The sequence below is a fragment of the Sphingomonas sp. H160509 genome (genome assembly GCF_024124765.2).
Taxonomy (GTDB): domain Bacteria; phylum Pseudomonadota; class Alphaproteobacteria; order Sphingomonadales; family Sphingomonadaceae; genus Sphingomonas.
The window spans coordinates 2,925,344-2,980,382 of the sequence record NZ_JAMXSR020000002.1; the positions used below are offsets into that span (position 1 = coordinate 2,925,344).

A 55,039-nucleotide genomic window follows, 5' to 3' on the forward strand; every position below is an offset into this window, starting at 1 on the left:
GGCACGCTCGCCAGTCTCGCCGACGCGCTGCCCGCGCTGGGCATCGTCGCCGCGGTGCTCGGCGTGGTGAAGACGATGGGCTCGATCGACAAGCCTCCGTCAATTCTAGGGGCGATGATCGGCTCGGCGCTGGTCGGGACGTTCATGGGCGTGCTGCTCGCCTACGGCATGGTCGCGCCGCTCGCGAACCGGCTGAAGCAGGTGCTCGATGCCGACGCCTCGATCTACGACGTGGTGAAGCAGATCATCATCGCCTCGCTACACGGTCATCCGCAGCCGCTGGTGATCGAGGCCGCGCGCTCGGGCATCGCGCACAAGAACCAGCCGGGCTTCGCCGAAGTCTTCGACGGGCTTCGTGGCAAGTAAGATGGGAGGCAAGTAACGTCATGGCGCCGCGCGCGCCCCACGGTACGAACCAGCCCCCCAAGGTCATCGTCAAGAAGATCTATATCGAGGCGCATGGCGGCCATCACGGCGGCGCGTGGAAAGTCGCGTACGCCGATTTCGTGACCGCGATGATGGCGTTCTTCCTGTTGCTGTGGATCGTCGGCGCGACCACCGAGAAGCAGCGCAAGGGCATCGCCGATTACTTCGCGCCGACCATCCTCAACACACGCTCGCTGGGCATCGGCGGCGGCGGGCTGTTCGGCGGCGAATCGATCCTCGACAAGAATCGCATCGGGCCGAAGCCAGGACAGACCAGCATGGCTCAGCTTGCGATCCCGGATGCAGGGCTCGGCGGGCCGTCGGCGGGGACGGGGCCCAAGGGTTCGCTGAAGAGCCGCGATGCGTTGACCAAGGAAGACCAGAAGAACTTCGCGGCGTTGCGCAAGCGCGTGCTGGGCCAGATCTCCGGGAACGCTAGGCTGTCGCGGCTGCAGAATCATGTCCGCTTCGTGCCGACGCAGGACGGCATGCGAATCGATCTGGTCGACGACGCGGATTATTCGATGTTCGCCCTCGGCACGACCGCGCTCGATCCGGAAGCGTCGGCCTTGATCGGCATGATCGCGGGGTCGGTGCAGGGCATGCAGAACCCGATCATGATCCGCGGCCATACCGACAGCGTGCCGTATGGCGACCCGCGTGCGATGAACAACTGGATGCTGTCTTCGGGGCGCGCCGAGGCGACGCGGCGGCGGCTGTTGTCGGGTGGTACGCCCGAGCAACGGTTCGAGCGGATCGAGGGGCGTCGCCGACCGCGAGCCGCTGATCGTAAAAGATCCTGCCGACCCGCGCAATCGCCGCGTCGCGATCACGTTGCTTTACAGGCGTGGGATCTTCGCCAAGTAACGCCGCCGCGTTCCCACGGTACGCGCAACAAAAAGGACCGGTGCCGCAAGGCGCCAGTCCTTTTTGTCGTCACTCGCTGCGTCGCTTATTCAGCGGCGGCGGCAGCGTCCGTCTTGCGCTTGCGGGTCGTCGTCTGCTGGGCAGGCGTCGAATCCGTCTTGCGCGGGCCGGGCTTGCGTCCGAGGCCGATCTTCTTCGCCATCGCACGACGGCTCTCCGAGTAGTTCTCGGCGACCATCGGGTAATCGGGCTTCAGTCCGTAGCGTTCGCGGTATTCGGCCGGCGTCATGCCGTGCGTCGCGAGGTGACGGCGCAAGGTCTTGTACGACTTGCCGTCGATCATCGAGATGATGTGATCCTTCGACGCGAGCGATTTGCGTGCCGTTACGGCAGGCGTGTATTCCGCGGCAGCTTCGACCGGAGCAGCTTCGATCGTGGTACCGAGCAACGTCGCGACGGTCTCATGCATCTTGCCGAGAAACGCGGGAACGTCATCAGCCGAACTCCGGGTATTCGGGTTGCCGAGCCATGCGATCGTCAGTTCTGTTGCCAGCTCGACGGCATTCAGGTCGGTGGTATCTTCGGCCATAGTATACTCCATTGTCCGCGGACGCCGTAACGGCGTGCGACTTTGGGTTCAACCATCTAGATACGTTTTCAGCAAATTAAATTGTAAAAATCGACATTGGAAGCGCGAACGGGTGAATATCGGTTCATTTTGACTCCTCGCAATTCAAGTTTCCGAGCATGAACAAAGCAAGCACAGTGAAGATGTCATCGGGCGCTGACGGCTGGATTCCTGTCGTCGCGGCGGTCAGACCTCGGGTGACGGTCGCGTGCGTATCGTCGGCCGCGTCGATAGCTATCGCGCAACCTGTTCGGCACGCGTCGTAGCTGCGATGCATTCTATCGAGAGAGTTTCTGCATGCTTTCAGGTCCCGACGGCACGAACCGATCCGAACGCGCGACCCGATCCTCCGGCATGGGCGGGACCGCGAAGGCGCTGTCGAAGGCCGAAGCCTATTCGGGCAGCGACTGGCTTGCCAAGCTCGGCAAGGGCAGTGCGGACGACGACGCGCCGATGCTGAGAAGCGTCGGCGATCGCCTGATGCCGCTGCGGATCGCGATCATCGCGCTGATTCCCTGGTGATGCTCCGGTCCGATCATGACCAATGTCGAGGGCGGCAATGGCGGCGACGGGAGCGCCGTACGACAGATCGGCTATCTCGCGATCCTGGCCGGCACGATCTTCGCGATCCGTCCCTCGGCGAGTCCGAAGTCGCTGGTCGCGTTCACCTGGCCGATGTTGCTGGCGCTCGCATAGTGCTGGATCAGCGTATCCTGGGCTCTCGACCCGGTTAACGCATTCCACCGTATATTCCTGACGACGCTGGTCGCGTGGATGGTGTTCAGTCTTGTCCGGCACGGCGGGGATCAACTGGACGTCGACCTGCTTCGCTATTCGCTGCTCGCCGCGATCCTGATCTCGTATCTCGTGGTCGTGATGGATCCGATGGTAGGCATTCACTTTGAGGGCGAAGAACAGGCGATGGCACTGATCGGCAACTGGCGCGGCTTCCTCGGCCACAAGAACTTCGCCGGCGCGGTGTGTGCGTTGTGCATCATCATGTTCCTGTTCGATGCGAAGCGGATCCGACCGATGATCCGCATTTTCGCGATCCTGGTGGCGGGATATTTCCTGTTCCGGTTGCAGTCGAAGACGTCGGGCGGCATGGTGGTGCTCGCCTCGGTCGGCGGCATCGTCTTCGAGACGGTCAGCATCCGCCTGCGTCGCTACATCATCCCGATCCTGATGATCGTTAGATCGGTTTTCTGGTTCCTGACCCGCGCCTATGCCGACATGGTCCAGTCCAACTTCCTCCAGCCAAAGGCATTTACGGCTGTGGCCAGATCTGGGGGGCGCTGCTGAACTATGCCGGCGACCATCCCTTGCTCGGCGCAGGCTTCGGGTCGTTCTGGACATCGAGAGCAGCCGCCCGGTGTTCGAATGCGGCCATGGCTATGTCACCAAGATCACCGTCGGCCATTCGGGGGTATATCGACCAGCTCGTGACGGTCGGTATTCCAGGCGTACTGCTGATGGTCTTCGCGATGGCGGTGTGGCCGTTGGGAAGGCTGCTCGCGAGCGCCGACGTCGCGAAGGGGCGGGGCGCGCTGATCTCGGCGATGCTGATGTTCTGCATCGGCCACAACATCACCGAGAGCGGCCTGTTCGAGCGCGACGGCATCGTCCGCACGATCTTCTTCTTCGTGGTCGCGCTCGCGCATTATTGCACGATGGACGACAAGCGGACGGCGCCGGTCAAGCAGGCGGGCGACGACGTGATGCGCGAACTCCGCCGTCGCAAGCGCAAGCATCGCCCGGTGCTTACCGCCGGCGAATGACCGGGTGACGTGCCAGGATCGCCGCCAGCCAGTGCGACAGGAACCGCGTCAGGCTTTCGCCGAGTTCGAGATGCGGATCACCGCTCATCGACGATGCTCCGTTCGTCCTGTTCGGCATGCGCGATTAGCGACCCGATCAGGATTTCTTAATAGGCGGCGGCATTCGCCTCGATCTCGTCGTCGGCGTCCGCCTGCGTCGCGCCGGGCTGTCCCGCCACCGCCCGCGCCGCGCGGATCTGCCATTCGGCCATGTCGCGCCAGGTCGCCACGTCGCGCGCGGCGATCGCCTGTTGCGCAAGGCCGATCAGGATGACGAACGCGCCCAGCACCGCGACCGCAACCGCCAGGTAACAGCCATTTGCCCAAATCGCGCGCAGCCAGAAGCCGTAGATGACCGTGACGATCACCACGATCAGCGCCACCAGGCAGATCGCATCGATCAGTCGACCGATCCGCTTGGGCCACCGCGATTGGTTGAGGCCATGGTGAAGGGGGTCGGGCACGTCGCGATCCTGTCAGAGAAGATCCGGATCGGCAAACGACCGGCGGTGCTTCGGAAGCGACGCATTCGATACCCGCGCGGCGCCGGGACGGATCGTTCAGATTTGTACAGTCGCGGACGAAACAGCGTGGGCTGCGGCGTCCCGCTCGCGATCGGTCAGCGCCAATGCCGTCGTCGCGCCGGTCTTTGCGGACAGGAACGCCGCCTCGACGACCGCCATCACCGCCAGCGCTTCGATCGGCGCGACCGGATTTTTCACCGCTCCCCGAACCGCCGCCGCGATGCCAAAGTAATAATGACGTTGATCGCCGGGTAGCGCGCGCTGTTCGCGTTGCCCGTTGGCGACGTGGATCACGAGCGGGTCGGGATCCTCGCCCCAGTTCGCGTCGCCCGGCCGCATTCCGCTTAGAAGTTGCGCCTCCTGTCGGTCGGCGCATCGCTTCGTCATGCTGCCAGCGGTTCCGTGCACGGTGAAGCGGTCGACGCCGCCCGCGACCAGCATGCTCGCCTGGAGGATCACGCGGCGCTCGCCATAGGACAGGACGACGTGCGCCCAATCGTCCGTCATTGCGCCCGGCCGCTGCGTCGCGATCGAGGCCTGCACCTGGTCCGGTAGGCCGAACAGGAGCAATGCCTGATCGACGAGATGCGGACCGAGATCGTACCAGACGCCGCTGCCCGGCCCCGACCGCTCGCGCCAGCGGTCGCGGACGTCTGGCCTGAACCGATCGAAATGCGATTCGAAATGCGTGACGTCACCGACGATACCGGCGTTGATCGCGGCACGCACGGTGAGGAAATCACTGTCCCAGCGCCGGTTGTGGAAGACGGACAGCAGCAGGCCCCGATCTTCCGCCAGTGCGACAAGCCCGCGCGCTTCGTCGAGGTCGAGCGTGAACGGCTTGTCGATCACGACATGCTTCCCCGCCGCGATCGCTGCCCTCGCGAGCGGTGCATGCGTCTCGTTCGGCGTCGCGATCACGACGAGGTCTATGTCCTTGGCCGCGATCAGCGCGTGCGGATCGGCGTGGACCACCATTCCCGGAAAGTCCGCCTGCAACTTGCGGGCATCGCTGGACGACACCGCGCGAAGTTCGAGCCCCGCGACCGATGCTATCAACGGGGCATGGAAGGTCTTGCCCGAGAACCCGTATCCGATCAGCCCGACGCGTATGGGGCCGGCTTGCTCGTCCGTCATGCTCATCGCCTCAGTCCATGCCCGCGCGGATCGCCGCCGCCGCCAGAAACGGTGCGCCCGCGACGAGCACGAGGCTGACCGCGGCGAGCAGTTTCACCGCGCCCGCGCCGCCGGCCGGGTCTAGCGATCCCGCTCCGAAAATCAGCAACGGGACCGCGAGCGGCAGCATGACGAGGCCCGTCACCGCGCCGCCGCCACGCACGCCCGCGACCAGCGCGCTCGTCGCGACCGCGAGTGCGGCAAGGCCGGGCGTACCGATCAGCAGGCCGATCTCAACGCGCAGCAGCGTGTCGGCCGACAGGTTGAGCAGGCCAGCGGCGATCACCGCGGCGAGCATCAGCGGCGGGCCGAAGCTCAGCCAGTGCGCGATCGTCTTCGCCAGCGCGACCAGCGCGAGCGACATCCCGCGGACGACGAACTGGTCGAACACCCCCGCCTCCAGATCGGGACCGACGAGGCGCTCGACCGGCAACAAGGCGGCAAGCAATGCCGCGGTCCAGATCACCCCGCCGCCGATCCGCGCGAGCAGCGCCGCGTCGGGGCCGATCGCGAACGGGAACAGCGTCGCCACCAGCAGGAAGAACGCGACCACCAATGTCGCGCCACCGCTCGACACGCTGCGGCGCAGATCGCGGCGGATCAGCGCGATCACAACGCGATTTCCTGCGCGTGGGGAATCGCCAGCGGCAGGTGCGTGGCGACCAGCGCGATTCCGCCGGTGGCGCGGTGCCCGGCGATCAGCGTTTCCAGTCGCGCGACCGACACCGTGTCGAGCCCGTTGGCGGGTTCGTCGAGCAGCCAGACCGGCGCCCCGCTGGCGGCAACGCGCGCGATCGCCGCGCGGCGGCGTTGCCCGGTCGACAGCAGGCGGACCGGAATGCCCGCGAGCGCGTCGAGATCGAGTGCGGACAGCGCTTGGGCGATCCGGGTATCGGGGGCGGGCGCATTGTCCAACGCGGCCCAGAAACGGAGCGCGTCGATGAGCGTGCGGTCCGAGTCGAGCGCACTCGCCTCGGTCAGCAACGCCTTGTCCGCGTCACAGGTTACGGCGCCTTCGAACGGCGCGAGCAGGCCGGCGGCGATGCGGATCAGGCTCGACTTGCCGATGCCGTTGGGACCGGTGACGACCGCTGCATCACCCGGCTCGAGGTCGAAAGACACACCCGAGAACAGCAACCTTCCACCCCGCACGCACGCTACGTCGCGAAACGCGAGACTCATGCGGCCCGATCTTCGGCGGAGTCTTCCAGCGCGTGCATGTCGTCGTCGCTCAGGCCGAAATGATGGCCGATCTCGTGGATCGTCACATGCGCGACGAGATCGTCGAGGCGCACCCCGGTCTCGATCCATTCCTCCAGGATCGCACGGCGGTACAGGACGATGCGGTCGGGCATCGGCGCGACGTCCATCGACGATTTCTCGCCGAGCGGACGGCCGTGGTAAAGCCCCGACAGGTCGAGCGGGTGTTCCAGCCCAAGCGCCGCCAGCGTCTCGTCGTCGGCGAATTCCTCGACCGCGAAGACGATGTCGCCGAGATGCTCCGCGAACTGCTGCGGCAACCTGGCGATCGTCGTCCGCGCGATCGCCTCGATCGTGTCGGCGTCGGGGGGCCTCTCCCGGATATTGTCGCTTGCCCGCTCATGCCGCCAGCCATACGCGTCGGCGAACTGTTGCGGCAAGGGAGAGCCCGATGATCGAAGCGCTGAACGATACCGAGCGGGCCGAGGCGCTCGATGGGCTCGACGAGTGGGATTACGACGATGCGCGCGACGCGATCACGCGGACGATCGTGTTCGCCGATTTCGTCGAGGCGTTCGGCTTCATGACGCAGGTCGCGCTGATCGCCGAGCGCGCGAACCACCACCCGGAGTGGAAGAACGTCTGGAACCGCGTGGAAATCCTGCTGACGACGCATGACGCGGGCGGGCTGTCACCGCGCGATATCGAAATGGCCGAAGCGATCGACGCGATCGTCGGCGACGCCTGAGATCTTCTGTTTGGCCCCTCCCTGAAAGGGAGGGGTTGAGGGTGGGTAGGCCGGCTTGAGCCAATTAAGGTCCGGGTATGCGGAAGCCGACCCACCCCCTGACCCCTCCCTTCCAAGGAGGGGGGATTTTCAGCCCTTCCGCATATCCCGCCGCATCCGCTTGCGCAGCGCACCCGGCATCCACCGTGCCGCGAACGCCATCCGGTGCGCGGTCTTCCCCACGAACGTGTGCACCTTGTCGCCATGCACCGCCGCCCAGGCTGCCTCCGCGACCTTGTCGACGCTGGTCAGTTCCAGCCCCGCCCCCGTCACCGTCTCGCGGATCGAGTGGTTGGTGTTCCCCGCCGCGGAATCGAGCAAAGGCGTGTCGATGAAGCTCGGCACGATCGAGCGCACCTTGATGCCGTCCGCCGCCCATTCGCCGTCGAGCGCCTCGGTGATCGCGCGCACCCCGAACTTGGTCGCGGAATAAGGCGCAAGCCCGGCCGAGCCGTAGATCGCCGATGCCGACGCGGTGTTGAGCAGGCACGATCCCGGCGTTCGCTTCAGATACGCATGGCCGATCCGCGCGCCGTTCAGCGCACCGACCAGGTTGATCGCGATCACCCGGTCGATCTCGGCGAAGTCGGTCTCCGCGAGCGGTCCGCCCGATCCGATCCCGGCATTGTTGAACAGCACGTCGAGCCGCCCGCCCGTGGTCGCGACGAACGCATTGAGCGAGGCCACCCATGCATCGCGGTCGCGCACGTCCATCTGGTAGGTGCTGACCATGCCCGCGGGCAGCAGCGCGGCGGTCTCGGCAAGCCCTGCGACGTTGACGTCGGCAAGCCCGACCCGCCAGCCTTTCCGCGCGAACAATATCGCGGTGGCGCGGCCGATCCCCGATCCGCCGCCGGTGATAAAAATGCCCCGCTGGCTCATACCCTCTCCATTTGATTTTCCGGTATGTTTCCCGCATCCTGCGCGCAGATGCCAGACAATTCCCCAGCGCTCGCTTTCGAACGCGTCACCAAACGATACGGCACGACGATCGCCGTCGACGGCGTTTCGCTGGAGGTCGCGCGCGGCAGTTTCGTCGCGCTCGTCGGCACGTCCGGTTCGGGCAAGTCGACGCTGCTGAAGACGCTCAACCGCCTGGTCGAGCCGAGCGAAGGCCACGTGACGATCGACGGGGCCGACGTCGCCGACGAGCCCGCCCCCGAACTGCGCCGCCGGATCGGCTACGTCTTCCAGAACATCGGCCTGTTCCCGCACATGACGATCGCCGAGAACATCGCGATCGGCTTGCGCATCGCCGGCCGCACGGATGAGGCGAAGGTCGGCGAACTGCTCGACCTCGTCGACCTGCCCCGCGACATTGCGAGCCGCATGCCCGACGCGCTCTCCGGCGGGCAGCGCCAGCGCGTCGGCATCGCCCGCGCGCTCGCACCCGGCGCGAAACTGCTGCTGCTCGACGAGGCGTTCGGCGCGCTCGACCCGGTCACGCGCGACGCGCTCGGCACGCGGATCCGCGAGCTCCACGACCGGCTCGGGCTGACCACCATCCTCGTCACGCACGACATGGCGGAGGCGCTGCTGCTCGCCGACCGGGTGCTGGTGATGAAGGCGGGACGCATCGTCGCCGACGCCACGCCCGCCGATCTCGTCGCCGGCAAGGGTGGGCGACGACGCGCAGGCGCTGGTGCAGGTGCCGCGTGCGCAGGCCGAACGCTTGCAGGCGCTAGTCGCATGGGGGGGTCGCATGAGCGCATTCCTCGACGCGCTCGGCCGCGTGCCGCCGCTGCTCGCCAACCACGTCCTGCTCTCCGCGGCGGCGCTGCTGCTCGGCATCGCGATCAGCCTGCCGCTCGGCATCTGGTCCGCGCGCAACGCGACCGTGGCGCGCGTGTCGCTCGGTTTCGCAAGCCTCGTCCAGACGATCCCGAGCCTCGCGCTGCTCGCCTTGTTCTATCCGCTGCTGCTCAGCCTCTCCGCGCTGGTCGGCGGCGGCATCCCCGCATTGGGCTTCCTCCCGTCGCTGATCGCGCTGACGCTGTACGCGCTGCTGCCGATCCTGCGGAATGCGGTGGCGGGGTTGCACGGCATCGATCCGGCGGTGATCCAGGCGGCGGACGCGGTCGGCATGACGCCTGCGCAGAAACTGCGGCTGGTCGAGGCACCTTTGGTCGCGCCCGTGCTGATCGCCGGTATCCGCACCGCGGCGGTCTGGACGATCGGGGCCGCGACCTTGTCGACGACGGTCGGCCAGCCGAGCCTCGGCGATATGATCTTCGCGGGATTGCAGACGCAGAACTGGGCGCTGGTGCTCGCCGGCTGCGTGTCGGCGGCGGCGCTTGCGCTGGCGGTCGACGCGCTGATCGGGGCGATCGAATACGGCATCCGCGCGCGCCGCCGCTGGCTGTGGATCGCGAGCGCGGTGGTGTTGGTCTTGGGCACCGCGGCAGCGACCGCCCCGCTGTGGCCCAAGGGCGGCGGAGACCGCACCGTGGTCGTCGGCGCGAAGAACTTCGCCGAGCAATACATCCTTGCGCGGCTGATCGGCGACCGGCTCGAACATGCCGGCTACACCGTCGAATATCGCGACGGCCTCGGCTCGGCGGTCGTGTTCGGCGCGCTCTCCGGTGGCGATATCGACGTTTATGTCGATTATGCCGGGACGATCTGGGCGAACGAGATGAAGCGCAACGACGTCCCCGAACGCCCGGCGATGGTCGCCGCGATCGCCGACTGGGCGAGGCGCGAGCATCATGTCGGCCTGATTGGGTCGCTCGGGTTCGAGAACGCCTACGCCTTCGCGATGAAGGGCGACGCGGCGAAGGCCAAGAGCATCGCCAGCCTCGACGATCTGGTGAAGGCCGCTCCCGGCATGACGCTAGGCAGCGATCTCGAATTCCTCGAACGTCCCGAATGGGCCGCGGTGAAGCGCTCCTATCCGCTCCGCTTTGCCAAGACGACGCCGTACAGCCCGACCTTCATGTACCGCGCGCTGGAGAGCGGCAATGTCGATGTCATTTCCGCCTTCTCGTCGGATGGCCGGATCGCTGCGGATGGGCTTACCGTGCTGACCGACCCGCGGCGTGCGATCCCGGGCTACGACGCGATCCTGATGGTCGCGCCGAAGCGGGCAGGGGACGCGAAGTTCCTCGCCGCGCTAAAGCCGATGGTCGGCCGCATCCCGGTCGAGGCGATGCGTGCCGCGAACTACCGGGTCGACCGCGATACCGACAAGGAAACGCCGGAGATCGCAGCAAAATGGCTCGCCGCGAAGACCGGGCTTTAGGAATAGGCGCGGTAGAAGAACACGATCGTCGTCGCGATCGTCACCAGCAGCGTCCACACGCGGATCACCTGCGGCGACAACAACAGCCCGAGTTTCGCGCCGAAATGCCCGCCGACGATCCCGCCGATCAGCATCGGCACGCATAGCGCCCACACCACCATCCCGGTCGCGATGAAGATGATCGTCGCGGCGAGATTCGCGACCGCCAGCATCAGCGTCCGCGGCGGCGCGAGCGTTGCCGGAGTCGCGCCCGACAGCAGCCCCCCACGCAGCCGTCAGCATCAGCCCGACGCCGCCACCGAAATAGCCACCATAGACCCCCAGCAGCGCCTGCACCGCGACCAGCGACTTCGGCCCGATCTCGACCCGCGACCGGAGCCACAGCGATGCGCGCGTGCCGAACGCGATCGCCAGCGTCGCGAACAGCAGCAGCCACGGCACGATCAGGTCGAACGCGCGCGCCGACGTCGCCACCAGCAACAGGCTGCCGACCAGCCCGCCGACGAAGGTGATCCCCGCCATCGTCTTCATGCTGACGCCGGAGATCGGCTGGAGCCCATGGCGATACGCCCAAGCGCTCGCCATCGCGCCCGGCTGGAGCGAGACGTTGCTGGTCGCGTTCGCAAACGTCGACGGCACGCCGAGCCCGATCAGCGTCGGCATCGTCGCGAAGCTGCCGCCGCCCGCCAACGCATTCATAGCACCGCCGAGAACACCAGCCCCTGCCGCCAGCGCGACCGCAGTCCACTCAAGCAAAAGCGTCGGACTCGGCGGCGGCCTCGCGATCGATCTGCGCGCGGCTCTTCTTCTCCGACGCGGTCTTCAGCTGGCCGCACGCCGCATCGATGTCGCGCCCGCGCGGCGTCCGCACCGGCGCCGAGATGCCCGCGCCGAACACGATGCTGGAGAACGACTTGATCCGCTCGGGCGTCGAGCACTCGTATTGCGCACCCGGCCACGGATTGAACGGAATGAGGTTCACCTTCGCCGGCAGCTCGTACTTCCGCAGCAGCCGCACGAGTTCGCGCGCGTCGTCGTCGGAGTCGTTCTTGTCCTTCAGCATCACATATTCGAACGTGATGCGGCGCGCGTTGTTCGTGCCCGGATAGTCCGCGCAGGCCTGAAGCAACTCTTCGATGCCGTACTTCCGGTTGAGCGGCACGATCTCGTCGCGCACTTCCTTGGTCACCGCATGCAGCGACACCGCCAGGTTCACCCCGATCTCCGCCCCCGCGCGCGCCATCATCGGCACCACGCCCGACGTCGACAACGTGATCCGCCGCCGGCTGAGCGCGATGCCCGCGCCGTCCATCACCAGCTTCAACGCATCGCGGACGTTCTCGAAATTATATAGCGGCTCGCCCATCCCCATCATCACGATGTTGGTGAGCATCCGGCCCTCAGGCTGGCTCGGCCATTCGCCCAGCGAATCGCGTGCGAGCATCACCTGGCCGACGATCTCGGCGGGCGTCAAATTGCGCACCAGTCGCATCGTCCCTGTGTGGCAGAAGGTGCAGTTCAGCGTGCAGCCGACCTGGCTCGACACGCACAACGTGCCGCGATCCGCGTCGGGGATGAACACCATCTCGTAATCCTGCGCATCGTCCGACCGCAGCAGCCACTTTCGCGTCCCGTCGGTCGACACTTGAGCCTCGACCACGTTGGGCCGGCTGATCACGAAGCGCTGCTCGAGCCACGGGTGCATCGTCTTCGAGATGTCGGTCATCGCCGAAAACTCGGTCGCACCCCGATTATAGATCCAGTGCCACAGCTGTTTCGCGCGCAGCTTGGCCTGCTTCTCCTCGAGCTGCGACGTCTCCAGCGCCATCCGCAGATCGGCGAGCGACAGCCCGAGCAGGTCGATCCGCCCATCGCTGCGCGGCACGAAGCTGCGGGGAACGGGCACGGGATCGATGTGCCCCGGAATGGGCATGAGGTTCGCGGCGGTCTGCATGCGCGAGCCCGTAGCGGAATTTTCGTGATTTTTCTACTGGCTGCTGGACGAGGGATGGAGACCGTCCGTTTGATCCCGGCCTTCACCAGCAAGAACACCACCCCGGCGAAGGCCGGGGGCCCAATTGGGGGACGAAGATAATGATGGTCAGTCCGTCGTTACGACCACCTTCCCAATTGGGCCCCGGCCTTCGCCGGAGTGGTGCCGGTGGGCGGGGCTCGCCCGAAGTTTCACCCCCCCGCTGCACGCCAACACAGCCGCATCAACCGCCGTCGCCGCGCCCGACAGCGCATACACATCGACGAACGGCCGCCCACCAACACCAACCGCCTCGACACTCATGCTCCGCCCAGACCGCATCGCCGCGACGATCGCGCGATCGCTAGGCGCATCCCCAGCCCAAGCATCCAGCCCGTTCGCCACCAAAGCGAATCGCCGCTCGCCGATCGTCAGCGTCACCCCCCGCCGACCGATCCCGCTCGCGACTGAGCCGCACATACAAGGACGCGCGCAAACCCCGCTTCGGCCACGTCGCAACGCTGGCAAACCCGGACGCACGCCCCCCGCCATCACCGGCCGCGCAATCGCGTAACACCGCGCCGGGCTAGCATCGCGGAACGCACCCCACCCTTGGTAGATGCCGATCGTGTCACGCGCCGCCGCGGGTACACCAACCGCAAACAACCCCGCCGCCAGAACCAAACGCCACACAACTCCCCTCCCTGGAAGGGAGGAGCAGGGGGTGGGTCGGCCAGCTTGAGCCTCAACGGTTCGACCATGCGGAAGCCGACCCACCCCCACCCCCTCCCTTCCAGGGAGGGGGGCAGAAGTTGCGAACCCCGATGTGAGACCTTCGACCCAGGCAAATTTCACGCCGGAGCGAACCCCGTACCAAGATGCGGCACCGTCGCGCGTCCATTCTCCACCAGCGTGACCGACCCCTGCGGCAACCCCTTCGCAACCGGCGCGCCCAGCAGCGGATCAATCGCCGCACCGGTCATCACGCCGAGCATCACCCGACTCGAAATCCCGTGCATGATCACCAGCCGATCGCCCGGATCCTCCGCCGTATCGGCCAGCCACCCGCCGACTCGTGCCGCGATCTCTCCATAGGTCTCGCCATCGGGCGCAGGCTTCAGCGTGCCCCCCGGCAGCATCACCGGCCCGACCTCGTCGACGACGTCCGCATAATAGCGCCCGCCCCACGACCCCATGTCGATCTCGACCAACCGCGGATCGGTCCGCGCATCATGCCAGTCCAGCTCGAGATGCTCGCAGATCACCGCCAGCGTTTGCAAAGCCCGCCCGGTCGGCGACGCCCACAACGTCAGCGCCGGCTTCGCTCCGAGCAAGCCCCGCAACGCCCGCCCAAGCTCGTCCGCCTGCGCGAACCCAGCGCGCGTCAACGGCGTATGCGCGGCATCCCCCTGCAACCGGTGCGCCGCATTGAACACGGTTTCGCCGTGCCGCGCGACGAGATCGCGACCTCTGCGAAGGGCCGGACTATCGCTTGATCGGGCGTCCGCTTCACCCTGCCGTTGGCTTGGAATCATGGCCCGCGTTTCAACCCCCTGTGGCGCAAAAGCAACGGATTTCCGCGTTTATCTGGGGTTCATGCAACGCCCGCGCGGTTGGTCCATTGGAGCGGTCCACCCCGCGTTTTGGGGTGACCAGATAGTATGGAGTAACCCCAATGCGTACGCTTATCGCCGTCTCGCTGCTCGCCATCACCGCAGTGGCCGCCCCCGCCCTCGCGCAGACCAACCCGACCTTCACCGGCCCCCGCGTCGAGGCCACGCTCGGCTACGATCACACCGGCGCCGGCAGCAGCGTGTCCAACAACAACGGGCGCGACGACCAGAAGATCGACGGCCTGCTGTACGGCGGCGGCATCGGCTACGATATCGCGACATCGGATAACATCGTGCTCGGCGCCGAAGCCGAACTGACCGGCTCGACCGCGAAGAGCGATCGCAACGACTACACCAGCGACTTCGGCTATGGCCGCGTCAAGCAGGGCCGCGACATCTATGTCGGCGCGCGCGCAGGTTATGTCGTCGCACCGACGACGATGCTGTACGTCAAGGGCGGCTACACCAACTCGAAGCTCAAGGTGCTCGCGGGCGATACCAGCCAGACCACCGATACGAACTTCAAGCTCGGCGGCTGGCGCGTCGGTGCTGGCGCCGAGCACGCGATGGGCCCGAACAGCTATGCCAAGCTCGAATATCGCTATTCGAACTATGAGCGCGGCAACATCGACTATGCGACCGGCGGCACCAGCAGCCGCTTCGACGTCGATACCGACCGCCATCAGGTCATGGCGAGCTACGGCTTCCGCTTCTGATCGCTTTAACGCGACGTTTACCGTGATCAAAGAAGGGTCGGGGCGCTTGCTCCGACCCTTTGTTGTTGGGTAAGCCATCTGCGGATTGCCCCCCAGCCCCGAGTCCGGCTGCGGTGGCGGGGGGAATTACGATGAAGGCGACGATCGAACGCGCAACGCTCCTCAAGGGGGCTGAGCCATGTCCAGTCCGTGGTGGAGCGGCGCAACACCATCCCCATCCTGTCGAACGTGCTGATCGAGGCGACCGCCGAGGGCACGCTCAAGCTGATGGCGACCGACCTTGATCTCCAGATCAACGAATCGATCGCGGCGGCGGTGGACCAGCCCGGCGCGACCACCGTGTCCGCGCACACGCTGTTCGACATCGCACGCAAGCTGCCCGAGGGCTCGCAGGTCCAGCTCGCCGCGTCGGAAGGCCGGATGAGCATCGTCGCGGGCCGCGCCCGCTTCTCGCTCGGGACGCTGCCGCGCGACGATTTCCCGGTGATCGCCGAGGGCGAGCTGCCAACGCAGTTCGAACTGCCTGCCGAGACTCTCAAGCAGATCATCGACAAGACGCGCTTCGCGATCTCGACCGAAGAGACGCGCTATTACCTCAACGGCATTTTTCTCCACGTGGCCGATGGCGACAGCTCGAACCCGGTGCTGAAGGCCGCGGCGACCGACGGCCACCGCCTCGCGCGCGTCACGTTGCCGCGTCCCGAGGGTGCCGAATCGATGCCCGACGTGATCGTGCCGCGCAAATGCATCGGTGAGCTCCGCAAGCTGCTCGACGAGGTCGACGGCTCGGTCGGCGTCTCGCTGTCGCCGACCAAGATCCGCTTCGACCTCGGCCAGGCGATCCTGACCTCGAAGCTGATCGACGGCACCTTCCCGGATTACAGTCGCGTGATCCCGACCGGCAACGACAAGATCCTCAAGATCGACCCCAAGAGCTTCATGGAAGGCGTCGATCGCGTCTCCACGATCGCGACGGAGAAGACGCGGGCGGTGAAGATGGCGCTCGACCGCGACAAGATCACGCTGTCGGTCACATCGCCCGAAAACGGCACCGCGGCGGAGGAAGTCCCCGGCGATTACGTAGCGCTCCCGTTCGAGATCGGCTTCAACAGCCGCTATCTGATGGATATCCTCGCGCAGATCGACGGCGACATGGTCGAGGTCCACCTCGCCGACGCCGCCGCCCCGACGCTGATCCGTGAGAACGACAAGTCGCCTGCGCTGTACGTGCTGATGCCGATGCGGGTGTGATTCGGTCTGCCTGTCGCGCCGTGGTATGGCGGCGCGACAGGCAGGAGCCGGATCATGGACTCGATCAACATCGCGGATCTGAAAGACGAACTGGGCACGCTCATCGACCGGCTCGAAGCTGGCAAAGCCGTGCAGATCACGCGCGACGGCCAGCCCTTCGCTGGCGTGACGCCCGAGGCCCCGCCGCTCCCGCGCCGCAAGCCTATTGATGTCGACGCGCTCGAAGCGCTGGCGAAGTCGCTGCCATACGATCCGACATCTGCACGTGACCTAGTCCGGCAGATGCGTGACGAATCACGGTATTGACCCTCTACTGCGACACGGCGGTGATGTTGTCGGCCTTCGCCGCCGAGGCGCAAAGCGAGGACGTACGCGCGTGGCTATCGCGACGGTCTGATACTCTGGCGGTCAGCCATTGGGTCGCAACCGAGTTTTCCGGTGCGCTTGCAATGAAACGGCGATTGGGCGTCATCGACACCGTTGGCTGGACCGGTGTGATGAAGGCGTGGCAACGGTTTTGCGCCGGGGAACTTCACGTGGAGTCAGTCACCGAAGCCGATTTTGCGTTGGCGGCAACGTTGCTCGATCGCGGTGATCTGAAGCTGCGCTCCGGAGACGCCCTTCACCTTTCGATCGTCGTTGCGCGCGGTTGGTCCTTAGCGACGCTCGATCACGACCTTGCGCACGCCGCCACGCAAATGCGCGTGGAAGTAGATACCGTCCTCGATTGACTCCTCGCCCGCTGCTCAATACTAACAGTGATGTCAGTAAGGAGTCGACTCGATGGCGAAGCTTCCTCCGTTTCCCGGTACGACCGGCCGTCGCGATTGGCGTACGGCGTTCGATGCGATCAAGAAATTGCTCGCGAACGGCGACGACACGACGCAGGTGTTCCGGATCATGCGCGCGCTCAACGTCGGCAATGCGCCGATGAATTACGCACGGCTGATCGCTTCCGAGCAGGGCGGGCGGATCGCCTATGACCGCGTTGAACTGGCGCAGCGTTTCTCCGACCCCGCGTTCGTCGCGAGCTTCGCGCCCGGCACGGTCGGGGCGGCGTATCGCAATTTTCTCGAGACGACGGGCTATTCCGCCGACGGGCTGGTCGAGGTCTCACGGCTGGTGCCGTCCGAGGATGATCTGGCGCACCCTTACGCGTGGTTCGGCCGGCGGGTGCGCGACACGCACGATATCTGGCATGTGCTGACCGGCTACAAGGCGGACGAAAGCATGGGCGAAGCGGCGCTCGTCGCGTTCAGCTACGCGCAGGTCGGCGGGCTCGGCTGGGCGCTGATCGGCTCGGCGGCGGCGCTGAAGAGCATGCGAGTCACCGGCAGCAAGCTGTTCGCGGAGGCGGTCTGGGAAGGCTATCGCAACGGGCGGAAGGCGAAGTGGGTGTCGGGCGAGGATTATCTCGAACTGCTCCACGAACCGCTGGAGGCCGCGCGCGAACGGCTCGGGATCGTCACGCCTGTCGCGTATTTGCGGGCGCAGCGCGAATTGGGACCGGCGCTCGCGTCGTATCTTAGCACGCAGAAGGCGACGACCGCGGCGGCCGCACCCGCAGTCCTGCCGGAGCGGGTCGCCGCCTGACGCGCTGCTCGCTAGTGGACCGGGCGTGTCGCTGGCGCAGATTGGTCCCTTACTCCGTTCGTGCCTAGCGAAGTCGAAGCACCGGAGCTTGAACCGCGCCTTCGACTTCGCTCAGGGCGAACGGAAAAGGGCGATGCAATCGGCTCCGAAAGTCCTCTAAGGCCGAAGCAATGCTCTCGCGCCTCGTCCTTACCGATTTCCGCAATCATGCCGACCTGACGCTGACGCCGGGACCAGGGTTCGTCGTGCTGACCGGCGAGAACGGCGCGGGCAAGACGAATATCCTCGAAGCGGTGTCGCTGCTCGCGCCCGGCCGCGGGCTGCGGAGAGCCGCACTCGGCGAGATGGCGCGGCAAGGCGGGGCAGGGGGCTTCGGCGTAGCAGCCACGCTGTTCCCCTCCCGTTTGCGGGAGGGGGCTAGGGAGGGCGCGACGTACGTACTGGCGTCCGCTCCCGAGGAAAGCGCGCCCCCTCCCCGACCCCTCCCGCAAGCGGAAGGGGAGTTAGAAGCGCAGGGGCAGATACAGACTCCAGGTGAAGTCGACGTCGCCACCGGCACGCTCGCCTCAGCCCCGGAACGTCGCATCGTCCGCATCCAGGGCGCCACCACCACCGCCAACGCACTCGCCGAGTGGCTCACGATCCTGTGGCTCACCCCGGCGATGGATCGCCTCTTCGTCGCCCCCCGCCGGCGAACGCCGCGGCTTCCTCGACCGCCTCACGCTAGCGCTCGCCCCGAGTCACGCGCACCACGCCGCCCGCTACGACGCGGCGATGCGCGCGCGAAACCGCCTGCTCGCCGACGAAGGCCGTCCCGACGGCGACTGGCTCTCTGCGCTCGAAGCGCAGATGGCCGAGCACGGCGCCGCCGTCGATGCGGCACGGCGCGAGACAGTCGCCCTGCTCGGGACGAGGCTTGCGCATCAGGACGACGGCCCGTTCCCCCGCGCCGGTCTCACGCTCGAAGGCTGGGCCGGCGACACCACGCGCCTGCAAGCCGACCTCGCCCAGGGCCGCGCTCGCGACGCCGCTGCCGGGCGCACGCTCAGCGGCCCCCCACCGCGTCGACCTCATCGTCACGCACCTCGACAAGGACCGCGCCGCGTCACTCGCCTCGACCGGCGAGCAGAAGGCGCTCCTGCTCGGTATCGTCCTCGCCCACGCCGACCTCGTCGCCGAACGCACCGGCCAGCCCCCCGTCCTGCTCCTCGACGAGGTCGCAGCGCACCTCGATCCGGCACGCCGCGCGGCGCTGTTCGCACGGCTCGCAGGCCGCGGCCAAGTGTGGATGACGGGCACCGAAGACGCGCTGTTCGATGCGATTGGCGCCCAGGCAACGCGGATCGCGGTCGGGCGTTAGGCTGAACGCGCGCTGTCGAGCAGGCTCACCGCGCATTCAAGCGGGCGCGGGCAAAGCTCCGTCCATCGAAGACACGGAGAGATCATGATGACCCGGAATTTCACGCGCGCAGCCCTTGGCGTCCTGATGGTCGCAGCGACCACCGCCCCCGTTTTCGCGCAAGCGCGAGACGACGGACGTCCCGAGGGGCGTTACGACATGAGCCGCGCGCCCTGGTTGCGCCCCGGCTACCGCCTCGAAGGCGCCGGCGTGCCGGTGCTCTACCCCGAACTGCGCAATACGCGGCGCGGCATCGCATTCGTGATGCCGAACTTCGACGCGAACGGCGATGGCCGGATCAGCCCGCGAGAGGCCGACGACGCCAACCGCGAATTTGCGCGGATCGCAGGCCCCCGCCGCGACCGCTTCGACTGGGATGCGTATGGCCGTGACCCGCGTGGCTATCGCGGCGACCGCGGCGGCGGCACCACGGTGGTCGAGACCACCACGACCTGGGATCGCGGCGCGATGCGCAACTACGGCTTCCGCCAGACCCCGCGCGGCGCGACGCTGACGCTGCAGGAGGACGTGCTGTTCCGCACCGATAGCGACGTGCTGCGTCCCGGCGCGATCGAGAAGCTGCGTCCGCTCGCCCGCTATCTGCGCGGCAACCCCGGCGTCCGCGTGGCGATCGACGGCTTCACGGACTCACGCGGCACCGATGCGCATAACCAGGACTTGTCCGAGCGCCGCGCGGCGAGCGTCCGCCAGGCGTTCGACGACATGGACGTCGTCCGCGCCCGCTTCAGCGTCGTCGGCCACGGCGAGCACGACCCGGTCGCCACGAATGCAACGCCGGCCGGGATGCGTCTCAACCGCCGCGTCGAAGTGACCCTACTAGGCCAGCGCGCCGACCGCTTCTGAAGCCGGTCTCCCTCGCCCCTCCGGGGGAGAGGGAAGGGGCCCGCCGCGCTTGCGGTGGGAAGGGAGAGGGGAGTGGGGCTCGCAAGGCTGATCCCAACTCCCCCTCACCCTTCCGTCGCCTACGGCTCCTCCCCTCCCTCTCCCCAGAGGGAGAGGGACATGTCTGACGCGTCGTTGATGAGCACCACCCCGGCGAAGGCCGGGGCCCAGTTGGGGGACGGTGCTAACTGAGCGCGGCACGTCGTTACTGCAACCTTTCCAACTGGGCCCCGGCCTCCGCCGGGGTGGCAGCTATGCCGCAGGTGGCTCGCCTGACCGCTGTCCTACACAGCCCACCTCTGTCACCATCCCCGCATGGCGATCCCAACCCTCTCGAAACCAGCCCGCCCGACCCTCGAAGTGCACACTCGCCGCAAAACGCTCCCAGCGTCTGCACTTCCTGCACTTCCGGCGCGGCACGCCTCACCCCTACAGGCCATTTCGCTTCCGTTTCGGCCCTCGAATGCCTATATACTCGGCATGGCATCCAACCCCGAAACCAACAATCCCAACCTCCCGAACATGGGCGACTATGGCGCGGACTCGATCAAGGTCCTGAAGGGCCTCGATGCGGTCCGCAAACGCCCCGGCATGTACATCGGCGACACCGACGACGGGTCCGGCCTCCACCACATGGTATTCGAGGTCAGCGACAACGCGATCGACGAGGCGCTCGCCGGGCATTGCGACCGGATCGACATCGTCCTCAACGCGGACGGATCGGTCAGTGTCACCGACAACGGTCGTGGTATTCCGACCGGCATCCACACCGAGGAAGGCGTGTCCGCAGCCGAGGTCATCATGACCCAGCTCCACGCCGGCGGTAAGTTCGAGAACACCAACGACGAAAACGCGTACAAGGTCTCGGGCGGCCTGCACGGCGTCGGCGTCTCGGTCGTCAACGCGCTCAGCGAATGGCTCGACCTGACGATCTGGCGCAACGGCGAGGAGCACTACATGCGCTTCGCGTTCGGCGACGCGGTCGCGCCGCTGAAGGTCGTCGGCCCCGCCACCGAAGGCCAGAAGGGGACGCGCGTCACCTTCTTCCCGTCGCCCGCCACCTTCAAGATCACGGACTTCGACTTCGACAAGCTCGAACATCGTTACCGTGAGCTCGCCTTCCTCAATTCGGGCGTCCGCCTGTTCCTCTCCGACGCGCGGCACGAGGAGATGAAGACCGTCGAGCTCTATTACGAGGGCGGGATCGCCGCGTTCGTGAAGTATCTCGATCGCGCCAAGGTGCCGTTGATGCCCGAGCCGGTCGCGATCAGCGGCACGCGCGACGACGTCACGATGGACGTCGCGCTGCAGTGGAATGATTCTTACTACGAGAACGTCCTCGCCTTCACGAACAACATCCCGCAGCGCGACGGCGGCACGCACATGGCCGCATTCCGCGCCGCGCTGACGCGTACGCTCAACAACTACGCCGAGAAATCGGGCATGTTGAAGAAGGAAAAGGTCCAGCTCACCGGCGAGGACATGCGCGAAGGCCTGACCGCGATCGTCTCGGTCAAGCTGCCCGATCCGAAGTTCAGCAGCCAGACCAAGGACAAGCTCGTCTCGTCCGAAGTCCGCCAGCCCTTGGAAAGCCTGATGGCCGACAAGATGGCCGAGTGGCTGGAAGAGAACCCCGCGCACGGGAAAGCGATCGTCGCCAAGATCATCGACGCCGCCGCCGCGCGCGAGGCCGCCAAGCGTGCGCGCGAACTGACGCGTCGCAAGGGCGTGATGGACATCGCCTCGCTGCCCGGCAAGCTCGCCGACTGCCAGGAGCGCGATCCCGCCAAGTCCGAACTGTTCCTGGTCGAGGGTGACTCGGCAGGCGGCTCGGCCAAGCAGGGCCGTGACCGCCACTTCCAGGCGATCCTCCCGTTGCGCGGCAAGATCCTCAACACCGAGCGCGCGCGCGAGGACCGCATGCTGTCGAGCCGCGAGATCGGTACGCTCATCACCGCGATGGGCACCGGCATCCGCGACGACTTCAACGCGGACAAGCTGCGCTACCACAAGATCGTCATCATGACCGACGCAGACGTCGACGGCGCGCACATCCGCACGTTGTTGCTGACGCTGTTCTACCGTCACATGCCGAAGATCATCGAGGGCGGCTATCTCTACATCGCGCAGCCGCCGCTCTACAAAGCGACCAAGGGCCGGTCCGAGGTGTACCTCAAGGACGACGCGGCGCTCGACGAATATCTCGTCGATGCAGGCGTCAATACGATGGTGCTCGACGGCCCCGGCGGCGGTCGTTCGGGCCGCGATCTGAAGGATCTGGTCGATCACGCGCGCCGGATGCGGACGCTGATGCGCTACGTCCCCAAGCGCTACGATGCCGGGATGATCGAGGCACTAGCCCTCGGCGGCGTGTTCGATCCCGAGGCGTCAGTCGAGGACCGGACATCGCGTCTGGAAGTCGTCACCCGTCGTCTCGAACTCGACGACGGCGATGCGCGCTGGACCGCGGTGCTGACCGAGGACGGCGGTATCCACTTCCAGCGCGCATGGCGCGGGGTCACCGACCATCACATCATCGAGGCCAGCTTCCTGGTGTCGGCCGAGGCGCGCAAACTGCACGCGCTGTCGGGCGAGCATGCCGAGAGCTATGCCCACACCTCGAACCTCGTTCCCGCCAGCAAGGCAGCGGCGACCGAAGAGCCCGAGGCTGAAGAGGGTGCGGAACCTGGCGCCGGTGTGATCGGCTCGGTCACTGCCGTTGTCGCACGCGGCTCGACGCAGGTCTCGCGCCCGAGCCACCTGCTCGACGCGATCCTGACCGCTGGGCGCAAGGGGCTCGCGATCCAGCGCTACAAAGGTCTCGGCGAGATGAACGCGGAGCAGCTTTGGGAAACCACGCTCGATCCGTCGGTCCGCTCGATGCTTCGCGTAACCGCGGTCAACGCCGAGAGCGCGAACGAGATCTTCACGCAGCTGATGGGCGAAGTCGTCGAACCCCGCCGCGAGTTCATCCAGGACAATGCGCTCAACGTCGCCAACCTCGACGTCTGAGCCGTTGCAATAAAGGTCCATCGTTTTTTCAGTTCGAATCGTGTGCTCGCAGTGGGGCCTAGTCCACCGCCAGATGTGGCTGACGAAGTCCGGGCGCTCGACGCGCGTGTCGTGAGCTAGTTCGATACGAGCCGGTCAGACCGCCATGCCATTCGTTTCGACATGGGCAGCGATATCGCCGGCGGTCGTCCACCAGATACGTGGGTCGTCCGCTTCCCGAAGCTCCGTCAGGACGCGAGCGAGTGCCGGAACGCGGTGTGCCTGCCCCATGATGAAGGGGTGGAGCGCGATACCAAGGACGAGCGGCCGTCGGTCGCATTCGGACAACAGCTGTTCCACGCCTGCGCGTATCATCGCCGCGAACGTCTCTGCCTCCTGGTGGCGCTCGATGATCGCGGGGAGGTCATTGATCTCCTGGGAGTAAGGAACGGAGAGAAGCCCGCCATATTTGGTCGACAGTCGGGTGGGCTGATCATCGTGCGCCCAATCGAGCACGTAGCGATAGCCGTTCTTGGCCAACAGATCCGGCGTGTTTTGGCTTTCCGAAATCCAAGGCCCCAGCCAGCCGGACGGCCGTATGCCGAGTGTCGCCAGCTTCTCGGTAACGTCTGCGATCAAGCTATCCTCGCGCAGGCCGAACATGTTCCCCTGCGCCTTCGCGTTGCTGCTGCTGCCGTGTGCCGCAATCTCGTCGCCACGATCCCGGCATGCTTCCGCCAGGCCAGGGCAACGCTCGAGCACGTCAGCGTTCAGGAGTGCGGTGGTCCGCAGCTGCAATCGATCAAAGAGATCGAAAAGCCGCCATGCCCCAACGCGATTGCCGTAGTCGCGCCATGCGTAGTTCATCACGTCGGGTTCGGTCTGTGACGGCGCTAACTTCGGCCCCAAACCGCCACCGAAGTCGAAGACCTCATAATTTACGCCGAGATAGATTGCGAGGCGACGTCCGTCCGGCCAGTCGTAGTCCGACCGGTCGGTGATGGGGCGGTAGTCATAGCGGTCATGGTTCGAGTTGCTCATGGCGGTGCAACGCACAGACTAGCGAATGGCATCGCTGCTATCTCACGCTGCGTCGATTTCTGGGAAATACTCTGCCGTTGGCACGCTATGTCGATTGGTCGGTGACGACGCCGATATTGTTGGCGGGGTTGGTGTTGCTGGCTTTTCAAGAGCACGGGAAAACGGGTGAAGTTGGCGGGTATCTGACATCGGTCATTGTCCTCGATGTCCTGATGATCGTCACCGGTCTGATATTCGGTCGGGTTCCTGATGCTGCACGCGGTGCCACCGACGAAAGAGCGTCGTGATCGCCTGCAATGCGTCACTACCACGCGTACCTCCGTGCCACCGCGCCAGTCCTCGTTGCGGCCGTGATGCTGGTGGGGATCGTGGGCGGGCTGCTGCTGCGGTGGGACCCCCTCAGGCGTTCGCGCGCAATTTGCCGGCATCGCGGCACTGGCGATGCCGCATCTGCTTGTGACGCCGTATTTCGAGCAGGTTGCGCGACAATCGGGGATTATGCCCAAGCCTCAAGCACGCCAGAGCTTTCTATAGGCCGTGTCGAATGTCGTCAGGTCATCAGGATCCGCCATCGTCGTCGCCACCCGCTTTGCGTGGCGGTGCGCCCAGCTTTCGATCGCGGCATGTGAACCAGGCAGGTTCGCGTGCAGCGCCGCCAGCGTCGCGGTCAGCCGCAGCGATACTTCGATCTCCTGAACGCCTTCGCGCAGGATCGGCCCGAACGCATCGGTCAGCATGTCGTCCATCGTCGGTCTGCCGATGTGAACGGGATAGGTTTCGACCTCGTCATCGACGCTTGCTGAGCCCGGCCGGAGCGTCAGGAACACACGAAGCAAGGCGTTGAGGACCTCGATACCCGTACCCGGATCGTTGGTCGCCGGGGCCAGCGCGCGGCTCGCGATCTCGGACAACGCGATCAAGCCCAGCCGCGGGTCCTGATCGAACGAGCGATGTCGCTCGATCGTGAAGGTCTTCACCAGCGCGGTACGGACAGCGTCGTTCGCCTCGCCCTTGACCTGCAGGAGCGTACGCGCGGGGTGCATCATCGTGCCGGGCAGGACCTCGACATATACCGTCAGATCGTGGCGGTCGGCGATGGTGCCGAGCGCGGCGACGTCGATATGCGTGATATAGCCGGTCTGCGGCGCACTCAGCGCCACGGCGACGGCGGGGATGGCGACAGGAGCCCGCCCACCGAGATACGGATGCGCGGCGAAATCCAGCATGGCCTCGGTCGCAGCCTCCTCGACGCGGTCGATCACGTCGGCCATCCGTCCGAAGGCCGTGATATGCCCGATCCAGCGCAACAAGGTGCCGACCACCAGCAGGATGATCAGCACCGTCGCCGCGAACAGGATGATCCGGCCGTCATGGCCGTAGGCGCTGGTGTTCAGCCCGACGATACCCACCATCGAAAAGACGAAGGCGCCAAGGAACGTCGACAGCGCGTTTTGCGAAGTCGGATCGCTCACCATCAGCTGGGTCGCCCGCGGTGTCGCGAGCTGCGTCGCCGAGGAATAGGCGCTGACCATCGCGGTCAGGGAAAAGGTCGTGACCGCCAGCATGCTGGAGGCCATGATCTGAAGGATCGTACCAACCGATCTCTGTCCGATATCCGCGTCGAACGTGTAGGGTAGATACGGCGTGACGAGCCCGGCGATGATCGCCAGCGCGACGCTGAGCAGGCTGATGATGGCCGCGCGGAACCAGATTTGCCGGATGATCCGCTTCAGGATCCACGACCATTGCCTCATGCTGCGTCCCTCAAACGGTCGTTATCCACGATCATTATGACCACAACGGCTTGGCAATCCAGCGGCTACGATCGAACTGGCCGCAGATCATCACGATTGCCGTGGCCAGCGGCACCGCGATTAGTGCTCCGGCGATACCCCAGACCCAGCTCGAGCCTCATCATCCACGACCATGGAGACGATGCGACGCCGGTGAGGATGCCGGTCGCGAGCATGGGGCGGAGCATAAAGCGCGGACCTAGCGACTGACCTCGAAGAGGAACCATGCACGGCGTTCCGCCTCGTCGGTCCAAGTATCGATCAGGCCGGACGTCGCATTGTCTCTGGCGACGTCCGCGACGTCCTTGGCACGGCGAAGCGACTCGACCAGAAGAAGATTGTCGGCACGGAGTTCGCTCAGCATGTCCTGCGGCGTCACGAACTCGGCATCATTGTCCGTTATAGTCTGATGCCGCGCGATATCGCCGATCGACCGGATGGTCGTGTTGCCGGTCTTTCGGGCGCGCTCGGCAATCGCGTCGGTGACAGCGAGAATCTATGCGGCCTGCTCATCGAGAAGCAGGTGATAGTCTCTGAAATAAGGTCCGGAGACGTGCCAGTGGAAGTTCTTCGTCTTCAGGTAAATTGCATAGCTGTCAGCCAATATGATCTTCAGGGCGTCGGCGACAGTCATGGTCGCACATTCGTCGAGATCGGACGGTGTCGGATTGGCGGCAACATGGGCGTTCGTCATCGGTCGGTTTCCTCAATCGTGACTCGCGCGGTAGCCGGCACCGGTTTTCCGCAAGTAGCACTGAAGGAGGATGAGTTGATCGCCGGACGATGTCCAATGACCACAGGCTATAGTTTCGATGACTACGAACAAAGCGGATCCGGCAGTCGACTAAACCAAGTCTGGGCTGCACGTCCGCAATCACTAGCCGCCGTAGCGCTCGGTCTTGATAATGGAGGGGGACAGGCCGGCCAGTAGTGCGCCCTCGGTCGCGATGTTGACGAAGCCGTTGGACCCGCAAACGAATACCTGGCTTGGCTTTCGGTTAAGCCTGGCCACGATGTCCTGGACCATCGCGCCGTCGATCCGTCGCCCGAAGTCCGACGCGCGGATCGGTTCTTCGCGCGTGATCGCCAACGCCAGGACGAATGCCGCGTCGCTGGTCTCGGTGGAATGAAGCTCTGCCGAAAAGAGAACGTCTTCGGCGGTCCGGGCGGACAGGAGCAGCGCCGTTGGCACCGCCGGGGACTGTGTACGGCGTTGTCGGATCATGGCCATCAACGGCGCGAGTCCGGAGCCGGCCCCGATCAGCAACACCGCGTCCCCGGCGGGGTCAGGCCACAGGAAATGGCCGCCTAGCGGACCACGAAGCTCGATTTCGTCGCCGATCGCCGCGACTTCGTGAAAGTACGACGAGACTTCGCCATCCGGCAGGTGCTCGATCGCGAGTTCGATAACCGGGGACGAAATGGCGGCCGATGCGATCGAGTAGCTGCGCATTGCGCTGTAGCCGTCGGGCGCGGTCAATCGGACATCGACATGCTGCCCTGCAATGTGCGCGAACGGCTTGCTCAATCGCAGGAAGAAGCTCTTGATGCTTGGTGTCTGCTGGACAATGTCCTCGATCACGCACGACTGCCATGCCACGGTTTGCGCGCCGCCCTCAGTCATTGGTGTATCGCTGTTCGCGCCATGGATCGCCGTAGATATGGTAGCCGTGACCTTCCCAGAATCCGGGTTCGTCGCGCGTCGTGAACTGCAGTGCGTTCACCCATTTGGCGGATTTCCAGAAATAGAGGTGCGGGACGAGGAGTCGCGCGGGCCCGCCGTGATCGCGCGGAAGCGGCTTGCCCGCATAGGTGAGGGCGACCATCGCCTTGCCCGACAGAAGGTCCGCCAAGGGCACGTTCGTCGAATATTTATCGTAGCAATGTGCAAGGACGAAATCGGTGGGCGGGTCGAGCCCGGCATCGGCAAGTATGTCTTCGATGAGCACGCCCTCCCAGGCGGTGTCGAGCTTGGACCAGGAGGTGACGCAGTGAATGTCCTTGGTCACCTTCGTCTTCGGCAGGGCGTTGAACTCGCTCCAGTTCCAGACTTTGACGGGCTTCGGACCGATCTTGACCGTGAATTTCCAATCGGAAGGCTCCACGTGCGGCGTAGGGCCAGCGGACAGGACGGGAAAATCTTCCACGAGATGCTGACCTGGCGGAACTCGACCGGAGTCATCGCCGCTTGAACCGCGGCCGGAGAATCCTCTGGTGACCATGATGAATCCCTTGGGTTGGCTGATGGAACGGATCGGGCTTGAGTTCTGAAGCTGATGCTACATCCTTGTGGCTGCAACTGTCGAACGAGTTGTTTGACTCGAGAATAAGCAGGGCGGCCTGATGGAATGGCCATGATCTTGACCTGCTATGACGCCCGATGATTGCAAATGGGGTCTAGCGCCTACCCAGTCTGACTATCCAATACCCTGCCACTATAGTTTTCATACGTTTTAGTAATTTTGTCATGTGCATGGCTAGGGTCACGACTCATTGATCAGAGCCAGAAGATGACGGTGGCGGCGAGCGCGAGAGCGGAAAAGAAGACGGTCGGGCATCGATCGTAGCGGGTAGCGACGCGGCGCCAGTCCTTCAGACGACCGAACATAATCTCGATACGGCTCCGGCTTCGGTAGCGGCGCTTGTCATATTTGACGGGGATGATCCGGGATTTTCGCCCCGGAATGCAAGGCGTTATGCCCTTTGCCTGAAGGGCGTCCCTGTACCAGTCTGCGTCATAGCCGCGGTCGCCCAGCATCCACTGCGCCTTGGGTAGATCATCAAGCAGCGCGGCAGCGCCGGTGTAGTCGCTGACCTGGCCCGCGGTCATGAAGAAGCTGAGCGGTCTGCCTTCTGCATCGGTGACAGCGTGCAGCTTCGTATTCATACCGCCTTTGGTGCGACCGATGAGGCGCCCAAGGCCCCCTTTTAACCCGCAGGCTGGACGCCGTGCGGTGCGCCTTCAGATAGGTCGCATCGATCATGATCGTCTTCGGCGTGGCGCTCGCGGCCGCCAGTCCTTCCATTATGCGGAGGAAGACACCCCTTTCGCCCCATCGCTTCCACCGGTTGTAGAGCGTCTTGTGTGGGCAATACTCCCGAGGGACATCGCACCATCGTAGCCCGTTGCGGTTGACGAAAACGATGCTGCTAACACTCGCCGGTCATCAACCCGTGGCTTGCCGTGGCTCTTGGGAAAATACGGTTCGAGCCGCGCCATCTGCTCGTCGGTCAGCCAGTACAGGTCGCTCATCCTCGGTCTCCTCAGGGAGCCTGAATCAGATCGAGCCGCTCAGATCAATGGGTCCTGACCCTAGGGGCGGGGCTTACGATCGATCGGTCGGTTCTGAACTATTCGGCCGATACGCATCGAAGTTGATCTGGTACGTACCAAGTCGTTCCCTATGGAAACTATACGCAGCAGCTATTTGAATTGCGCTGGCCACGCAGCCATAGTCGTAGACTAACGATCGTTGCCGATAAACTCATTTCCAACCTCACAAATGCCGACGGATCGCGCCTCGGCGAAGGAAATCCCATGAGCAAATCCATCGCCACCGCGTCGATCAACCGCGAAACCGCGGTCGCCCTCATCGACGCGGCGATCGCCGCGGCCCGTGCAATCGGCATCCCGGCTGCCGTCGCCGTCGTCGACGCCACCGGCTATCTACGCGCGTTCGAGCGCACCGACGACGCGCCGTTTCTCACTGTCGACGTCGCCATCGACAAGGCGTGGAGTTCCGCCTCGTTCGGGTTTCCGACGCATGTCTGGAACGAGTATGTGACCAACGATCCGAAAGTGGCGCCGCTCGCCTATCGTCCGCGGATGGTGGCGGTCGGCGGCGGATACCCGATCCTGGAGGACGGCAAGTTGATCGGCGGGATTGGCATCTCCGGCGGCAACTATCAGCAGGACCAGGATGCCTGCGTAGCGGCACTCAAGCAAATCGGGTTCGAGCTACCTGCCTGACGCCCGCCAAGCCGACGATCCGCATTGTAATTGGAGTAGCAAATGAGCATCGACCAACGCCAAGCCCCCGAGCTGCGAGTGCAGAAATGGATCGGCGGCGACGGAGGAGCGATCGCGCCGCTTACGCTGTCGGATATCGGGTCCGGTCCGAAGATCCTGTTCGCTTTCCAGCATTGGTGCCCCGGCTGCCATCTTCATGGGTTTCCGACGCTACAAAAATTGCATGGCGCATTGAGCCCCAAGGGCGTGGGGTTCGCGGTGATCCAGACGGTCTTCGAAGGCGCGGACGAGAACACATTCGATATGTTGCGCGTGAACCAGCTCAAATATGACCTTCCCCTCGCTTTCGGTCACGATGAGCCCCCGACCGGGCAGACGCTGCCGACCTTCATGGAAGACTACCGCACGCGAGGAACACCCTGGTTCACGGTTATCGATGCAGACGGCCATATCGTCTTCTCGGATTTCCATCTCGATGCGGCCACGCTCATCGCGGACTTGAGACAGGCATAGCTTATGCAGCGAGGGCTCATCCTGACTGCTAGATTTGGGCGGTTCGACCGGCCCGCATGCGATCAGGAAATCTCATGCCAGACGCAGCGCACGCCGGTATCGTGTTCAGCCACGCGATCCACATGCTTGGCCACGGCCTCCTTTGCGGCGTCGAAGCGTCCATGGTCCGTACCCACAAGCCGGAGCGACAAGCTATCGCCATCGGCTGTCATGATAAGCTGGCCGCCGGGAAGCTCGATCTCCGCGGTCAGCGCATCGTAGCGAACCGGATAGGTATGCACCCAGGCCTTGGCGATCTCGGTCAGATAGCGGCTGCCATCGATTGTGGCGATGCGTGCTTCGGCTTCGAACATGAAGAGCTCCCGTAGACTGTGTGCTTCGATGAAAATCGTGAAATTACTCGAGATAAGGGTCGCGTCACGGATCCAAGGCGGATCACGCTATGATCGCCGTCACGCGAATTTCGATACGCATGGCAGGCAACCCCAGTGCCTCTACCCCCCAATTGCGTCCAGATCGGCGCGCGGTCGGGCATGTAGTGGCGGTATAGCCTGGCCATCGTCTCGTTGATGACGGGAGGGAAGCCGCCGACGTGATAGGAATTGACGTGGACGACGTGGCGCCAGTTCGCCCCGGCCGTCGCGAGCGTCCGTTCCACGTTCTTGAACGCCTGCGCGATCTCGTCCTCTATCGACTCCGGAATGACGAGATCGTCGTTCCAGCCGCCTTGTCCGGAAATCTCCACGCGGTCGCCAATGCGCATTGCCTGGGAGTAATGCAGCGCGTCATGCAGGCGCGTTCCGTAGCCTGGGGTGATAAAGAACGACGGTGTCGTCATGAGCTCGCCTTTTATGAGATTAACGGCGTTCGGCACTGGCGCGTCGGCCGGTTATTCCACGTCTTCCACAATGAGGTTGCGGCCGTTGAACTGGACGGTCTCGCCTGCTCGTGCGCCTTCGATCGCTTCGAAGATCGGCGCCATCGTGGAAATGCCCATGACGTCACGCCCCTGACAGGTGAACCGGCTGGTCGACACGGCAATCGCGAAGTAGCGGCCGGACAGCTTGACGACGGCGCCTTCCTCGACGATCGACTTGGGGCCGAAGTCGATCATCCTGAGCTTGTCGATCTTGTCGGCGTAATCGTGCAGCGTGTCGTCGAGCGCTTCGGCGAGGTCGCTGGCGATCTCGGCCTGCGCCAGTTCGTCGTTCTCGACCGGTTCGCTTTGATCGACCTTGGCGGTGAAGACATAGTCGAGGTAGTTTCCCCGGGCGCTCTGCAGGGCGGCGGTCTCCAGCGAGAGCATCGTGTCTCGGATGTTGGCCTTGTTCCAGTCCATCATGACGTCCTTGCGTTATGGTGCTTCGATAGTTCGGCGGACTCGTACTCCGGCGAGGCCGCTATTCGTCGCTGTTGACGTCTTCGCCCTGGTAGGGGACGCGGATCAGCCGGGGATCCCGGATGATGCTCGTGACGAGCCAGACATAATCCTGCTCGGCGGTGTCGAAGCCGAGGATGCTGAAGCCGCCGCCGAACGGGCACGACGGGAAGTCCGGAAAGCCCTCGCGCAGAACGTAGCGTTCGGGATCGCGGTGGAACTCGTCCTTGAAGACCTTGCGCAGTCCGTGCTTGGTCGGCGCATCGCGGTCGCTTGCCGCCACGGTTTCCCGATCCGCGACGAGCCGCTCGGACAGGTCGCGGGGACAGATTTCGTGGAACACGTCGAACGCGTCGATCAACAGGCCGCGGTGCCCGGTCGCCGGGTCGGTGACCGCGTAGATGTTGGAGGCGTCTTCGCCATCATCGCCGCTTTCAAGGCGCAACGCCGCGTCGACGCGAATGGTGCAAGCCTCGATGGTCGATCCGAGTTCAAGATCGACGAGGTTGCTGTCCTTGACGCGGTACTCGTGGTCGTAGCCCTTGGCGACGAACGCCTGCACCGCTTCGAGGATGTCGGTTAGTTGGGTCGTCATAGCCACTTGGCCTTCTTAAAGCGCACGAACAGCAGCAGGCAGAACACTGCGATCACGCCGAGCACGATGAAGTATCCGTAGGTCGCGTCCAATTCCGGCATGTTCTTGAAGTTCATGCCGTAAATTCCGGCGATCGCCGTCGGGACCGCCAGTATCGCCGCCCACGCCGCGAGCTGCCGGGTGATCACGCCCATCCGTTGCGCCTCCAGGAGGCTGCTCGCCTCGAAAACCGTGGACAGGACGTGGAGGAGGCCGTCGACCATCGACTGGACGCGGTGGAGATGGTCCGCGACGTCGCTGAAATAGGGTGTCACGTCGGCGCTGATGCAGGGGAAATGGCCGCGGACGAGCTTTCCCACCAGCTCCCCCATGGCGCCGAGCGTGCGCTGGAACCGCGTGAGTTCGGATCTCAGTTCGAAGATGCGGACGACGTCTTCTCGCTCGAGGAAGTCGTCGAGCGACCGTCTCTCCATCGCCAGCACGTCGTCCTCGATCATCTCGAAGATCGGTAGATACTGATCGACGATGCGGTGCAGGATGGCGTGCAGCACGTAGTCGACACCCTTTCGGGACAAGGTTGTCGATCCCTCGAGTTGCGCGCGAAGATTGCCCAGCGCGCCCGCGGTGCCGTGCCGTACGGTGATGAGATGATTATGACCGGTGAAGATCGCCATCTTGCCGTAGATGATCCGGTCGCCCACCAGCGCCGCGGTCTGCGCGACGATGTAGAGTTCATCATTGTAGACTTCGAGCTTGGGCGGGCACAGCGGGTGCATCGCGTTGTCGATCGCCAATGGATGGAGGTCATACGTCGCCTGGATCGCGGCAAGCTCGTCGTCGGTGGGCTCGCCGAGCGCGATCCAGCAAAAGCCCGTGCGATCCTCGCCCAGTTCGATGCTTTCATCGAGCGCGATCGCCCGGACCCGCTTGCCTTCGTGGTAATAATAGGCGGCGATTACGCTCATGCCGGCTTCGCGGGGATATGCAGTCCGCGCTGCACCGCGGGTCGCGCCAGCGCGCGCTCGAGCCAAGCCTGGACGTTCGCATAGTCGTCGAGACCGAGAATATCGACGGCAGCGTAGAACGCGCCCAGCGCATTCACCCAGCCAATCGTCGCGATATCCGCGATCGAATAGTCGTCGACGATCCAGTCGCGGCCTTCCAACTGACGCTCGAGGACCCCAAGGAGACGCTTGGTTTCGTCGACGAAGCGCTGTCGAGGCCGCTTGTCCTCGATATCCTTGCCGCCAAATCGCAGGAAGAAGCCGAGCTGACCGAACATCGGTCCGATCGCCGACATCTGGAAGAAGACCCAGGCAAGCGTCTCGTACCGTCTGGCAGGGTCGACGGGCATGAACTGGCCCGTCTTCTCGGCGAGGTAGAGAAGGATCGCCCCGGATTCCCCATAGCGCCAGGGGCTTACCGTCGGGCCCCGCCGGATCGATGATCGCCGGGATGCGGCCGTTCGGATTGAGCGCCACGAACGCCGGGTCCTTCGACTCGTTGTTCGAAGTGTCTACGAAATGCGGCTCGTACGCCGCGCCGGTTTCCTCCAGCATGATCGAGACCTTGACGCCGTTGGGGGTCGGCGTGGCGTAGAGCTGGATGCGATCGGGATGCGACGCCGGCCAGCGCTGCGTGATCGGGAAGGACGAGAGGTCGGTCATAATCTGCGATCCTGGTGCTGCGGTCATGGAGGATTGCGGACCAGACCGGCGCTACTCGGTGGTGAAGTCTATTCCGCGGCGATCCCGGTCGCAGGCTGCGCATCGTCAGCCGTCTTGCGCTTGGGAAGCACGCAGCCAGGACGCACGAAGTGGCAGGTGTAGCCGTTCGGCCGCGTCTCCAGATAATCCTGATGGTCCGGCTCGGCCTCCCAGAAATCGCCGACCGGCACGACCTCGGTGACCACCTTGCCATTCCACAGCCCGGAGGCATCCACGTCGGCGATCGTGTCCTCGGCAACGCGCCTCTGCGCGTCGTCGACGTAATAGATGCCCGACCGGTAGGAGAGCCCCATGTCGTTGCCCTGGCGGTTCTTGGTGGTGGGATCGTGGATCTGGAAGAAGAATTCGAGGATGGCCCGGTAGCTCGTCACCGCCGGGTCGAAGACGATCTCGATCCCCTCGGCATGCGTCCCGTGGTTGCGATAGGTGGCGTTCGGAATATCGCCGCCGGTGTAGCCGACGCGGGTCGAGACGATGCCGGGCCGCTTGCGGATCAGATCCTGCATGCCCCAGAAGCATCCACCCGCGAGAATGGCGCGCTCGTGCATATTAAGCCTCCCTCTGCCTGATCGAGATATTCGCCGTAGCCTTCGTTCTCCATCTCATCGCGCGGGATGAAGCGAAGCGACGCCGAGTTGATGCAATAGCGCAGGCCACCGCGGTCGGCGGGACCGTCCGGGAACACGTGGCCGAGATGGCTGTCGGCATGCACCGACCTGACCTCGGTCCGGACCGTTCCGTGCGTGGTGTCGCGGACCTCGTTCACGTTTGCGGGCACGATCGGCTTGGTGAAGCTGGGCCAGCCGGAGCCCGACTCGTATTTGTCGGTCGATGCGAACAGCGGCTCGCCCGATACGACGTCGACATAGATGCCGGGCTCCTTGTTGCCGTCATACTCTCCGGTGAAGGGCCGTTCGGTACCCGAGTGCTGCGTCACCCGGCGTTGCTCCGGGGTCAGTCGATCGACTGCGTCCTGCGATCTTTCAAACTTCATGATATCACTCAATACTTTTCAAGAGGAACGAAGGATCTACGTTCAGAAAATAGTATTCGTCATCATGCAGTGTATCGCAGTACCTCCTGGAATTATCCAATACGCCGGACGTATAGTTTCCATACCACCGATACTGTTCATGCCGTGACTCAATTCCACGCGTACCGGGCCGCCATTTGCGCGATCTTGCGTATTTCGACTGGCGCGGTGGAGCCGGAGACCGTCGCGATCACGACTTCGCGCTCCAGGACGAACCCGTCGATCGGGCGCGTGACGAGGCCGTGCGCCGTGGCCGATCGTTCCGGAAGGATGCATATGGCGTCGCTGTCGGCGACGACCCGCTGCACCCAGTCTTCGCGATCGGATCGAAAGCGGGGCTGCACGATCACGTCCCGTCGCGCGAAGTGATCGCGGATCTCGTCCCGAAACTCGCATTTCAGGCGGTCGACGAACGGAAACCTGACCAGGTCTTCGCCGCGCACGATATCGCCGGCAGCCAGGGGATGGGTCGCGGAACAGCCGAGGACGAAGCGTTCGCGAAATAACGGGTGCACGCTCAACTTAAGGTCGGGCCGGGTTTCACGCGGCAGGATGCAGGCGTGGTATTTTCCCGACAGCACCTCCGATGCGTCCTCGTTCGACTGGAGCGAGTGCAGCTTGATCTCGACCGACGGAACTTCCGCCAGCGCGCTCTCGAAAAACGCCGAGAACTCCTTTGGCCCGACGGTAGGCGCGACCCCGACATCCAACACGCGGTGCCTTCCCATCGCCCAGTTCTCGGAATGATCGCGGACGCTCCTGACCGCCGCCGCCATGCGCCTGAATTCCGCCTCGACGTCCTGACCGAGGCCGGTAAGGCGGCTGTTCTTCCCGTCGCGATGGATCAGTCTCCCGCCGAGCTCCTCCTCCAGGCGATGGATCGCGCGGGTCAGACTGGGTTGTGACACACTGCTCAGGCGTGCTGCCGCCGTGAAATTGAGCGTCTCGGCCAAATTGATGAAGTAGCGGACTTGATTGAGTTCCATAGCCTCGACCCCTCAGCCTGACTGCTTCTTCATCCTCGGAGCGCGCCGTCGGTAAGAAGCCGGTATAAGTATGCTTGAGGCATATAGTTGCGGTTCGAGGCCATTGCTATATGCATGGCGCATATATATTATTTGCGCAGCGACATGCGCTGGTTCCTCGCTGTTTTTTTGAAAGCTGGCATCAGGTGGGCACGATCGCGAACTTCCTGCGCTTCGTCCTACGCCTCGCGGTCTACGCCTCGCTCAAGCAATTCGGCATCGATAGGGCAGTTCGTGCACCCTTCGTGGCAACACAGGCGACAGATGCGGTAGGAGTGATCGAGGTTTTCGAGGCGGTCGCGCAGGACGCGTTCGGCGATGTCGGACAGGATCTTCAGATCGTCCGGCGTGAGGATCGTCAGCCCTTCGGCAATGACCTGATCGCGGGAGGCCAAGACCTTGTCGCTGGAGATCTTGCCAGCGGGCGTAAGGTAGAGCGAACGCGTACGGCCGTCCGTCGAATGCTCCCGACGCTCGATCAACGCATCGCTCGCCAGCCGATCGACCAGGCGAACGGCCCCTGCATGTGAAAGGCCGACTCCGATTGCCAGCATGCGGATCGAGAGCCCGGGTTGGTGCGCAAGCAACGCGAGCGCCGACGCCGCAGGGCCAGCTTCCGGCGCTTGCAAGGACGTCGCACGCACGATGTCGTCGCTGATCATGAGCGCGAATGCGCCGAAGACATTGCGATCTCGAGGACTATCCATCGCGAGATCCATATGTGCGCGAAGCATATAGGGCAAGGGATACCCCGATCGGATGGTGTTCGATAAAACGGAGCGATGCCGCCAGCCTCGTACGCCGTCAACTTAACCGCGCCGAACCGCAGAAACGTCAGCGCCGGTCTTGCCGTGCGCGGTCGGTAAAGCTGCGGAAGGTGATTGACCAGCGCGTCACTTCCATCTCGGCGATGCTGTGCTCCCAGTCATGCCGCGCCTCCCCGGTGAGATGGTACACCGACCGCGGCGCAAGCGGCACGGCGGCGCGGTCGAAGCCACCGGGCGTGCGCCGCCGGAACCGCATCGTCGCCGGTACGCCGAGCGAAATACCGACGACATGCTCGAACACCGGCCGGTCGCGGTGCCAGCCGATTCCGGCCCCCGGATCGTACCGAATCAGCAACGCCTGGACGAGCGCCTCCTCCGGCAGTTTCGCGAACGCGGCGGCGCGCTGGCGGATCGGCAGCAGCCAGTCGGGCAACGGATCAGTCTCGCCGAACCGGCTCGTGTCGAAGTCGTAATGCCAGCCGAACGACCGGGTGAGCCGCTTACCGAGCCAACCCTGGAACTGGAACGGCGCCAGATCCTGTTCGTCGATCCGGGCGATCAGCATCTCCTCCTCGTCCCGGCTGAGCAGCGCGTCGCGATATTCGAGCCCTGGCAGGACGGGTGTGCCGAAAAGGTCTGCGGTCGGATTGGCCATCGAGCGGATGTAGGGAGGCGGGCGGCCATGACCAGCCGAAAGCGCCGCGGTTGCTCATCCGGCCACCGCCATCTACCGCGGAGCGCGCTTGCCGGAGACTGACATGACCGCCCATCTCAAGATCGATTTCGTATCGGACATCGCGTGTCCTTGGTGCATCATCGGCCTGCGCGCGCTGGAAGAGGCGTTGGCCCGCGCGGCGGATGCGCTCGACGCGGAGATCGTCTTCCAGCCGTTCGAACTCAATCCGACAATGCCCGCAGGCGGCCAGAATATCGGCGAGCATATCGCGGAGAAATACGGGTCCACGCCCGAGCAGTCCGCGGCGAACCGCGCGATGATCGTCGACCGCGCGGCCGACCTCGGCTTCACGATGGCGATGACCGAGACGACCCGGATCTACAACACGTTCGACGCGCACCGCCTGTTGCACTGGGCGCAGATCGAAGGGGGCCAAGCGGCGCTGAAGCATGCGCTCTTCACCGCGAATTTCACTGATAATGTCGATCCAGGCGATCACCGCGTGCTGGTCGATGCTGCGACAAAGGCCGGACTTGATCCCGTCGCCGCGGAAGAGGTGCTTCGGTCGGGACGCTACGCGGACGAGGTTCGCGCGGCGGAGGAACTGTGGCGGGCTCGCGGGATCAATGCGGTGCCGGCGATCGTGATCAACGACCGGCATCTGATCTCGGGCGGCCAACCGGTCGAAGTCTTCGAACAGGCGTTGCGCCAGATCGCTGCGGCGAGCTGACCCGGATCGGGTGGTCAGGCAGCGGGTTTGTGCTGCCGGACGCATGCTTGTCTCGGCCAGACGGCACTGCGCCCGATCGACCGGAACAACGGAGGGCGCCCCGTTATCGCCCGGTCGAAGATCTTGCCGGCGCGGTACCCGCCCCGGCGCGCCTTAGTTCAGCGTCGTCATCTCGACGGGCTTGCCCTTGGTGGTCGGGTTGGACGCGTTCGCCTTGGGTGCCTTTTCGGCCTTGGGCTTGCGGACTTCCTTGCTCGATTTCTTCTGGCTCTTCGCCATCACGGCACCTCATGGGGCGGAAGGCCCCGCTGGGATGCTACACCTTTCGCAGGCGATACACCCGTCTTATCGCGGACCCGACGCAAGCAGGTCCAATGTTGCCCGGTCGTCTTCGCCACCGAAGAACCGGTCGAGCGCCGCGCGGAACGGCGAAGGATCGTCGGCAACCGCGGCGAACAGGGTCATAGACGACCGCAACTTCACCGCATCGATCCCCCCCAGGATCGATGCGGCCGATCCGGGCGCGGCCGTCACCGTCCGCGTGACCTCGATCAGTCGCGGCCCGAGTATTGGATGCGCGAGATACGCCCCAGCCTCGTCCGCCCCGGCGATTGCGTAGGTTCGCGCCATGGCGCTTTGGCCCAGTCCGGCGATCTGCGGGAAGATGAACCACATCCAGTGGCTGCGCTTGGCCCCGTGCTGCAACTCCGCCAGCGCCTGCGGATAAACGCTGTCCTGCGCCGCGACGAAACGATCAAGATCATGCTCCATGGACCCGAGATGGTCGCATCGGCTCCCCTCCGCAACCACGATGCCGGTCGATGCGTTGCAAAGGGGGTTGAGGAGATCTGGTTATGACGACGGTGCGATCATGAGGACGGCAATCGCGGTCGCGTTGCTCGCGGCGCCGCTTCTCGTCGGCGGATGCGGACGCAACGACGATCCGACCAAGACCGCCGCGCCCAGCGGCTTCACCCCGCCCGAAACGCGCGCGCCCGCCCCGATAGCAGGTCAGGCGCAGACCACGCCGATCACCGCCTATGTCGGTAAATACCCGCATGACGCGGTCGACGGCGTCGATTTCTTCGACCGCACCGACGTTGCGACCGGCCTCGTCAACGCGGTCGGCGATGCGAAGTTGCGCGAGATGATCCGTGGTCGATCGGGGCCCGCTACGCCCGTGTTCAAGATGGGCGACCGCGTCGCGTCCTGGGGTTGCGAAGAGCATAATTGCGGCGACCACAACTGGACGGTGATCGTCGACCCGAAACGCGGCAAGACCCAGGTCTGCTACCATGACGCAGCCAAGATGGGCCCGCAGAGCGACTGGTATGACGGCGCGGCCCCTGCGCGTCGTGCCGAAACCTGCCCGTCGGAAGGATAAGCCATGCTCGAACACATCCCCGCCTGGCTTGGCCACGCGATGAGCGGCCTGCGTGCCGGTATCGACAAGCTGGCGATCGTCCAGTTGGGCAAGAACTTCGAGACGTTGACCCTGACCAGCCCGGCGTTCGCGCACGAGGCACGCCTGCCGCCGCGCTTCACTGCGGACGGGGAAGGCGTGTCGCCACCGCTTGTCTGGAGCGAACCGCCGGCAGGGACCGAACGCATGGTGCTGATCGTCGAGGATGCCGATGCTCCGACCCCGCAACCCCTGGTGCACGCAATCATCTGGGGACTCGAGGCGAATGCGGGACAACTAGCCGAAGGCGCGATCGCTGCAGACGGCGAGGGCGACGCGAAAGGTCGCGATGTCGGTCGTAATTCCTATCTGCGCGAAGGCTGGTTGCCGCCCGATCCGCCGAGCGGCCACGGCGAGCACCGTTATGCGTTCCAGGTCTTCGCGATCGGCGCGGGGGCAGGGGATGTCGGCGCGACACCCGGGCGTTCGGCGGTGATCGAGGCCATTACCGGGCATGTGCTGGCGGCAGGGCTGCTGATCGGCACCTATTCTCGCGAAGAAGAGGCCCCCATAGGGCCGGTGGGGCTGGCCTCGCCCGCCTGACCGTGACGCTCGGCAGGCGCCTCGTCGTTCAGGCGAGCGCGCCGCCTGTCTGTGTCGCGATCAGCAGGATGGTGGTGGAAAAGGCGATGAGCCCGATAAGGACGCTGCGGTTCATGATGGCTTTCCTGATCAAGCGATGGGGATGATCGGGACGGCGGTGCCGACTGCGATGGCTGCGAAGAACAGTGCGCCGACGAGCGAGAAGGCAATGCGCTGAGCGGTTTCGAAACGGATCGACATGAGATATTTCCTTCGATGGTCGGGCGCCGGACCATCCGGCCGCCGATATCGAATGAACTGCATGGCGCGTGCCAGTTTCTTAGATCATTGATTTTGCGCGATTTCTTATTTTTGCAGGGGTCGGGTTGGTGAAAATCACCACTTGCCGGTCGCAAATTGTGCCAACCCTCGGGATCAGCCCGCGCAAACCCGATCTCGGCCATTCTTTTTCGCCGTGTAGAGCAACTGGTCGGCCCGCTGGAACGCGGTTTCGGCGGCCTCGTCGGCATGGATCGCGGTCACGCCGGCGGATACCGTAATGACGCCAAGCGCGGTGTCCGTCTCCCGGTTGCGGAAGCGTTTGCCAGCGACCGTCGAGCGTACGGCATCGAGCATGTCGGCAGCTTCGGCCAAGGCGATCCCGCCGATCAAAACCGCGAACTCCTCGCCTCCATGGCGGACGACGAGGTGCGGGGCGCATTCGGCCGTCATCGCCTGGCCGATCGCGGTGAGCACGCGGTCGCCGACCCCGTGGCCGTGCAGGTCGTTGATCCGCTTGAACCGGTCGATGTCGCACAAGGCCAGGCAATAGGGCCCCGCGTTCCGGTCGCGCGTTGCGAATGCTTCCTCGAACGCGCGTCGATTGGGCAGGCCGGTCAGTACGTCGCGACGTGCCGTATCGCGCGCTTCGATCAGCTTCGACCGCAGCGAATCCGTCTCTGCGGTCGCCGCCGCCAGCCGCACTTCGCTGTCGTGAATACGGGCGATCATCGCACTGGTGATTTCGGCGATCTCGTCGATCTCCGCCAATTGCGTGATCGATGCCGCGCTCCTGGCCAATTCGCGGCCAAAGCCATGCGTCTCGGCCTGCATCGTCCGCACGATCTGCACGAAGCCATCGACCTGCTGCTGCGTCTCGATCACGAGCGCGATCGCGATCGCGGTATCGGGTGTCTGATCGGGGTTGGTGTCTGCAGCGCCGTTGGTCCGCCGCGATCGGCCCGACGGGGGGCTCGTCGATGACCGTTCCCCCGAGTCGCTCGATATCCGATCGGGTGAGACGAACGCCGTCCTGCGTCAGCGCAGCGACCTGCGCGGCCAACTCGCTCCCAGGCGCCGACATCACGGCATAGGCAAACGCGTAATGCGCAGGATCGGGGCTCAGCTTCTGTTCGTCGAGGAACGTGCCGATCCGCTCGAACAGCGTCGTGTCAGGTCTTGCGCCCCGTATCGATCCGGCCACTCGTACGTCGCGCATGTTATCCCCCGCGTCCCCGCCAAAGCGATAGACCCGAAAGCGTTATCATAATGTCACCGGACCGGCAGGTATTTGCCGGTCCGGTTTCGATCATTACTTGCCCGTGAGCTTCTGGACCGCAGCCAGCGTCGTCGAGACATGCGCCTCCGGGTTCATCTCGTCATGCACGAACGCGATGCGGCCGTCCTTGGCGATGACGTAGCTGGTGCGCTTGGTGATGTCGCGCCCTGCCATCTGCTTGCCGAGCGCGACGTCGTAGCCCTTGACCACGTTAGGCCCGGCGCTGGCGACCGCGAACTTGCCCGCGCACTTCTCGGCGGAGAACTTGCTGAGCGTCTCGACATTGTCGGCCGACATACCGATCACGGTCGCGCCCGCCTTGGTGAAAGCCGGGATCGCCTCGGCGAAGGCATGTGCCTCGGCGTTGCAGCCGCCGGTGTATGCCGCCGGGAAGAAGTAGAGCACGACCGGGCCCTTCTTCAGCTGCTCGGCGAGGTGAACGGTGAACACCTTGCCGGCGATCGCGCCGCGCGTGGTGAAGTCCGGAGCCTTGGCGCCGGGCGCGAGTGCCGCCAGCGCAGGCGCTGCAACGAGGAGGGCAGCGGCGGTAGCAAGTGTCGAGACGAGGCGCATGGATGATACTCCGGTTGGATTGCAATGACCTACGCTGGCGTGATCGATCCGTCCATTGCCCGTGACGCTCGCGCTCGATAGGCTGGAAATATGCCAGTAACCCAAGCCGATATCGATCTCGCGCACCGCCTCGCGGATGCTGCGGGCCACGTCATCCGACCCTATTTTCGCCATGAGCACGGGGTCGAGATCAAGGACGACCAATCCCCCGTCACCCGCGCCGACCGCGAAGCCGAATCGGCGATGCGCCGGCTGCTCGACGCCGAGCGCTCGGGCGACGGCATCGTCGGCGAGGAGTTTGGTGAGAAGACGGGCATCACCAACCGCAAATGGGTGCTCGACCCGATCGACGGCACGCGCAGCTTCACTGTGGGGCGCGCGATCTTCGGGACGTTGATCGCGCTTGTCGAGGATGGCTGGCCGGTACTCGGGATCATCGACCAGCCGGTACAGCGCGAGCGCTGGGTCGGTGTCGCGGGGCGTCCGACGACTTTGAACGGCGTACCGGTCCGCACGCGTACCTGCCGCGAGTTGGCAGGCTCGACGATCGCCACCACCAGCCCGCATCTGTTCGACGAGGTCGACGTGCCGCATTACTTGGCACTCGTGGCCGCGATCTCGGGTGGCAACCCGCGGCAGGGGCCCGTCTATGGTGGCGACTGCTACAATTACGGCCTGCTCGCGAGCGGCCATCTCGACGTGGTTTGCGAGTCAGGCCTGAAGCTCTACGACTTCGCCGCCCTTGTGCCGGTAGTTGAAGGCGCCGGCGGCCGCATGTGCGACTGGAACGGCGACCCGCTGACCGCGGACAGCGAAGGTCATGTGCTCGCGATCGGCGACCCCGCGCGAATGGACGACGTGCTGGAGGCGATGCACCGGTTGCAGGATGACGGGCACGGTTACGATGCGCATGACGGCCACACCCACGGGTAAAATTTCCCCTCCCGCCTGCGGGAGGGGGCTAGGGAGGGCACGACGTACGTACCGGCGTCCGGCACGCGATCGGCCCTTCCCAATTCCGCACGTGGGAAGGGAGCAAATGGCGTCATCGCAAACCCGCAACGCCCCTACACCATCACCACCCCCATCCGTCATCCCGGCGGACGCCGGGACCCACGGACACGGAGCGCTAGCCGTCTGAGCGGACCCAACCATGGGCCCCGGCGTCCGCCGGGGTGACGGGGTTGGTGTGGTGAGGAGTAAGTGCTGAGGGACGGCTGCGTCGTAGCCAAGCCGCTATCCAGTCCAGCAGCGTATGTACTTCACACTACGTGCGACACCGGCCACAGGCAGCAACGGGCCACCGGCAACAACCGACCACGGGCAACATCCGACCCGCTTGTCCACCACCGAGCCCGCTCACACCCCAATCCGTCATCCCGGCGGACGCCGGGACCCACGGACACGTAACGCTAGCCTTCTAAGCGCGCCCAACCATCGAATCCGGCGCTCGCGTGACGCGAGGAAGAGCAAGGTGGGGAAGGGGGGCGTACCATCCTCTCCATCCCCTCAGAAGATCCCCAGAAACTTCTTCCGCTGCCCCTTCCGCTCCGCGTCAGACGTCTTCCCGTCCTCGGCTTTGGCCGTCGTACCATGGCCCACGTCATCGCGCGGCTGGCCCTTGGTCGTCCGCTGCGCCGCCGCCGTAGCCCCGGAGAGCACCGGCCCGCACGCGGTAGACTTCGCATCGCCGACATCGACGAACGCCAGAATCCCCGCGACGGGCGTCGCCACCAGCGCCAGCCCGAGCCCGCTGCCGACCCGCGCAAGCAGATCCTTCGAGATTACGCTGAGCTTAGGCGCCGCGAACATTCCGCCGACTCCGACCGGCGACTGCCCGGCAAACAGGCTGAACTTCTTCGAATCCGCCCGAAACGCCAGATCCACCGCCTCGTTGCGGAAGCTGAAACCGCCGCGGCCGACGATCACGTTCTTGCGCGTATCGATCAGGATCGGGTCCGCCGCCGCGACACCGCCGCGCACGGTAAAGCCGATCAGTCCGCAATTGATCTGCACGGGCTCGTCGAGCTTCCCCTGGAACATCCGCTGGGCGAACGTGCCGATGTCGAGTTCTGCCAACTGAACGTTGCGCACCGACAGCGCGCCCGACGGCAACACGAACGCGATCCGTCCGCGCGACGACGCCAGCGAATCATGGATCGAGTCGCCGCGTCCGTCGAGCTTGATGCGACCCTTTACGGTGCCAGTCGTCCCGGCCTCGGTCAGCCCATAGCCCTTGAGCAGCCGACCCAGCGGCGTCGGCGCAAGGCGGATATCATACGAGACCGCGCTTGGCCGGGCGCGCGTGTCGAAGATGACGTCCGACGCCACGTTGCCGCGCGCCATCGAGAAGGTCAGCGGCGACAGCGCCAGTCGCCCACGCTCCAAGTCGAGCGTCAGGTCGATGTTGGAAATCGGCAGGTTGCGCGACCTTACGGCGCCGATCGTCCATTTCAGGTCAGCGTCAAAGATCTGCATCGTCGCGACCGGCAGATTTCCGTCGGGGAGCAGGCGCTGCGGTGCGGCGCCCGTTGCAGCCGCTGCGGCCACTGCGCCGCGCGATTCGACGATGTCGGGATTGAAGCCGATGAACGGGGCCGCATCGATGATGTCGAGGCTCTTGGTCGTGAGCACCGAATCGAGATGGATGCGCGCGCCGTTGGTAATCGTCAGCTTGCCCGCGAGATCGGTCCGGCCCGCCAAGCCGCGCAGGTGTGTGAAGGCGTATTCGTCGCCCTGCTTGATGAGTTGCGCGCGCAGTTTGTAGGTCCGCGTGTTCGGAATCGCGACGTCGATCACGCCCAGCAGCGTCGACAGGTTTGCGCCGCGCGCGGTGACGGCGAGCGGCACGTTCTCGACATCGGCGATGCTCGGCAGCGTCCCCGCGACGTCGATCACGTTCCCCGCCGCCCGCGCCCGCGCGACCAGCTTGTTCTGCCCGCGATTGGCGGTCGCGTCCGGCGACAGCAACTGCGCGGTGACGGTGAACGGCGTCTCGCGCAACCGACCCTTGCCCGTGAGCCCAACCGCACGGCCGATCGTCGCGTCGACCGAGCGGATGTCGGCGACCTTGAGGTCCGCCAGCACGCGCATCCGCGGATCGAGATAGCGCACCGTCGTGCCCGTCACCGTCGCCACGTCGATCCGCGGAAACTCCAGCGGCTTGCCACCCTTCTTGTTCGAGAACGTCCAGGTGTTGGCCGAATGAGCCGCATTCCACTCCAGGTCGACCGCGCCGTTGACGAGATCGAGCCAATACAGTCGCCGCTTGCCGAAGAGCAGCGACAGCGGCGCGATCCGCGTGTCGAGCTTGTCCGCCTGGAACAAATTGGGCTTGCTCGCCCAGTCGGAGTTCGAGAGCGTGAAGTTCTCCGCGTACAGCTTGATGCGGAACGGCGCGAAATAGAGCTGGAAATCACCGCGTACGGTCAGCGTCCGGTGCGTGAGCGAGCCGACGACGCGCTCGAACGGATGCTTCAGGAAGCGCCCCTTGGTGATGTACAGCACCAGCCAGATCGCGACGATGACCGCGACGATCCCGAGCAGGATGTTGCGCAGTATCCGCCGCTTGCGACGTTTTTGCGTGACGACCGGCGCAGGGGCCGCGGAAGGGGTCTCGATCGGCTGCGTCGGGCTGTCGTCCATGCTTGGCCTATCGCACGACAGCCGCGTCAGTTCCACAACGGTTGATATGGCGGATCATTGCGTCTATGCGGCCCGCTTCCTCGAAGGGAACGCGTTCTACGAATCGCCCGGCCAGTGTGGGCTGCCGCGGCGATTTCAGCGTCCTCCTTCGTAACCGAAAGGATAAAAATGCCCAAGCTGAAGACCAAGAGCGGCGTCAAGAAACGCTTCAAGCTCACCGCCACCGGCCTGCTCAAGCACGGCGTCGCCGGCAAGCGTCACCGTCTGGCGCATCACAACGGCAAGTACATCCGTCAGAACCGCGGCACCAAGCTGCTGTCGAAGGCCGATACCGCAGCAGTGAAGGCCTGGGCGCCTTACGGCCTGCGTTGAGCTGAGAAGGAATTAGACAATGGCACGCGTAAAACGGGGTGTTACCACCCGCGCCAAGCACAAGCGTATTTTGGTTCAGGCGAAGGGCTATTATGGCCGTCGCAAGAACACCATCCGCATCGCCCGTCAGGCCGTCGAGAAGGCCGGACAGTACGCTTACCGCGACCGCAAGGTTAAGAAGCGCACGTTCCGCGGCCTCTGGATCCAGCGCATCAACGCCGGCGTCCGCGCCGAGGGTCTGACGTATTCGCAGTTCATGCACGGCGTGAAGCTTGCAGGGATCGAACTCGACCGCAAGGTCCTGGCTGACATCGCCATGCACGAGGGCGCTGCATTCAGCGCCATCGTCGCCCAGGTGAAGGCGGCTCTCCCCCCAGGCCGCGTAATCCGCGACTGAGGTGAGTTTGAGGAGGGGCGTCGGTGGGAGACCACCGGCGCCCTCTTTGCGTTTGGGGGCGTGTGGGCGCCCTAACGTCGAGAGCTTCAGAAATTTACCGAACTATCCAAGCCACCCAAATTCCGTGGTCCCGAACCCCCTATCCGTCATCCCGGCGAACGCCGGGACCCACGGTTACGGCGGACCCGGCGATAACGTGCTACTATCACCCGCCCGCTACCGTGGGTCCCGGCGTCCGCCGGGATGACGGAGTAAAAATCACGGATGCTAATCATCCGGGACGCGGCGATCAGGGGGAGCACGAAATGCGCGAAACCTTTCAGCCGTGCGTCTACATCCTCCACTCCCGCCGCCACGGCACGCTCTACATCGGCGTCACCTCAAACTTGCTCGCAAGGCTGGTTCAGCACCGAGAGGGGTTGATCCCCGGCTTCACTCGCCGGTACGGCATCAAGCGTCTCGCCTATTACGAGATGTTCGACACGATGGAGGCCGCGATCGTACGCGAGAAGCGGCTGAAGGAGTGGCGAAGAGCGTGGAAGATCGAGCTGATCGAAGCGCACAATGAAAATTGGGACGATCTGGGTATCGGCCTCGGGCTGCCCCGCCTAACCGAACCCGCCCTGGGAGTATGACGTGACGCAAGACCTGAACCAGATGCGCGACCACATGCTGACGGCGATCGCCGCCGCATCCGGCCTCGACGCGCTCGACGCGTGCCGGGTCGAGGCGCTCGGCAAGCAAGGCACGATCACCGCGCTGCTGAAGACGCTCGGCAAGATGACGCCCGACGAGCGCCTCGTCCAAGGTCCGATCATCCAAGGCCTCCGCGAAGCCGTCGCCAACGGCATCGCCGAGCGCAAGGCCACGCTCGAACGCGCCGCGCTCGACGCGCGTCTCGCCAGCGAAACGCTCGACATGACGCTCCCCGCCGACACGACGCCCGCTGGCACGATCCACCCGGTCAGCCAAGTCATGGACGAACTCGCCGAGATCTTCGCCGACCTTGGTTTCGCGGTCGCGACCGGTCCCGAGATCGAGACCGACTGGCACAATTTCACCGCGCTCAACATTCCCGAGACGCACCCCGCGCGCGCGATGCACGACACCTTCTACCTCCAGCAGGGGATCGACGCGAAGGCGGCCGGCACCGCCGACGAGAAGACGACCTTCTCGCTGCTCCGCACGCACACGTCGCCGGTCCAGATCCGCACGATGTTGAGCCAGAAGCCCCCGATCCGCATCATCGCGCCGGGCCGCACCTACCGCTCGGACTCGGACGCGACGCACACGCCGATGTTCCACCAGGTCGAGGGGCCTCGTGATCGACAAGGGCATCACGCTCGGCCATCTGAAGTGGACGCTCGAAACCTTCGTGAAGGCGTTCTTCGAGCGCGACGACATCGTGCTCCGCCTGCGCCCCAGCTACTTTCCCTTCACCGAGCCGTCGGTCGAGATCGACGTCGGCTACACGTTGGTGAGGGGCAAGCGCGTCGTCGGCGGCGCCGAGCCCGATGGCTGGCTCGAGATCCTCGGCTCGGGCATGGTCCACCGGAAAGTGATCGAAGCCTGCGGGCTCGACCCCGACGAATGGCAGGGCTTCGCGTTCGGCTGCGGGATCGACCGGCTCGCGATGCTCAAATACGGCATGGACGACCTCCGCCCGTTCTTCGACGGCGATATCCGCTGGCTCAAGCATTACGGCTTTTCGAGCCTCGACGTTCCCACTTTGTCCGGCGGAGTCGGCGCATGAAGTTCACGCTCACCTGGCTCAAGCAGCACCTCGAAACCAGCGCCACCCTCGACCAGATCGTCGAAGCACTGACCCGCATCGGCCTCGAGGTCGAAGGCGTCGAGAACCCCGGCGAGAAGCTTGCCGCGTTCAAGATCGCCAAGGTGCTCAGCGCCGAACGCCACCCGCAAGCCGACAAGCTCCAGATCCTGTCGGTCGACGCCGGTAACGGCCCGCTGCAAGTCGTCTGCGGCGCGCCCAACGCCCGCGCCGGCCTGGTCGGCGTGTTCGGCGCACCCGGCGCCTATGTTCCCGGCCTCGATGTGACGCTCAAGCTCGCGAGCATCCGCGGCGTCGAATCGAACGGCATGATGTGCTCGACGCGCGAGCTGGAACTCGGCGAGGATCACGACGGCATCATCGAACTCCCCGAAGACGCGCCGATCGGCACCGCGTACCCGGACTATGCGGGCCTGACCGACCCGGTCATCGACGTCGCGATCACGCCCAACCGCCAGGATTGCATGGGCGTCCGCGGCATCGCCCGCGACCTCGCCGCCGCCGGTCTCGGCACGCTCACCCCGCTGACGTTCGACGCGTTCACCAGCGAGGGCGCAGGCCCGGACGTCCGCACCGACGACACCGCCGGCTGCCCCGCCTTCTTCGCGCAGACCGTCACCGGCGTGACCAACGGCGACTCCCCGAGTGGATGCGCCGCAGCCTGCTCGCGATCGGCCAGAAGCCCATCTCCGCGCTCGTCGACATCACCAACTATCTGATGATCGACCTCGGCCGTCCGCTGCACGTCTACGACCGCGCGAAGCTCTCCGGCGGCCTCGTCGCGCGGAAAGCCAAGGACGGCGAGCAGGTCGTCGCGCTCAACGGCAAGACCTACACGCTCGACGCGACCATGACCGTCATCGCCGACGACACTGCCGTCCGCGACATCGGCGGCATCATGGGCGGCGAGCATTCGGGCGTCTCGGCGGACACCACCGACGTCCTGATCGAATGTGCGTATTTCGATCCCGACCACATCGCGCGCACCGGCCAGAAGCTGACCCTTACCTCCGACGCGCGCAGCCGCTTCGAACGCGGCGTCGATCCGGCGTTCCTCGAAGACGGCTTGGCCATCGCCACTGCGCTCGTGCTCCACATTTGCGGCGGCACGGCCAGCGGCGTCACGCGCTCGGGCGAACCGCCGCTAGACCCCCGCGTGATCCACTACGACCCCCGCCTAAGCGCGGACCTCGGCGGCCTCCACGTCGCCCCCGAACGGCAGGCGCGCACCCTGTTGTCGCTCGGCTTCACGATCGGCGCGATCACGTCCGCCGATGCGTTCAGCGACGCGCTGTTCTCGACGATCGAAGGCAAATGGCCGGTCACGATCCCAAGCTGGCGGCGCGACGTCGACGGCCCCGCCGACCTCGTCGAGGAAGTCGTCCGCATCGAGGGCATCGACACTATCCCCTCGACGCCGCTTCCCCCGCATGCCCGGCGTCGCCAAGCCGACCGCCACGCTGGAGCAGAAGCTCGAACGTAGGGCGCGTCGCGCGGCGGCCGCCCGAGGGCTCGACGAAGCGGTAACGTGGAGCTTCCTCTCCGACGCCGAAGCCGCGCCTTTCGGTGGCGGCGCGTGGACGCTCGCCAACCCGATCAGCGAAGACCTCAAGGTCATGCGCCCCTCGCTGCTCCCCGGCCTGCTCGCCGCGACGGGGCGCAACCTGAAGCGCGGAGCGCAGACGGTGCGCTTGTTCGAGATCGGCCGCCGCTATCTGGCGGAAGCCGAACGCGCGACGCTCGGCGTAGTTCTCGCGGGCGACCGCCGCCCGCGCGGTTGGCGTGAAGGCAAGGCGGCGAGCTTCGACGCGTACGACGCCAAGGCCGAAGCTTTGGCGCTTCTCGCGGCCTCGGGCGCGCCGGTCGATAACCTGCAAGTGATGGGGGAGGCCGGCGATGCATGGCACCCCGGCCAGTCCGGCACGCTACGCCTCGGGCCGAAGACGGTTCTGGCAAGCTTCGGCATGCTCCATCCGTCGGTGCTGAAAGCATTCGACCTCGACGGAGCGGTCGCCGCGGTAGAAGTCTACCTCGACGCCATTCCGCCCAAGCGTGCCACCGGCTTCTCCCGCCCGGCCTACACGCCGCCGGCGCTCCAAGCCGTCCGCCGCGACTTTGCGTTCCTCGTGCCGGCGGCGCTCGCCACCGACACGCTGGTCCGCGCGGTCAAGGGCGCCGACAAGGTCGCGATCGTCTCGGCGCGCGTGTTCGACGTGTTCACCGGGCAGGGGGTCGAGGACGGCCACAAGTCGGTCGCCGTCGAGATCGTCCTGCAACCGACCGCCAAGAGCTTCACCGACGAAGAAATCAAGGCGATCGCCGACAAGGTCGTCGCCGCGGCGGCAAAACAAGGCGCGAGCCTGCGCGCATAAGCGTGCCCCTCACCCTTCCCACGACCAAGCGGCCGCGGGCCCTTCCCCTCTCCCCGCAGGGGGAGGGAGAGACGCCGAAGGCGGCGAGGGTGAGGGCACGCGCTGGCGTCCTAATACCACCCCGGCGGAGGCCGGGGCCCAATTGGGAAGGCCATCGTAATGACGCGATGCCCTTCGTTAACACCGTTCCCCAATTGGGCCCCGGCCTTCGCCGGGGGGTGGCGTGCGGGTAGTATGGTGAGCGTTTTAAAGCCTCGCGCGTTTGAGGCTCACGGAAGGAATCCCATGACCGACCTGATCACGATCGCCAACGACCACCTCACTGCGCAGATCAACCCGCACGGTGCCGAACTCACCCACCTCCACGACGCCGACAGCCGCGAGTTGATGACCAACGCCGACCCGGCCTTCTGGACCGGTCACGCCCCCATCCTCTTCCCCGTCGTTGGTGTCGTCAACGAAGGCGTCATCCGCCTCGACGGGCAAGCCTACCCGATGCAGAAGCACGGTTTCGCCCGTCACTCGACGTTCGACGTTGTCGCGCAGTCGGAAACCTCCGCCACCTTCCGCCTTACCGACAGCGACGAAACCCGGAAGGCCTACCCCTTCGCGTTCGCCCTCGACCTCGTCTTCACGTTAGACGGCGCGACGCTGACGCTCAAGGCGCACATCCACAACCGCACCGACGCGGCGATGCCGGCAAGCTTCGGCTTCCACCCCGCCTTCGCCTGGCCGCTGCCGTACGGCGAACCCCGCGCAGACTACCGCATCACGTTCGACGCCGACGAACCCGGCAAGCTGAAGGCGATCAGCCCGGACGGCCAGATCGCGGTCGACGAGCGCCCCCTCTCCGGTCGAGGACCGCGTCATCGCCCTGCGCGACGAGCTGTTCGCCAAGGACGCGCTGGTCTGGGACCCGATCCACTCCGACGCCGTCACCTATGGCGCCAAGACCGGCCCGCAGTTGAAGATCGCCTTCCCCGACACCCCCAAGCTCGGCATCTGGACCAAGCCCGGCGCGGCCTATGTCTGCGTCGAACCCTGGCACGGCATCGCGGACCCCGAAGGCTATACCGGCGACTATCGCGACAAACCCGGCGTGTTGGAGATCCCCCGCGGGCAATACGAAGAGCATCACCATGAGCGTGACGCTGGTCCCCGCCACCGTTTGAACCAAACGCAGCGGACTTTTCATGATCCTCCCCCGCCAGGGGGAGGTGGCTGGCGCTTGCCAGACGGAGGGGGAGGTAAGGGAAACCTCTGTTCCGTGTCCTCCCCCCTCCGTCACCTTCGGTGCCACTTCCCCCTGGCAGGGGGGGATCGAACCGTAAAACTCGATCCCAACCTAGTGCCTTGAGGGACGTCCCTCTGTCCTCCACGCGTTGCATCTGCCAAGAGCGGCGGCATGACCGCCGGTATTCCGGCTCACCCTATCTTCCGAGCCCAGACTCGGCGCACCGGACCCACGCCATGACCCAATTTCCCCGCCGCACCTTCGCGATCATCTCGCATCCCGACGCCGGCAAGACCACGCTGACCGAGAAGCTCCTCTATTTCGGCGGTGCGATCCATCTCGCCGGCGAGGTGAAGGCGCGCGGCCAGACCCGCCGCGCCCGCTCGGACTGGATGAAGATCGAGCAGCAGCGCGGCATCTCGGTTACCTCGTCGGTGATGACGTTCGAGCGGCAGGGGATCACCTTCAACCTGCTCGACACGCCGGGCCACGAAGATTTCTCCGAAGACACGTATCGCACGCTGACCGCGGTCGACTCGGCGGTCATGGTGATCGACGCCGCGAAGGGCATCGAGCCGCAGACGCGAAAACTGTTCGAGGTCTGCCGCCTGCGCAACGTGCCGATCATCACCTTCGTCAACAAGGTCGACCGCGAGGGCCGCGATCCGTTCTCGCTGCTCGACGAGGTGGCCGAGATGCTCCAGCTCGACGTCTGTCCGATGAGCTGGCCGGTCGGGATGGGCGGCGAGTTCGAGGGCGTTTACGATCTCTACGCCAACACACTGAGCCGCCCCGAAGGCGACAGCCGCGAATTCATGGGCAAGGCGATCCCGTTCACCGGCATCGACGATCCCGAACTCGCCAAGATCCTCAGCCCCGAAGCGATGATCCGCCTGAACGACGAGGCCGAACTCGCACAGGGCGGCTATTCGAGTTTCGACGCCGAGGCGTATCGCGCGGGCAATTTGACGCCGGTCTATTTCGGCTCGGCCCTCAAGGACTTCGGCGTCGCCGAACTGATCGCCGCGCTCGCCGACTACGCGCCCCCCACCGCGCGCGCAGCCGGCCGAGCCTGCGCCTGTGTCCCCGGACGAGCCCGAAGTCACCGGCTTCGTGTTCAAGGTGCAGGCGAACATGGACCCCAACCACCGCGACCGGATCGCGTTCATGCGGCTATGCTCGGGCGTGTTCAAACGCGGCATGAAACTCACCCCCGACCGGCCACGGCAAGCCGATCGCGGTGCACTCGCCAATATTGTTCTTTGCGCAGAACCGCGAGCTGGCGGACGAGGCGTTCCCGGGCGACATCATCGGCATCCCCAACCACGGCACGCTGCGGGTCGGCGATACGCTCAGCGAAAAGGCCGCGATCCGCTTCACCGGCTTGCCGAACTTCGCGCCCGAGATCCTGCGCCGCGTCGTGCTCAAGGACTTCACCAAGACCAAGCAGTTGCGCAAAGCCTTGGACGACATGGCCGAGGAAGGGGGTGACGCAGGTATTCTACCCCGACATCGGCTCGAACTGGATCATCGGCGTGGTCGGGCAGCTGCAGCTCGAAGTGCTGCTCTCGCGATTGGATGCGGAGTACAAGGTCGCGGCGGGGCTGGAGCCTGCGCCATACGAGACCGCACGCTGGATCACGGCGGAAGACCCGCTCGAACTCAAGACCTTCGCCGAAATCAACCGCGGCGCGATGGCCAAGGACCGCGACGGCAACCCCGTCTTCCTCGCCAAAAGCGCATGGGAGGTGAACTACATCGCCGAGCGCTACGCGAAAATCCGCTTCGCCGCGACACGCGAGCGGTAGGATATCGGTTTGGGCGGCAAGGTCTTCAAAGACTGCTAGAAGTCTTCGATCCTTGTCGGTCGTGATTGCAGGATCACAAAGTCTGGTCTGTTTTGCCCGGCGACCGATAATGGCGCCGCTCCATCAGGCGCCTCGCGGGATTTTCCCGCAGCAATTTCGTTGCCCAGTTGTCGCGTTTGATCGGCTTGCGATGCCGATGGCGCCGCGCGCCGTAACGTCTGGTACGCGCAAGCTTTTGTTGCCACCGCACCACGCCTGCAATGGCGGCAACGAGTATAATGCCCGCAACCATGACTTGAACGTTCATCTATCGGCCCCGCTTCCAATAGACTGAGTATCAAATATCAGGCCGATTTGTAATTAAATTGTGCTTCATGCTCAAGTTAAGACGTAACTCTCTGAGTAGGCTGCCCTAATATTGTCGGAATAACGATAGCTGAGAAATATCAACTAACCGTGTTATGTAGATAAAACTATCCTACATCAACGGGCTTGGTGAGTCGAAAGGCGTTGATAACGGGTACTTATCAATAGTCGTGGGGGTAACTTGCGGAAGTTCGCAACTGGCCAACCAGCCGGAGCGCAACAGCAACAAGGAACCGAGGTGGTTCGCACCACCCCGGCCCATCTTGATCAACGCTTAGGCTTGGCGGCGAATGCTGCCTTGAGCCGCGCGATCGCCAGCATGTTTGCATCCTGCGCACCGCGGACGACCATGCCCATTCCGGAAGAATTCGTGCGTCACACCCGGGAAGGTGCGCTGCTCGACCTTGTCGCCCGCCGCGCGCATCGCCGCTGCCAGCGTCTCGCCATCGGAGCGCAGCGGATCGATCTGCGCGTTGATGATCGTCGTTGGCGGCAGGCCGCGCAGGTTTGCCTTCACGAGGTTCAACCGCGGGTCCTGCGCATCGGCAGGAGTGGTCTGGTAATAATAACCGAACCACTTGAGCAT

Annotated in this window: 56 protein-coding genes and 11 pseudogenes (2 of these 67 cut by a window edge); 31 read left to right on the top strand and 36 right to left on the bottom strand. The window is 64.9% G+C overall.

The window, feature by feature from the left end; translation table 11 throughout:
- Positions 1-366, top strand: the end of a protein-coding gene (gene motA, locus NHF48_RS16185) for a flagellar motor stator protein MotA (RefSeq protein WP_253071684.1). Its footprint begins 498 nt before the window's first position; 366 of the gene's 864 nt are visible here — the last part of the coding sequence; its start codon lies off the left edge, out of view; it ends in the stop codon at positions 364-366.
- A gap of 20 nt (positions 367-386) precedes the next feature.
- Positions 387-1,160, top strand: a pseudogene (locus NHF48_RS16190) (flagellar motor protein MotB); the annotation flags it as partial.
- Positions 1,161-1,378: 218 nt separating this feature from the next.
- Here the strand turns inward: NHF48_RS16190 and NHF48_RS16195 are convergent.
- Positions 1,379-1,882, bottom strand: coding sequence for a MucR family transcriptional regulator (locus tag NHF48_RS16195; RefSeq protein ID WP_253071685.1), 504 nt, complete (start codon positions 1,880-1,882; stop codon positions 1,379-1,381).
- Positions 1,883-2,218: 336 nt separating this feature from the next.
- Here NHF48_RS16195 and NHF48_RS16200 point away from each other — a divergent pair, with 336 nt between their 5' ends.
- From NHF48_RS16200 to NHF48_RS16215, 4 genes are all read left to right on the top strand, one after another.
- Positions 2,219-2,443 carry a hypothetical protein gene (locus NHF48_RS16200; protein ID WP_253071686.1) on the top strand — a complete coding sequence of 75 codons (225 nt, stop codon included), beginning with the start codon at positions 2,219-2,221 and terminating at the stop codon, positions 2,441-2,443.
- A gap of 15 nt (positions 2,444-2,458) precedes the next feature.
- Complete coding sequence (locus NHF48_RS16205; protein WP_156362231.1) at positions 2,459-2,617, top strand: hypothetical protein; 159 nt, start codon at positions 2,459-2,461, stop codon at positions 2,615-2,617.
- A gap of 81 nt (positions 2,618-2,698) precedes the next feature.
- Complete coding sequence (locus tag NHF48_RS16210) at positions 2,699-3,223, top strand: hypothetical protein (protein ID WP_253071687.1); 525 nt, start codon at positions 2,699-2,701, stop codon at positions 3,221-3,223.
- A gap of 140 nt (positions 3,224-3,363) precedes the next feature.
- On the top strand, positions 3,364-3,699 hold the full coding sequence (locus NHF48_RS16215) for a hypothetical protein (RefSeq protein WP_263816909.1): 336 nt from the start codon (positions 3,364-3,366) through the stop codon (positions 3,697-3,699).
- Positions 3,700-3,845: 146 nt separating this feature from the next.
- Here the strand turns inward: NHF48_RS16215 and NHF48_RS16220 are convergent, their stop codons facing one another.
- The 5 genes from NHF48_RS16220 to NHF48_RS16240 form a co-directional block, all read right to left on the bottom strand.
- The gene (locus NHF48_RS16220) at positions 3,846-4,202 is read right to left on the bottom strand and encodes a hypothetical protein (RefSeq protein ID WP_253071689.1); all 357 of its coding nucleotides are present in this window, start codon (positions 4,200-4,202) and stop codon (positions 3,846-3,848) included.
- Positions 4,203-4,298: 96 nt separating this feature from the next.
- Entirely contained in the window at positions 4,299-5,399 is a 1,101-nt protein-coding gene (locus NHF48_RS16225; protein ID WP_263816910.1) for an oxidoreductase, read from the bottom strand.
- A gap of 10 nt (positions 5,400-5,409) precedes the next feature.
- On the bottom strand, positions 5,410-6,051 hold the full coding sequence (locus NHF48_RS16230; protein ID WP_253071691.1) for a heme exporter protein CcmB: 642 nt from the start codon (positions 6,049-6,051) through the stop codon (positions 5,410-5,412).
- Positions 6,048-6,620: a heme ABC exporter ATP-binding protein CcmA gene (ccmA, locus tag NHF48_RS16235; RefSeq protein ID WP_253071692.1), complete on the bottom strand. Its 573-nt coding sequence runs from the start codon at positions 6,618-6,620 to the stop codon at positions 6,048-6,050. The genes NHF48_RS16230 and ccmA overlap by 4 nt, the downstream gene beginning before the upstream one ends.
- Entirely contained in the window at positions 6,617-7,021 is a 405-nt protein-coding gene (locus NHF48_RS16240; RefSeq protein ID WP_253072461.1) for a metallopeptidase family protein, read from the bottom strand. The genes ccmA and NHF48_RS16240 overlap by 4 nt, the downstream gene beginning before the upstream one ends.
- A gap of 68 nt (positions 7,022-7,089) precedes the next feature.
- On the opposite strand from NHF48_RS16240, the gene NHF48_RS16245 reads away from it, so the two are divergent.
- A complete protein-coding gene (locus NHF48_RS16245; protein WP_055881974.1) occupies positions 7,090-7,386 on the top strand; it encodes a 4a-hydroxytetrahydrobiopterin dehydratase in 297 nt (98 codons plus the stop codon).
- A gap of 129 nt (positions 7,387-7,515) precedes the next feature.
- On the opposite strand, the gene NHF48_RS16250 is transcribed toward NHF48_RS16245, so the two are convergent.
- The gene (locus tag NHF48_RS16250) at positions 7,516-8,307 is read right to left on the bottom strand and encodes an SDR family oxidoreductase (protein ID WP_253071693.1); all 792 of its coding nucleotides are present in this window, start codon (positions 8,305-8,307) and stop codon (positions 7,516-7,518) included.
- A gap of 48 nt (positions 8,308-8,355) precedes the next feature.
- On the opposite strand from NHF48_RS16250, the pseudogene NHF48_RS16255 reads away from it, so the two are divergent.
- Positions 8,356-9,109, top strand: a pseudogene (locus tag NHF48_RS16255) (ATP-binding cassette domain-containing protein); the annotation flags it as partial.
- 18 nt (positions 9,110-9,127) lie between these two features.
- On the top strand, positions 9,128-10,666 hold the full coding sequence (locus NHF48_RS16260; RefSeq protein ID WP_253072462.1) for an ABC transporter permease/substrate-binding protein: 1,539 nt from the start codon (positions 9,128-9,130) through the stop codon (positions 10,664-10,666).
- Here NHF48_RS16260 and NHF48_RS25295 read toward each other — a convergent pair.
- From NHF48_RS25295 to NHF48_RS16280, 5 genes and pseudogenes are all read right to left on the bottom strand, one after another.
- Entirely contained in the window at positions 10,663-10,878 is a 216-nt protein-coding gene (locus NHF48_RS25295; RefSeq protein WP_342454757.1) for a TSUP family transporter, read from the bottom strand. The two genes, NHF48_RS16260 and NHF48_RS25295, sit on opposite strands and share 4 nt — an antisense overlap.
- A gap of 70 nt (positions 10,879-10,948) precedes the next feature.
- A pseudogene (locus tag NHF48_RS16265) lies at positions 10,949-11,365 on the bottom strand (TSUP family transporter); the annotation flags it as partial.
- 49 nt (positions 11,366-11,414) lie between these two features.
- Entirely contained in the window at positions 11,415-12,620 is a 1,206-nt protein-coding gene (gene rlmN / locus NHF48_RS16270; protein WP_253071694.1) for a 23S rRNA (adenine(2503)-C(2))-methyltransferase RlmN, read from the bottom strand.
- A gap of 147 nt (positions 12,621-12,767) precedes the next feature.
- Positions 12,768-13,331, bottom strand: a complete 564-nt coding sequence (locus NHF48_RS16275; RefSeq protein WP_446741168.1) for a hypothetical protein — start codon at positions 13,329-13,331, stop codon at positions 12,768-12,770.
- Positions 13,332-13,489: 158 nt separating this feature from the next.
- The gene (locus NHF48_RS16280; protein WP_253071695.1) at positions 13,490-14,173 is read right to left on the bottom strand and encodes a histidine phosphatase family protein; all 684 of its coding nucleotides are present in this window, start codon (positions 14,171-14,173) and stop codon (positions 13,490-13,492) included.
- Between the two features lie 140 nt (positions 14,174-14,313).
- On the opposite strand from NHF48_RS16280, the gene NHF48_RS16285 reads away from it, so the two are divergent.
- The 8 genes and pseudogenes from NHF48_RS16285 (at position 14,314) to gyrB (ending at position 23,125) form a co-directional block, all read left to right on the top strand.
- Positions 14,314-14,967: an outer membrane protein gene (locus NHF48_RS16285; RefSeq protein ID WP_253071696.1), complete on the top strand. Its 654-nt coding sequence runs from the start codon at positions 14,314-14,316 to the stop codon at positions 14,965-14,967.
- Positions 14,968-15,098: 131 nt separating this feature from the next.
- Positions 15,099-16,218 (top strand): annotated as a pseudogene (gene dnaN, locus NHF48_RS16290) (DNA polymerase III subunit beta).
- Between the two features lie 54 nt (positions 16,219-16,272).
- Positions 16,273-16,524, top strand: coding sequence for a type II toxin-antitoxin system Phd/YefM family antitoxin (locus tag NHF48_RS16295; RefSeq protein WP_253071697.1), 252 nt, complete (start codon positions 16,273-16,275; stop codon positions 16,522-16,524).
- Entirely contained in the window at positions 16,521-16,949 is a 429-nt protein-coding gene (locus tag NHF48_RS16300) for a type II toxin-antitoxin system VapC family toxin (RefSeq protein ID WP_253071698.1), read from the top strand. Before NHF48_RS16295 ends, NHF48_RS16300 begins: the two co-directional genes overlap by 4 nt.
- 52 nt (positions 16,950-17,001) lie before the next feature.
- On the top strand, positions 17,002-17,811 hold the full coding sequence (locus NHF48_RS16305) for a Coq4 family protein (RefSeq protein ID WP_253071699.1): 810 nt from the start codon (positions 17,002-17,004) through the stop codon (positions 17,809-17,811).
- A 170-nt stretch (positions 17,812-17,981) separates the two neighbouring features.
- Positions 17,982-19,171: pseudogene (locus tag NHF48_RS16315) on the top strand (DNA replication/repair protein RecF).
- An 87-nt stretch (positions 19,172-19,258) separates the two neighbouring features.
- Entirely contained in the window at positions 19,259-20,074 is an 816-nt protein-coding gene (locus tag NHF48_RS16320) for an OmpA family protein (RefSeq protein ID WP_263816911.1), read from the top strand.
- A gap of 519 nt (positions 20,075-20,593) precedes the next feature.
- A complete protein-coding gene (gene gyrB / locus NHF48_RS16325) occupies positions 20,594-23,125 on the top strand; it encodes a DNA topoisomerase (ATP-hydrolyzing) subunit B (RefSeq protein ID WP_253071701.1) in 2,532 nt (843 codons plus the stop codon).
- Between the two features lie 135 nt (positions 23,126-23,260).
- On the opposite strand, the gene NHF48_RS16330 is transcribed toward gyrB, so the two are convergent.
- Positions 23,261-24,145: a polysaccharide deacetylase family protein gene (locus tag NHF48_RS16330; protein WP_253071702.1), complete on the bottom strand. Its 885-nt coding sequence runs from the start codon at positions 24,143-24,145 to the stop codon at positions 23,261-23,263.
- Positions 24,146-24,204: 59 nt separating this feature from the next.
- Here NHF48_RS16330 and NHF48_RS16335 point away from each other — a divergent pair, with 59 nt between their 5' ends.
- Positions 24,205-24,432 (top strand): bacteriorhodopsin, encoded by a 228-nt coding sequence (locus NHF48_RS16335; protein ID WP_342454758.1) that lies wholly within the window; start codon positions 24,205-24,207, stop codon positions 24,430-24,432.
- Between the two features lie 222 nt (positions 24,433-24,654).
- Here the strand turns inward: NHF48_RS16335 and NHF48_RS16340 are convergent, their stop codons facing one another.
- The 5 genes and pseudogenes from NHF48_RS16340 to NHF48_RS16360 form a co-directional block, all read right to left on the bottom strand.
- Positions 24,655-25,899 (bottom strand): DUF2254 domain-containing protein, encoded by a 1,245-nt coding sequence (locus NHF48_RS16340; RefSeq protein ID WP_253071704.1) that lies wholly within the window; start codon positions 25,897-25,899, stop codon positions 24,655-24,657.
- A gap of 238 nt (positions 25,900-26,137) precedes the next feature.
- Positions 26,138-26,632: pseudogene (locus tag NHF48_RS16345) on the bottom strand (Dps family protein).
- Between the two features lie 183 nt (positions 26,633-26,815).
- Positions 26,816-27,562 carry a ferredoxin reductase gene (locus NHF48_RS16350; protein WP_253071705.1) on the bottom strand — a complete coding sequence of 249 codons (747 nt, stop codon included), beginning with the start codon at positions 27,560-27,562 and terminating at the stop codon, positions 26,816-26,818.
- Positions 27,555-28,160 carry a sulfite oxidase-like oxidoreductase gene (locus NHF48_RS16355; protein ID WP_263816912.1) on the bottom strand — a complete coding sequence of 202 codons (606 nt, stop codon included), beginning with the start codon at positions 28,158-28,160 and terminating at the stop codon, positions 27,555-27,557. The genes NHF48_RS16350 and NHF48_RS16355 overlap by 8 nt, the downstream gene beginning before the upstream one ends.
- Positions 28,161-28,435: 275 nt before the next feature.
- Positions 28,436-29,191 (bottom strand): annotated as a pseudogene (locus tag NHF48_RS16360) (IS5 family transposase).
- Positions 29,192-29,476: 285 nt separating this feature from the next.
- On the opposite strand from NHF48_RS16360, the gene NHF48_RS16365 reads away from it, so the two are divergent.
- Together NHF48_RS16365 and NHF48_RS16370 are read left to right on the top strand one after the other, a co-directional pair.
- On the top strand, positions 29,477-29,908 hold the full coding sequence (locus NHF48_RS16365; protein WP_253071707.1) for a GlcG/HbpS family heme-binding protein: 432 nt from the start codon (positions 29,477-29,479) through the stop codon (positions 29,906-29,908).
- 42 nt (positions 29,909-29,950) lie between these two features.
- Positions 29,951-30,421, top strand: a complete 471-nt coding sequence (locus NHF48_RS16370; protein ID WP_253071708.1) for a TlpA family protein disulfide reductase — start codon at positions 29,951-29,953, stop codon at positions 30,419-30,421.
- 62 nt (positions 30,422-30,483) lie between these two features.
- Here NHF48_RS16370 and NHF48_RS16375 read toward each other — a convergent pair whose 3' ends face one another.
- The 11 genes and pseudogenes from NHF48_RS16375 to NHF48_RS16425 form a co-directional block, all read right to left on the bottom strand.
- Entirely contained in the window at positions 30,484-30,774 is a 291-nt protein-coding gene (locus NHF48_RS16375) for a DUF2218 domain-containing protein (protein ID WP_056485016.1), read from the bottom strand.
- Entirely contained in the window at positions 30,723-31,259 is a 537-nt protein-coding gene (locus NHF48_RS16380; RefSeq protein WP_253071709.1) for a RidA family protein, read from the bottom strand. The genes NHF48_RS16375 and NHF48_RS16380 overlap by 52 nt, the downstream gene beginning before the upstream one ends.
- Before the next feature lie 51 nt (positions 31,260-31,310).
- Positions 31,311-31,760, bottom strand: a complete 450-nt coding sequence (locus NHF48_RS16385; protein ID WP_253071710.1) for a hypothetical protein — start codon at positions 31,758-31,760, stop codon at positions 31,311-31,313.
- Between the two features lie 61 nt (positions 31,761-31,821).
- Positions 31,822-32,394 carry a hypothetical protein gene (locus NHF48_RS16390; protein ID WP_253071711.1) on the bottom strand — a complete coding sequence of 191 codons (573 nt, stop codon included), beginning with the start codon at positions 32,392-32,394 and terminating at the stop codon, positions 31,822-31,824.
- The gene (locus NHF48_RS16395; protein ID WP_253071712.1) at positions 32,391-33,359 is read right to left on the bottom strand and encodes a magnesium and cobalt transport protein CorA; all 969 of its coding nucleotides are present in this window, start codon (positions 33,357-33,359) and stop codon (positions 32,391-32,393) included. The genes NHF48_RS16390 and NHF48_RS16395 overlap by 4 nt, the downstream gene beginning before the upstream one ends.
- A pseudogene (locus NHF48_RS16400) lies at positions 33,356-34,061 on the bottom strand (glutathione S-transferase N-terminal domain-containing protein). The gene NHF48_RS16395 and the pseudogene NHF48_RS16400 overlap by 4 nt, the downstream one beginning before the upstream one ends.
- A gap of 68 nt (positions 34,062-34,129) precedes the next feature.
- Complete coding sequence (gene msrA, locus NHF48_RS16405; RefSeq protein WP_253071713.1) at positions 34,130-34,669, bottom strand: peptide-methionine (S)-S-oxide reductase MsrA; 540 nt, start codon at positions 34,667-34,669, stop codon at positions 34,130-34,132.
- Positions 34,615-35,115 (bottom strand): peptide-methionine (R)-S-oxide reductase MsrB, encoded by a 501-nt coding sequence (msrB, locus tag NHF48_RS16410; protein WP_253071714.1) that lies wholly within the window; start codon positions 35,113-35,115, stop codon positions 34,615-34,617. The genes msrA and msrB overlap by 55 nt, the downstream gene beginning before the upstream one ends.
- A gap of 149 nt (positions 35,116-35,264) precedes the next feature.
- Positions 35,265-36,107, bottom strand: a complete 843-nt coding sequence (locus NHF48_RS16415; protein WP_253071715.1) for a LysR family transcriptional regulator — start codon at positions 36,105-36,107, stop codon at positions 35,265-35,267.
- A 251-nt stretch (positions 36,108-36,358) separates the two neighbouring features.
- Positions 36,359-36,886, bottom strand: a complete 528-nt coding sequence (locus tag NHF48_RS16420) for a MarR family winged helix-turn-helix transcriptional regulator (protein ID WP_253071716.1) — start codon at positions 36,884-36,886, stop codon at positions 36,359-36,361.
- Between the two features lie 127 nt (positions 36,887-37,013).
- A complete protein-coding gene (locus tag NHF48_RS16425) occupies positions 37,014-37,601 on the bottom strand; it encodes an alpha-ketoglutarate-dependent dioxygenase AlkB (RefSeq protein WP_253071717.1) in 588 nt (195 codons plus the stop codon).
- 103 nt (positions 37,602-37,704) lie between these two features.
- On the opposite strand from NHF48_RS16425, the gene NHF48_RS16430 reads away from it, so the two are divergent.
- The gene (locus NHF48_RS16430; RefSeq protein ID WP_253071718.1) at positions 37,705-38,352 is read left to right on the top strand and encodes a DsbA family oxidoreductase; all 648 of its coding nucleotides are present in this window, start codon (positions 37,705-37,707) and stop codon (positions 38,350-38,352) included.
- 153 nt (positions 38,353-38,505) lie between these two features.
- Here NHF48_RS16430 and NHF48_RS16435 read toward each other — a convergent pair whose 3' ends face one another.
- Entirely contained in the window at positions 38,506-38,631 is a 126-nt protein-coding gene (locus NHF48_RS16435; protein ID WP_259457500.1) for a hypothetical protein, read from the bottom strand.
- Between the two features lie 66 nt (positions 38,632-38,697).
- A complete protein-coding gene (locus tag NHF48_RS16440; protein WP_253071719.1) occupies positions 38,698-39,123 on the bottom strand; it encodes a DUF1810 domain-containing protein in 426 nt (141 codons plus the stop codon).
- Between the two features lie 100 nt (positions 39,124-39,223).
- Between NHF48_RS16440 and NHF48_RS16445 the strand changes: the two genes are divergently transcribed.
- Positions 39,224-39,736, top strand: a complete 513-nt coding sequence (locus NHF48_RS16445; protein WP_136189144.1) for a hypothetical protein — start codon at positions 39,224-39,226, stop codon at positions 39,734-39,736.
- 3 nt (positions 39,737-39,739) lie between these two features.
- A complete protein-coding gene (locus NHF48_RS16450) occupies positions 39,740-40,357 on the top strand; it encodes a YbhB/YbcL family Raf kinase inhibitor-like protein (RefSeq protein ID WP_253071720.1) in 618 nt (205 codons plus the stop codon).
- 414 nt (positions 40,358-40,771) lie between these two features.
- Here the strand turns inward: NHF48_RS16450 and NHF48_RS16455 are convergent, their stop codons facing one another.
- Both NHF48_RS16455 and NHF48_RS16460 read right to left on the bottom strand, forming a co-directional pair.
- The gene (locus tag NHF48_RS16455) at positions 40,772-41,500 is read right to left on the bottom strand and encodes a GGDEF domain-containing protein (RefSeq protein ID WP_253071721.1); all 729 of its coding nucleotides are present in this window, start codon (positions 41,498-41,500) and stop codon (positions 40,772-40,774) included.
- Positions 41,501-41,927: 427 nt separating this feature from the next.
- On the bottom strand, positions 41,928-42,467 hold the full coding sequence (locus NHF48_RS16460; RefSeq protein ID WP_056061405.1) for a peroxiredoxin: 540 nt from the start codon (positions 42,465-42,467) through the stop codon (positions 41,928-41,930).
- 90 nt (positions 42,468-42,557) lie between these two features.
- On the opposite strand from NHF48_RS16460, the gene NHF48_RS16465 reads away from it, so the two are divergent.
- The gene (locus tag NHF48_RS16465; protein WP_253071722.1) at positions 42,558-43,400 is read left to right on the top strand and encodes an inositol monophosphatase family protein; all 843 of its coding nucleotides are present in this window, start codon (positions 42,558-42,560) and stop codon (positions 43,398-43,400) included.
- Positions 43,401-43,976: 576 nt separating this feature from the next.
- On the opposite strand, the gene NHF48_RS16470 is transcribed toward NHF48_RS16465, so the two are convergent.
- Positions 43,977-46,112, bottom strand: a complete 2,136-nt coding sequence (locus NHF48_RS16470) for an AsmA family protein (protein WP_253071723.1) — start codon at positions 46,110-46,112, stop codon at positions 43,977-43,979.
- A gap of 168 nt (positions 46,113-46,280) precedes the next feature.
- Between NHF48_RS16470 and rpmI the strand changes: the two genes are divergently transcribed.
- The 7 genes and pseudogenes from rpmI to NHF48_RS16505 all read left to right on the top strand — a co-directional run bounded on the left by rpmI (position 46,281) and on the right by NHF48_RS16505 (position 54,087).
- The gene (gene rpmI, locus NHF48_RS16475; RefSeq protein ID WP_031395289.1) at positions 46,281-46,484 is read left to right on the top strand and encodes a 50S ribosomal protein L35; all 204 of its coding nucleotides are present in this window, start codon (positions 46,281-46,283) and stop codon (positions 46,482-46,484) included.
- A gap of 19 nt (positions 46,485-46,503) precedes the next feature.
- Positions 46,504-46,881, top strand: coding sequence for a 50S ribosomal protein L20 (gene rplT, locus NHF48_RS16480; protein ID WP_253071724.1), 378 nt, complete (start codon positions 46,504-46,506; stop codon positions 46,879-46,881).
- 305 nt (positions 46,882-47,186) lie between these two features.
- Positions 47,187-47,516 (top strand): GIY-YIG nuclease family protein, encoded by a 330-nt coding sequence (locus NHF48_RS16485; protein WP_056484988.1) that lies wholly within the window; start codon positions 47,187-47,189, stop codon positions 47,514-47,516.
- A 22-nt stretch (positions 47,517-47,538) separates the two neighbouring features.
- A pseudogene (pheS, locus tag NHF48_RS16490) lies at positions 47,539-48,634 on the top strand (phenylalanine--tRNA ligase subunit alpha).
- Positions 48,631-51,045 (top strand): annotated as a pseudogene (gene pheT / locus NHF48_RS16495) (phenylalanine--tRNA ligase subunit beta). Before pheS ends, pheT begins: the two co-directional pseudogenes overlap by 4 nt.
- 285 nt (positions 51,046-51,330) lie before the next feature.
- A complete protein-coding gene (locus NHF48_RS16500) occupies positions 51,331-52,188 on the top strand; it encodes an aldose epimerase family protein (protein ID WP_446741169.1) in 858 nt (285 codons plus the stop codon).
- Positions 52,189-52,515: 327 nt separating this feature from the next.
- Positions 52,516-54,087, top strand: a pseudogene (locus NHF48_RS16505) (peptide chain release factor 3).
- 73 nt (positions 54,088-54,160) lie between these two features.
- On the opposite strand, the gene NHF48_RS16510 reads toward NHF48_RS16505, so the two are convergent.
- Positions 54,161-54,394, bottom strand: a complete 234-nt coding sequence (locus NHF48_RS16510) for a hypothetical protein (protein WP_253071725.1) — start codon at positions 54,392-54,394, stop codon at positions 54,161-54,163.
- A 333-nt stretch (positions 54,395-54,727) separates the two neighbouring features.
- On the bottom strand, positions 54,728-55,039 hold the 3' portion of the coding sequence (locus tag NHF48_RS16515) for an alpha/beta hydrolase (protein WP_253071726.1). 813 nt of this gene lie beyond the right edge of the window; only the last 312 of its 1,125 coding nucleotides appear in the window; its start codon lies beyond the right edge, outside the window — the gene reads right to left on this strand; it ends in the stop codon at positions 54,728-54,730.

Bases quoted from the DNA above. Each gene is read 5' to 3' on its own strand.
- NHF48_RS16320 (WP_263816911.1), top strand. From the start codon at position 19,259: ATGACCCGGAATTTCACGCGCGCAGCCCTTGGCGTCCTGATGGTCGCA.
- NHF48_RS16445 (WP_136189144.1), top strand. From the start codon at position 39,224: ATGAGGACGGCAATCGCGGTCGCGTTGCTCGCGGCGCCGCTTCTCGTC.
- NHF48_RS16385 (WP_253071710.1), bottom strand. From the start codon at position 31,760: ATGGACTGGAACAAGGCCAACATCCGAGACACGATGCTCTCGCTGGAG.
- NHF48_RS16370 (WP_253071708.1), top strand. From the start codon at position 29,951: ATGAGCATCGACCAACGCCAAGCCCCCGAGCTGCGAGTGCAGAAATGG.
- NHF48_RS16280 (WP_253071695.1), bottom strand. From the start codon at position 14,173: ATGATTCCAAGCCAACGGCAGGGTGAAGCGGACGCCCGATCAAGCGAT.
- NHF48_RS16390 (WP_253071711.1), bottom strand. From the start codon at position 32,394: ATGACGACCCAACTAACCGACATCCTCGAAGCGGTGCAGGCGTTCGTC.
- NHF48_RS16435 (WP_259457500.1), bottom strand. From the start codon at position 38,631: ATGGCGAAGAGCCAGAAGAAATCGAGCAAGGAAGTCCGCAAGCCCAAG.
- NHF48_RS16380 (WP_253071709.1), bottom strand. From the start codon at position 31,259: ATGACGACACCGTCGTTCTTTATCACCCCAGGCTACGGAACGCGCCTG.
- rplT (WP_253071724.1), top strand. From the start codon at position 46,504: ATGGCACGCGTAAAACGGGGTGTTACCACCCGCGCCAAGCACAAGCGT.
- NHF48_RS16330 (WP_253071702.1), bottom strand. From the start codon at position 24,145: ATGAGCAACTCGAACCATGACCGCTATGACTACCGCCCCATCACCGAC.
- NHF48_RS16470 (WP_253071723.1), bottom strand. From the start codon at position 46,112: ATGGACGACAGCCCGACGCAGCCGATCGAGACCCCTTCCGCGGCCCCT.
- NHF48_RS16340 (WP_253071704.1), bottom strand. From the start codon at position 25,899: ATGAGGCAATGGTCGTGGATCCTGAAGCGGATCATCCGGCAAATCTGG.
- NHF48_RS16195 (WP_253071685.1), bottom strand. From the start codon at position 1,882: ATGGCCGAAGATACCACCGACCTGAATGCCGTCGAGCTGGCAACAGAA.
- rlmN (WP_253071694.1), bottom strand. From the start codon at position 12,620: ATGCAGACCGCCGCGAACCTCATGCCCATTCCGGGGCACATCGATCCC.
- NHF48_RS16430 (WP_253071718.1), top strand. From the start codon at position 37,705: ATGACCGCCCATCTCAAGATCGATTTCGTATCGGACATCGCGTGTCCT.
- ccmA (WP_253071692.1), bottom strand. From the start codon at position 6,620: ATGAGTCTCGCGTTTCGCGACGTAGCGTGCGTGCGGGGTGGAAGGTTG.
- NHF48_RS16350 (WP_253071705.1), bottom strand. From the start codon at position 27,562: ATGACTGAGGGCGGCGCGCAAACCGTGGCATGGCAGTCGTGCGTGATC.
- NHF48_RS16200 (WP_253071686.1), top strand. From the start codon at position 2,219: ATGCTTTCAGGTCCCGACGGCACGAACCGATCCGAACGCGCGACCCGA.
- NHF48_RS16420 (WP_253071716.1), bottom strand. From the start codon at position 36,886: ATGGATAGTCCTCGAGATCGCAATGTCTTCGGCGCATTCGCGCTCATG.
- NHF48_RS16260 (WP_253072462.1), top strand. From the start codon at position 9,128: ATGAGCGCATTCCTCGACGCGCTCGGCCGCGTGCCGCCGCTGCTCGCC.
- NHF48_RS16485 (WP_056484988.1), top strand. From the start codon at position 47,187: ATGCGCGAAACCTTTCAGCCGTGCGTCTACATCCTCCACTCCCGCCGC.
- NHF48_RS16375 (WP_056485016.1), bottom strand. From the start codon at position 30,774: ATGTTCGAAGCCGAAGCACGCATCGCCACAATCGATGGCAGCCGCTAT.
- NHF48_RS16440 (WP_253071719.1), bottom strand. From the start codon at position 39,123: ATGGAGCATGATCTTGATCGTTTCGTCGCGGCGCAGGACAGCGTTTAT.
- NHF48_RS16465 (WP_253071722.1), top strand. From the start codon at position 42,558: ATGCCAGTAACCCAAGCCGATATCGATCTCGCGCACCGCCTCGCGGAT.
- NHF48_RS16205 (WP_156362231.1), top strand. From the start codon at position 2,459: ATGACCAATGTCGAGGGCGGCAATGGCGGCGACGGGAGCGCCGTACGA.
- NHF48_RS25295 (WP_342454757.1), bottom strand. From the start codon at position 10,878: ATGCTGGCGGTCGCGAATCTCGCCGCGACGATCATCTTCATCGCGACC.
- NHF48_RS16450 (WP_253071720.1), top strand. From the start codon at position 39,740: ATGCTCGAACACATCCCCGCCTGGCTTGGCCACGCGATGAGCGGCCTG.
- NHF48_RS16510 (WP_253071725.1), bottom strand. From the start codon at position 54,394: ATGAACGTTCAAGTCATGGTTGCGGGCATTATACTCGTTGCCGCCATT.
- NHF48_RS16500 (WP_446741169.1), top strand. From the start codon at position 51,331: ATGACCGACCTGATCACGATCGCCAACGACCACCTCACTGCGCAGATC.
- NHF48_RS16250 (WP_253071693.1), bottom strand. From the start codon at position 8,307: ATGAGCCAGCGGGGCATTTTTATCACCGGCGGCGGATCGGGGATCGGC.
- NHF48_RS16425 (WP_253071717.1), bottom strand. From the start codon at position 37,601: ATGGCCAATCCGACCGCAGACCTTTTCGGCACACCCGTCCTGCCAGGG.
- NHF48_RS16355 (WP_263816912.1), bottom strand. From the start codon at position 28,160: ATGGTCACCAGAGGATTCTCCGGCCGCGGTTCAAGCGGCGATGACTCC.
- NHF48_RS16285 (WP_253071696.1), top strand. From the start codon at position 14,314: ATGCGTACGCTTATCGCCGTCTCGCTGCTCGCCATCACCGCAGTGGCC.
- NHF48_RS16225 (WP_263816910.1), bottom strand. From the start codon at position 5,399: ATGACGGACGAGCAAGCCGGCCCCATACGCGTCGGGCTGATCGGATAC.
- NHF48_RS16460 (WP_056061405.1), bottom strand. From the start codon at position 42,467: ATGCGCCTCGTCTCGACACTTGCTACCGCCGCTGCCCTCCTCGTTGCA.
- NHF48_RS16365 (WP_253071707.1), top strand. From the start codon at position 29,477: ATGAGCAAATCCATCGCCACCGCGTCGATCAACCGCGAAACCGCGGTC.
- msrA (WP_253071713.1), bottom strand. From the start codon at position 34,669: ATGCACGAGCGCGCCATTCTCGCGGGTGGATGCTTCTGGGGCATGCAG.
- NHF48_RS16295 (WP_253071697.1), top strand. From the start codon at position 16,273: ATGGACTCGATCAACATCGCGGATCTGAAAGACGAACTGGGCACGCTC.
- msrB (WP_253071714.1), bottom strand. From the start codon at position 35,115: ATGAAGTTTGAAAGATCGCAGGACGCAGTCGATCGACTGACCCCGGAG.
- NHF48_RS16395 (WP_253071712.1), bottom strand. From the start codon at position 33,359: ATGAGCGTAATCGCCGCCTATTATTACCACGAAGGCAAGCGGGTCCGG.
- rpmI (WP_031395289.1), top strand. From the start codon at position 46,281: ATGCCCAAGCTGAAGACCAAGAGCGGCGTCAAGAAACGCTTCAAGCTC.
- NHF48_RS16305 (WP_253071699.1), top strand. From the start codon at position 17,002: ATGGCGAAGCTTCCTCCGTTTCCCGGTACGACCGGCCGTCGCGATTGG.
- gyrB (WP_253071701.1), top strand. From the start codon at position 20,594: ATGGCATCCAACCCCGAAACCAACAATCCCAACCTCCCGAACATGGGC.
- NHF48_RS16245 (WP_055881974.1), top strand. From the start codon at position 7,090: ATGATCGAAGCGCTGAACGATACCGAGCGGGCCGAGGCGCTCGATGGG.